Raw genomic sequence first — 57,671 nt, 5'->3', positions numbered from 1 at the left:
CTGGGCGGTGACCAAGGGGCCAAAAAGTTCCCGCGAATCTTTATAATTATAGACTTCCGCAAAATGACCTTCCGTCACGATCAGCTTGGAAACGTTTTTAAGTTCTTGCTGGATCAGCATGGAATTCTCCTCCAAGATGGTCTTTTTTTCACGGTCTTCGGTACACGATCTGTAGATCAAAACCGAAGCCAGGGCAATCACGGCGCCAATGAGTATTTTCTTCATTTATTCGAATTTCATGAAAGGATACCTTTCTTGAAGATACGTAATTTTTGCCCGGAGCGATGTCTTGAACTTCTGGTGTGCCTCGGAACCTGGATTAAAAGGCCGGTGCTGCAACCCTTTTCGAACGCCTTCCACTTCGTCCATAATGGGGTAAACTTCGGAAGAAATCCAGATTGTTTTGAATTTTTCCCAAATGTAATCCACGGCCAAGGCATTGGGATGCACCATATCCTCGGCATAAAAACGATAATCACGGAGTTCGTCCATCATGATCTCGTAAGCTGGAAAGTAGGACACCTGGTGTCCGTTTATTATATGATGTAGTGCCGTGATGAGATGCGACTTGCTCTGTTGGTTTTCCACAAAATCATCCTTCAGGTGCCGAACCGGGGAAATCGTAAATATGAGTTTTGCCTTGGGATTTGCGTTGCCAATCATATTTACAAGGCTCTCTAAACTGGATTGGATGGCATCCACCGAAAGCAATTTTTTAATGAATTCCCTTTGGGGCACCTTGTGACAATTGGCCACTATTTTTTGGGAAGCTATATGTTCGTACACCCAAGCCGTGCCCAAAGTTATGATGATGTGGGAGGCACTTTCCACCCATTGCCTTGTGAGTCGCAACCTTTGGTTGAGCAGTTCCACCAAGGTTTTTTGGTCATCGGAACGTACTTCGGAATGTGCATCAAAACAACGCCAAATACCCTCTTGGCAGAATACCTCATCTTGTTGGTAAAAAGAACTTTCCAGTGCGCGCTTGACCAAGTTTTCCAAAGCCAGGGGCTGAAACAACACCCCGAAAGGATTTTGGTATTGGGGAAATTGAAAATACTCCAGCTTGTCCCCCATATTTTCCACAAAACAAGAACCAAAAAGCAGCACTTTTCCCTGATAATCGATGGGATCATCAGCTGGCTGCAAGGGTACTTTGGTCTGTAGTTCCATGTTTTACAAATAGGTCAGTTCGAGCTAAGTCCAGAACCAAGAACTCAATTATTATCATAGCTCAAGAGATCCTTCGACTCCGCTCAGGATGACATCTTGATGTTAAATCACTAATTCGGAGCACCCATTATTTAAGGTAGTCCTTCACTTTATCCAAAGCTTCTGGAATACCGTCAGGGTTTTTACCTCCTGCCGTTGCAAAGAAAGGTTGACCGCCACCTCCACCTTGAATGTACTTGCCCAGTTCACGAACAATGGTACCAGCGTTCAGGTTCTTTGCAGCTACCAATTCCTTGGAAATATAACAACTCAACAAGGCCTTCCCTTCACTCTCGGAAGCAAGCAGAAGGAAGAGGTTGTCCACTTGTCCGCCAATTTCAAAAGCCAAATCCTTGATGCCCGCAGCATCCAGATCCACTTTTTTGGAGAGGAATTGGATTCCGTTGAGTTCCTTCAATTCGGCAATCAAATCATTTTTTAAACCTTTGGCCTTGTCCTTCAACAATTGCTCCACTTGCTTTTTAAGCGCGGTGTTCTCATCCTGCAAACTCGCCACGGCCTTTACGGGATCTTGGGCATTGTGCAAAAGATCTTTGATCTCGAACAACATGCGGTTGTTCGTAAAGTAAAATTCCTTGACAGCATCGGAAGTGATGGCCTCGATCCTTCGGATACCTGCTGCCACGGCACCTTCTGACACAATCTTGAAATGCCAGATATCACCCGTGTTCTTCACGTGGGTACCCCCACAAAGTTCAATGGATTGTCCAAAACGGATGGTACGCACGGTATCGCCATATTTTTCGCCAAAAAGGGCCATGGCCCCATCTTCCATCGCTTGCTTGATGGGTACATTTCGATGTTCCTCCAAAGCCAAATGTCCATCGATACGGGCATTGACGAAGTTTTCCACTTTTCGCAACTCTTCAACGGATAGTTTGGCAAAGTGTGAAAAGTCGAAACGCAGGTATTTGGAATGTACCGCAGAGCCTTTTTGTTCCACATGGGTTCCCAAAACTTCACGAAGTGCTTGGTGCAACAAATGCGTAGCGGTATGGTTGCAAGCTGTTCTCCATCGTTGCTTATGGTCCACTACCGCCTTGAAGGTTTCATTCACATTATCGGGCAACGATTCTGCAAAATGTACGATCTCGTTGTTTTCCCTTTTGGTATCCACAATATAGGTGACATCACCGTTCGGGGCCTCCAAATAACCTTTGTCGCCCACTTGACCGCCACCTTCCGCATAAAAAGGCGTTAGGTTGAACACCAATTGGTATTGGTCCCCCTCCTTTTTACTACTGATCTTTCGGTATTTCACCAACTTCACTTGGGCTTCCAAACTATCATAGCCGATGAATTCCTGCTCGGAATCCTGTTTCAGAACGGTCCAATCGCCTTTTGACACTTCAGATGCCGCCCTGGAACGGTCCTTTTGTTCCTGCAATGCCTTGTTGAAGCCTTCAACATCCAATTGATATCCTTTCTCCTCCAAAATCAAGGAGGTCAAATCGATTGGAAAACCAAAGGTATCATAAAGTTCAAAGGCTTTTTCGCCACTGATGGTCTTGCCCTTGGAAGACTTGATCACGGAGTCCAACAACACCAATCCCTGCTCCAAAGTGCTCAGGAACGAACTCTCTTCTTCCTTGATCACATTCTCGATCAACTGGTATTGCTCCTTCAGCTCGGGGAAGGCTTTGCCCATTTGCTCGGCCAATACTTTGACCAATCTATAAATGAACGGTTTGTTGGTATCCAAAAATGTAAACCCATATCGGATGGCGCGGCGCAAGATCCTTCGGATCACATAACCGGCGCCGGTGTTGCTCGGCAATTGCCCATCAGCAATGGAAAAGGCAACGGCCCTCACATGGTCCGCGATCACCCGAATGGCGATATCGGTCTTCTCGTCCTTTCCGTATTTCTTTCCTGTGATAACCTCTATCTCTCGGATAAGTGGGGTGAACACATCGGTATCGTAATTGGACTGAACGCCTTGGAGCACCATGCACAGGCGCTCAAAGCCCATTCCAGTATCTATATGTTTTGCGGGAAGGACCTCCAAGCTCCCATTTGCCTTTCTATTGAATTGCATAAAAACCAGGTTCCAAATCTCCACCACTTGCGGATGATCCTGGTTCACCAAGGAGGCACCCGGCACTTTCTTCTTCTCTTCTGCCGAACGGATGTCCACATGGATCTCGGAACAGGGGCCACAGGGTCCCTGATCGCCCATTTCCCAGAAATTGTCCTTCTTGTTGCCCATGATGATGCGCTCTTTGGGCACAATGGCCTTCCAAAGATCATAGGCCTCTTGGTCCATGGCCAATCCATCATCATCGCTGCCTTCAAAAACAGAGACATAAAGACTGCTCTTGTCAATTTTATAGACTTCGGTGAGCAATTCCCAGGCCCACTGTATAGCCTCTTTTTTGAAGTAATCCCCAAAACTCCAGTTGCCCAACATCTCGAACATGGTATGGTGATAGGTATCCTTCCCCACTTCCTCCAAATCGTTGTGCTTGCCGCTTACCCGTAAACATTTTTGGGTATCGGCCACCCTGGGGTGTTTGGGCTTGGAATTCCCCAAGAAAAACTCCTTGAACTGGTTCATGCCCGCATTGGTGAACATGAGGGTCGGGTCGTCCTTCATCACCATGGGGGCAGAGGGCACAATTTTGTGGCCCTTTTCTTTGAAAAAGTTTAAAAATTGGGTTCTAACTTCTTGGGATGTCATTGAATTCCTAGGGTTTTCTTAAATTTAACACTCTTAGCAAAACAATTTTTATATTTGCTTGTTTTGATAAAAAGAGTGAGCAAAAATAGGATAAAATCCATTCATGTCTAAAGTTAAGTACTATTACGACCCGGATACCCTTTCCTATCGAAAGATCGAGCCGAAAAAATCCAAGAAGTACAGAAACATCTTTCTGTTCGTCCTGGGTTCTGCGCTATTTGGTTTTTTGGGCCTCATTATCCTACTGAACACCAAATGGGTGAACACGCCCAAGGAACTTTCCCTGGAGCGGGAGGTCAGGAACTATGAGCTTCAATTTGAGATCCTGAACAAGAAGATGGAACAAATGGAGCAGGTGCTGGCCAACATCGAAGACCGCGACAACAACATTTACCGCCTATACTTTGAGGCAAATCCCATTCCCGAAGAGCAGCGAAAGGCTGGTTTTGGAGGTGTCAACAGATACAAATCCCTCGACGGTTTCAACAATTCCGATATCATCATCAATGCCACCAAGCGTTTGGACATCATCCAAAAACAGATGGTGATCCAATCCAAATCCCTCGATGAGATTGCCAAATTGGCCGAGGAAAAAGAGAAGCTTTTGGCCTCTATCCCTGCCATCCAACCTGTGAGCAATGAGGATTTGACGCGGATGGCCTCGGGCTACGGATGGCGTTCCGACCCGTTCACCAAGGCACGAAAGATGCATTGGGGGATGGACTTTACCGCACCACGTGGCTCTCCCATATACGCTACGGGCGACGGGAAAGTGACCCGTGCCGACAACCAATCCTCCGGATATGGAAAGCACATACGAATCGATCACGGATATGGTTACATCTCCTTATACGGGCACTTGAGCAAATACAACGTGACCGTGGGCCAAAAGGTGAGGCGGGGCGATCTTATCGGTTTTGTGGGGAATACGGGGCGTTCAGAAGCACCGCATTTGCACTACGAGGTCTTCAAGGACGGGGAACGCATCAACCCTATCAACTTCTACTACGGAAGTTTGACGGCAGAAGAGTTTGAAAACATGCTCAAATATGCCAATCAAGAGAACCAATCCTTGGATTAATGCACATAGACCTTCCTGAAAAACGATATTATGGCATTGGCGAAGTGGCCAAAGCCTTTGGGGTGAACACTTCCCTGATACGCTTTTGGGAAAAGGAGTTTGATGTGCTCCAACCCAAGAAAAATGCCAAGGGCAATCGAAAATTCACACCAGAAGACATCAAAAACCTACAACTGATCTATCACTTGGTAAAGGAACGGGGGTTTACCCTGGAAGGGGCAAAAACTCACCTGAACGAAGAAAAGGAAAAAACACTGTCCACCTTTGATGTCATACAAAAACTGCAAAAGGTAAAGGCAGAACTACTGAAAATCAAAGAACAACTATAAACACTAAAACCTAACGAAAATGAAAAAAGGCATTATAGCCATCATCGTACTGATCGTCCTTGCCGTGGTGCTGGTCGGGTGGTACGTGAACACGAACAATAAACTGGTGGACATGAAGGGACAGGCCACCAAGCAATGGGCCAATGTGGAAAGTTCCTATCAACGACGAAGCGACCTCATCGGCAACTTGGTGAAAACCGTCCAAGGTGCGGCCGATTTTGAGCGAGAGACCCTGTCTGATGTAATAGAGGCTAGGGCCAAGGCAACATCCACTACCATTGACGCCAACAACATCACGCCAGAACAACTTGCGGAATTCCAACAGGCCCAGACCGGTTTGTCATCTGCACTTTCTAGACTTTTGGTGACCGTGGAACGCTACCCTGACCTGAAGGCCAACCAAAACTTTTTGGAACTGCAGTCCCAATTGGAAGGTACCGAGAACAGGATCAATGTGGAACGGAACCGTTTCAACGAACTGGCCGGGGAATACAACATCAAGATCCAACAGATTCCCACGAACATCATTGCCAGCATCGCCAACTTTGACCCCATGGCACTCTTCAGCTCCAATCCCGGGTCTGAAAATGCGCCAGAGGTGAACTTTGAATTTGAGTGAGCATGTCGCACGTAGAGGAATTTTTGACTGCCGAGGAGGAACAGGAAATCATTGACGCCATTGTTGAGGCAGAAAAAAACACTTCCGGGGAAATCCGTGTCCATATTGAGGCTACGGCCAAAATGGACCATTTTAGCAGGGCGCAACAGGTATTCCATTTTCTGAAGATGGACAATACCAAGGAAGAGAACGGAGTACTGGTCTACGTTGCCGTGGATGACCATAAATTTGTCATCTATGGTGGTACTGGCATCGACCGGGCTGTGCCCAATGGGTTTTGGGACACCACCAAAGATGTCATCGCCTCGCACTTCAAGAAAGGAAACTTCAAACAGGGTATTATCGAGGGTATTTTGATGGCAGGCAAAGAACTGGAAGCCCATTTCCCATGGAACCATAACGACACCAATGAACTGAGCGATGCCATATCCAAAGGGTAACCTCTTACTGGCTTTTTTGTGCGTTTCCCTAGCATGGGGACAATTCACCATACCCAAAAAACCACAAGAGCAGACCAGTGTCTATGATTATGTGAATCTTCTATCCAATGCCCAGAACAGGGCCTTGGAACAAAAACTCATCCACTATTCCGATAGTACCTCTACCCAGATCGTTGTGGTCATCATTGCCACTACCGAGGGTGAGGACATCACTTACTTGGGTGCCCAATGGGGGCATCAATGGGGCATTGGCCAAGCGGACAAGGACAATGGCATACTCATCCTTTTGGCCCGTGACGACAGAAGGATCGCCATCAATACCGGATATGGCGTGGAAGGAGCACTCACCGATCTCATGTCCAAACGCATCATCGAGTCTGTCATTATCCCCGAGTTCAAAAAGGGGGATTATTACAGCGGTCTTGACAAGGGTTCCGATGCCATCTTCAAAGTGCTTACAGGCGAGTTTACCGAGGACAGGACCTTTGACAACAAACGTTTTCCCATCGAAGCCCTTTTTCCCTTTATCATTTTCATTGTGATCATGATCATTCTATGGAGCCGAAAGAACAAGGGTGGCGGTGGAAACGGCGGTCGTAGAAGTAGTGGACTCGATATCTGGGACATGATCATCCTAAGCAATATGGGCCGTAGCTCCGGTTCCTCGGGCGGATTTGGAAGTGGAGGCGGATTCAGCGGCGGTGGATTCGGTGGTGGCTTCGGAGGCGGTGGATTTGGCGGAGGCGGTGCCTCGGGTGGGTGGTAAACCCCCACTTACGCCAAAACCCCGCAAGCAACCTTTTTCTTTCATTCTATCCGTTAACATCAAAGCCTTATCATTCTAGGGCCGCTAGGTCTTTGGTTAGGTGCCCCACTGCCGCCAAAAGAATCAAACTTGATGGTGAGACTGCCCATGAAATAGCGTTTGAGCACCGTTCCCTGAAAATCTTGGACAAAATCCTGCCCCGTGGTCCGTCGGGTGTTGATGTTCTGGTTGAGCAAATCATAGGCCAACACTTTGAGCGTAGCCTTCTTTTTGAATAGTTGAAGCCCTAGGCTCATGTTCCAAAAAATGGCATCCTTGTCGAACCCCGCTCCCAAATTACCATTGTAGCTATAGGTGATGTCATTGCCCCAGACCAAGTTTTGGGGCCAATAGGTGGTCAATCTAAACGTCAGGTTGTGGGTGGTAAAGTCGATATCGTCCACATTGTCCAGATTGTACCTCGTGGAATTGATGCCATAGGTATATTCAGGTTCTATTTCAATCATTTCCCTATAGTTGAACATAAGGCCCACTCTTGGGTTAAGGCTCACGTTCATGGCTTCCAACCGGCTCCCATTGGTAAAACCTACCTGTCTGTTGATGTTCACATTGGGGCTTAGGGTAAACTTGAAAGTGTACAGACTGTCCTTTTTGATCTGTTTGGAATAACTGACCCCTGCCCACATACTGTAATTGCCCCCCACATTCTCATAGGTGGTCGTCCGGATAAAGTCCTCATCGGTCGTGGTTATGGAAACCACTTTGTCCTTCTCAAAATTCATCCCGGAATAGACGAACAGCCCTGTTCTGTCTTTCCAATTGTAGTCGTTGTAATTGAGGTAAAGGCTATGGGTGACCTCTGGGCCCAAGTTGGGGTTACCGACGATAATGTTCAAGGGGTTGCTTACATTGGGAACGGGCTGTAATTGGTTCACTGAAGGCACATTGAGCCTTGTGTTATAGTTGATGCTTGCCCTTTTGCTGGTCCCTATATTGTAATTGAAATAGGAACCGAACAATAAGTTGCTGTAGTTCTTGGAAAAGGATGTAATCTGTATAAAATCCTCATTATCAAGTGCTATCTGTTCCATTCTGGCCCTGACATTGAACCTGAATTTCTTCCCGTTGGATCCTATCCCTATCTCGGGCACATGCTTCTTCGCATTGAAATCAAAGTCTGAGCTGAGGGTCGAGTTGTAAACATACTCTCCCGTACCTTCATCAAAATCGGAAACGGAACGCTCGTTCTTCTGCTCATTGTTGTTGTAGCTGTAACGAAAATCCAGATAAAGGTCCTTGTTCAGGGGTTGACGGAAGGAGGCCCCAAGTTCGTAGGAATCGTTGGCATTGTCAATCGTGGTCCTTTGGTCCAAGATCTGCTGGCTGGGATCGTCCCCATAAATGTTCCGTTCCGAGTTCAAAAAAGACTCCGAATCGTTCACCCGGTTGTTGTTTTCAAAATATACACGCACGTATTTCCCCAAAGTATCCAGTTTCTTCATCACTTCCAGCCTATTGCTGAAATTGCGTTGGAACCCGTCCGAAGTCTGCAAGGACATATTATCGTTGATGACATTTCCTTCCTCATCCGTGGAAATGGTGTTTTCCGAGTTGGTCGAATTGGTGTTGTTCACACTGAAATTGGGCTGTATGCTCACCCTAGTGGTCTTGTCCACATCAAATTCCAGGTTGGCCGTTGCCTGATTGGAAATGGTGGTACCCACAAAATTGGACTCGGTATCGGTAAAATAACTCCCGTCGGGCAAAATGTTTTCTCGTGCCGTCTTTTCATCATTATAGGAATCACTGAAGGCGTAGAAATAATTGCCGTCCATGCGGTATTTGTCCTTCTTTTGGTCCGCATAGCTGGTGCCAACGGTGGACGAGGTAGTGATTCCCTCCCCAAATCCAAAGGACATGTTTCCTATGGAAAAACTTCCATTTCGATTAAACCCTACACCTCCGCCCCTGGCATTTCCGACCATCTCATAGATCTCATCAAAGGAAAAACCTGGGTTGTTGATGTTGTTGCTACTCCCCAAGACACTTATCCGCTGGGTGTCGTTGAAATAGTTGACCAGTCCATTGGCCTGATAGCGATCGTCCGTACCATATCCGCCGGAAAGGCGTCCCATATATCCTTTTTTCTTGTCTTCCTTGAGCAAGAGGTTGATGGTCTTGTTCTCCCCATCACCTTCTTCCCCAATGAATTCCTGCTCCTTGGTCTTGCTATTGGTGATCTGGATCTTGCTGATCACATCCTTGGTAAGACTCTTGGTGGCCACTTTGGGATCCGTACTGAAAAATACCTGTCCATTCACCAAAACCTTGTTCACTTCTTTTCCATTGACCGTAATGGTACCGTCACTGGCCACTTCGACTCCGGGAAGCTTTTTGAGCACATCCTCAACCGTGGCATCGGGCCGGGTCTTGAAAGAATCAGTATTGAACTCCAACGTATCCTTCCGTATGGTGATGGGCACACGTTCTCCAACAAGGTCCACCCCTTCCAGTTCTTGGGCCCGTTCTTCCAAGGCAATGTTCTGAAGATCTAAACTTGGTTTCAGGTCCACTTCCAATGATCGCGACTTATAGCCATTATAGGAAATGCCCAATCTGGCCTTCTTGTAGGATGTTCGCCCTTCCAGTGTGAAATTTCCATCCGAATTGGTGATGGTGTAGCTGATCAGGACACTGTCCTTGACAGTCTCCGCATAAATTGTTGCCGCTTCAAGGGGAGTTCCATTGGTGGCATCAACGATTTTTCCCTTGATCAAGAAGTCTTGACCATAAGTTGACGTAAAAGAAAAAAAGAGGGAAACAAAAGCGAGATAGGTATAAATTCTTCTCAATGGGCTGTTTGTTTTTTTGGTTCATCTTGGTTTGGACTCCAAAATATTGGTTTGGTAAATTAAGAGAAGTCGATTTAACTAAACTTTGAGAAAAATTTATGGATAACTGCTCAAAATGTTATTTTTTTTACAATAAATGCAAGTCCTTTGCCCCATATATCAATTCAAAACAACCATCCGTAAACTTACCGGATCATCTTGTCCAATTTTAGCTATCTTGGTTGGGCAAAATCATGTCTAACCAATTCCAAGTTTTAACATGTCCCATTTTTTTAGAATTTTCTCTGTTTTCTTGCTGATTTTGGCCGTCTCCTGTAAAAAAAAGGGAGATTCCAGTGAAACCGATAACCTCTTCAAATTCAAGGACTACATCAGTTACCACACCCAGGGCAACCAAAGTATTTCCTCTCCCATCCATATTGCCCTGGCGCAACAGTTGGAGCAGTTTGAACTGACCCAGGAACTTCCAAAGGAATATCTGAAGATCTCCCCTAGCGTGGAAGGCAAACTGGTCATCGAAAATGGCCGTGAAATCACATTCCAGCCATCCGAATACCTCAAACCCAATACCGAGTATGTGGTGACACTGGCCCTGAACCAACTTTTTGAGGACATTAAAAGTGAGTTCAAAAAATACACCTTTAGTTTCAAGACCATTGCCCCAAACTTCAAGATCAACTTGGGGAACCTGCAATCGTACAGCAAGGACTGGCAATATCTGACGGGGACTTTGGATGCATCCGACATTTTGGAAGGGTCCAAAATAGGCAGTATCCTTTCCGTGAAGCAGGGGGACAAAGCAGTTGCCGTAAAATGGGACAATGCCTCTGAAAATGCACAATATTTCAGTTTCAAGATTGACAGCATCTCCAGAAAAACGGAAGATAGTGAACTGACCATCAGTTGGACAGGAAAGGAATTGGGCATCGAAAATGAGGGCTCTGAAAACTATACCATCCCCGGCCTGAACAAATTTGTAGTGGTCGATGCCAAGACCTCATCATTACCCAATGCAGTGCTGACCCTGAATTTCTCCGAACCCCTCAAACAGAATCAAAACCTGAACGGTCTGGTGACCATTGAAAATGCCGAGAATCTTCGGTATGAGATCGATGGCAATGTGTTGCGGGTCTATCCTTCCAACCGGATTTTGGGCGAAGTGCGCGTGAATGCCTTCGAGGGCATCAAAAGCGAATATGGCTTTGCCCTCAAAAATACCTTTTCCGAGCTGGTCTCCTTTGAACAGTTGAAACCCGCTGTCCGTCTTATTTCCAAAGGGACCATTTTGCCCAACGCAGCGTCCACGCCCATCTATTTTGAGACCGTGAACCTATCTGCCGTTGAAGTCCGGGTCATCCAGGTCTTTGAAAACAACATGCTCCAATACCTCCAAAACTATGAGCTCACCCAGGACTATGACCCTGATTTTCGACCTGTGGGACGAAGAGTGGCCTACAAAGTGATTCCCTTGACCGAAAACGGCAAGGAGAATTCCAGCTATTGGAAGGCCCACGCCTTGGATCTATCCAATTTGGTCAAAGTCCACCCAGGGTCCCTGTACCGTGTCGAGTTCAGTTTCAAAAAGGAACATACCACCTATGCTTGTGATAGACCCGAAACCACTGAAGAAACCGACACCGATTATGCTTCCCAAGACATGGACGATGAGTCCTTGGAAGAGCGCTACTGGGACAATGAGGTCTATTATTGGAGAAACTACGATTACAATTGGGAGGAACGTGAAAATCCGTGCCACAGGGCCTATTACAATTATGAGCGGATTGCTTCCACCAATCTTTTGGGCAGTGACCTTGGTCTGATCGTAAAAAAAGGGAAGAACCAATCCTATCATTTTGCGGCCACCAACCTATTGACCACCAAACCGGAGGCCAATACCAAGATCAAGCTGTATAATTTCCAGCAGCAATTGTTGGGCGAGGTCACCACGGACGAATCTGGGCTCAGCATCTATGACGGGGAAAAGAACGTTTCCTTTGCCGTGGCCGAAAAGAACAATAATTTCGCCTATGCCAAACTGGCTGATGGAAATGCACTGTCTCTCAGCACTTTTGATGTTTCCGGGGAAGAATTGCAACGCGGCCTGCAAGGGTTCATCTATACCGAGAGAGGTGTCCACCGCCCAGGCGATATCATCCACCTCACCTTTGCATTGGATGACAAGGCCAATCCCCTGCCCAAAGGGCACCCGGTAACTTTAGAGGTAAGCGATGCCCGTGGCAAACTGGTCCAACGCAATGTATTGACCGATGGAACTATACCAGTTTCCGAAGGATTGTTCGCCAAAAAAGAGGAAAACTTCTACTACTTCCCCATCCCCACACAAGCCGATGCCCCAACGGGCAACTGGTTCGCAAAGATCATTGTTGGCGGTGCCCAGTTCAACAAGTCCCTCAAAGTGGCCACAGTAAAGCCCAATCGCCTGAAAGTGGATTTCTCTTTCGACAATGAGGTACTGAAAGCCAACACCAACAATAGTGGAAAGGCCATCGTACAATGGTTGCACGGGGCACCTGCCCGTAACCTGAAAATCGACATCAACGCCACCTTGAACCAAGCATACAACCCGTTTCCAAAATTCAAGGACTATGTGTTCCAAGACCCGGCACGTGATTTCAATGAAACGGAACTCCAATGGATCTCTTCCAAACTGGATGCGAACGGGGAATTGGCCATCAACGAAAAAATCAATGTGAACGGCAATGCGCCCGGTATGTTGCAGGCTACCTTTACGACCAAAGTGTTTGAAGGCGGAGGGGATTTTTCCATCGATGTCTTCAACAAAAATGTGGCTCCTTACTCGCATTTTGTGGGACTTCGCTCTCCAGAAGCCAAACAATACGGTTCTTTCCTGACCGATGAGAACAACACCTTTGGTGTGGTCTCCGTAGACGATCAAGGCAGGCCATCCGGCAATCGAAAGCTAAAGGTGCAAGTATTCAAAATAGAATGGCGTTGGTGGTGGAACCGGGGGTACGACAATCTTTCCCGATATGAGAATGCCACCGTACACAGTCCATTCAAGGAAATGACAGTGACCACCGGCTCGGATGGAAAGGGCAGCTTCAACCTGAATGTGCCCGATGATGATGGTGGACGCTTCCTTATTCGGGTGATCGATGATGCTGGACACGCCACAGGGCGCACGGCCTATTTCTATCGTAATTGGTGGAGAAGACCTTCTGGCGATTCCGAAAGCTCCAAGATCTTGGTGTTCTCTGCGGATAAAGAGAATTACAAGTTGGGTGAACAGGCTACAATCACCTTCCCTTCGGACAGGGGTGGAAGGGCCTTGATCAGTATCGAAAACGGCACCGAAGTATTGTCCCAGCAATGGGTGGAAACTTCGGCCAAGGAAACCAAAGCTACCATTCCCATCACTGCGGAAATGGCACCGAATGCCTACATCAACATCTCATTGTTGCAACCTCACGGACAAGTGGCGAACGATATGCCCATCCGTTTGTATGGTGTAGTACCCTTGTTGGTGGAGAATCCAGCCACCTTGTTGGAGCCACAAATCTCCATGCCCGAAGTGCTGGAACCCGAGTCATCGTACAAAGTGACCGTTTCGGAAGGCAACAAAAAGCCCATGACCTATACTTTGGCCGTAGTGGATGATGGTCTATTGGACTTGACCCGCTTTAAAACCCCCGACATCCATGCTTCCTTCTACGCCCGACAAGCCTTGGGTGTAAAGACCTTTGATATTTTTGATGATGTGATGGGTGCCTACTCCGTGAGTGTGGATAACATTTACGCCATCGGCGGTGGCGGTATTGGGGAAGGAGCGAAAAACCGTAAGGCACAACGCTTCAAACCCGTGGTCACTTATTTGGGGCCATTCACCCTGAAAGCTGGCGAAAAGGCATCGCATACCATCAACATGCCCAATTACGTAGGCTCGGTACGCACCATGATCGTAGCTGGAAATAAAAACAGTGCTTACGGAAATGCCGAAAAAACCACGCCTGTCCGTAAACCTTTGATGGTACTGACCTCCATCCCTAGGAAATTGTCCCCCGGAGAGACCGTGACCATTCCTGTTACCGTATTCGCCATGGAAGCCAAAGTGAAAAATGTAAAGGTTTCCATCGATGCGGGGAAAGCTTTGGAGCCTATTGGAGAAACAACGAAGAACATTACGTTCAATGCCATTGGGGAACAGATCGTGAACTTCGATTTCAAAGTAAAACCTGCTTCCGCGTTCCAGACCATTACCGTATCGGCAAGTGGTGCCGGGGAAAGTGCGAGCAGCAAAACGGAGATCGATGTGGAAAACCCCAATCCCATCACCACCAAAAGCGAACTCTACACCATCGATGCCAATGGCAGTATGGCGATTCCATTTGAACCCTTTGGTACTTCGGGCACCAATGAGGCCTTTATCGAATTCTCGACCTTGCCCCCAATGGATTTCAGCAAGCGGATGGATTACCTGTTGAGATATCCCCATGGTTGTGTGGAGCAGACCACTTCGGCAGCTTTCCCACAATTGTTCTTGGTGGATGTGCTCGACATCACTTTTGAACGAAAAAAGGACATCGAGAAAAATGTAAAGGCGGCCATCAAAAAATTGGGTGATTTCCAAACCCCTGAAGGTGGACTCAGTTATTGGCCCGGTTACGGCAATGCCGACGATTGGGGGACCTCGTATGCAGGACATTTTATGTTGGAAGCCAAACAACAGGGCTATCAGTTACCGCTGACCTTCTTGTCCAACTGGTTGAAATACCAAAAAATGGCTGCCCGTCAATGGAGCAACCAAAGTTCAGGATACAACGACGATGTTTCCCAGGCTTATCGCCTCTATACTTTGGCCTTGGCACAGCAGCCCGAATTGGCCGCCATGAACCGTCTTCGCGAAGCCAAGAATCTTAGCAATGAGGCGAAATGGCGTTTGGCAGCTGCTTACGCACTGGCCGGAAAGAAAGAAGTGGCCCAAGAGATTGCCCAAAAGGCAAACATCAACTTTACGCCCAACAATTATAACTATAGAACCTATGGTTCTGTTTTCCGAAACAGGGCCATGGCATTGGAAACCATGGTGATTTTAGGGGATTCCAAGCAACGAGATTTGTCCGTTTCCTTGGCCAAGGACCTATCTTCCCAAAGTTGGTACAGCACCCAAGAAACTGCATTTGCACTTCTTTCCCTTTCCAAGATGGTGATGAAAAATGGTGGCAAATCCATCGATATTGCCTACACCAATAACGGAAAGGAGATTTCTGTAAAAACAGACAGGGCCATTGCGCAACGGGGGCTTACCATCACCTCCTTCAAAAATGAAATACAGGTGACCAACAAACAGGGCAACACTGTTTATGCCACTTTGACCCAGACCGGGAAATTGCCCGTGGGAGAAGAGCTGGCCCAACAGCAGAACCTGAACCTCAATGTGGCTTACAAGGACGCCTTGGGCAATGCGTTGGATGTTTCCGAGCTGCGACAAGGAACCGAATTCCAAGCAGTCGTCACGGTCTTCAACAATTCCAACGACTATGTTGAGAATGTGGCATTGACCCATATTGTGCCCAGTGGATGGGAAATCGTGGACACTTCCTTCGCGGGTGGTGTCGATGCCAATGCTGCCAAAGCGGATTATGTGGATACACGCGATGACCGAACACACTTGTATTTTGATTTGGGGGCAAAAAAATCGACCACCTTTACCATCAAACTGAATGCTTCTTTCCTAGGTGAGTATTATTTGCCCGGAGCCCAAGTGGAGGCCATGTACGATAACAACCACCAGGCGAGGAACAAGGGCAATTGGATCAAAGTGGTACAGTGATGAGTTTTGCATGAACGATTTTTGGGAACGATCAAAAAAATTTGCATACCGACATAAAATCAAGTTGGCCATTTTCATGGCCTTCTTGGTTTTGTGGTTGTTCTGTCTGCCCAAAAATCTTTTTGAGGACCCTACCTCAACGGTGGTCAACAGTTCCGATGGGGCCTTGATCGGGGCACGGATTGCCACTGACGGTCAATGGCGGTTCCCAGAAATAGACTCGGTTCCCAAACGTTTTGAAGAATGTGTCCTGATGTTCGAGGATGAATATTTTTACAAACATCCAGGTTTCAATCCCGTCTCTATTGTAAAGGCCATTGGGCATAACCTCACCAAAAAATCCCGAAGGGGTGGTAGCACCATCACCCAGCAAGTCATTCGGTTAAGCCGAAAAAACAAGTCACGAACCTATGGCGAAAAAGTGGTGGAAATCTTTATGGCCTCCCGATTGGAATTGAGGTCCTCCAAAAAAGAGATTTTGCGATTGTATGCGTCCCACACTCCATATGGTGGGAACGTGGTAGGATTGGAAACTGCCGCTTGGCGGTATTTTGGTATTCCTGCACATGAGTTAAGTTGGGGTCAGGCTGCGGCCCTTGCCGTATTGCCCAATGCCCCGGCACTCATTTTCCCGGGAAGGAACGAGCAAATACTCCTGGAAAAACGAAATAATCTGTTGAAAAAATTGAAGGACAAAGGTTCCATAGACGCCACAACCTATGACCTGGCCATTGCAGAACCCCTGCCCCAAAAACCAGTCCCTTTGCCCGATGTGGCACCCCATCTTACGGAACGTATCCGCAACGAACATCCCGGGGAACGCATCACCACTTCCATTGACAGGTCCTTACAGCAACGATTGAATCTTTTGGCCGAAAGGCACTATCGCCAGTTGAAGAGCAACGAAATCCATAATCTGGCCATTTTGGTACTCAATGTGGAAACCCGCAACGTTTTGGGTTATGTGGGCAATTCCCCATCGGGAGAAGAGCATGCCAACTACGTGGACATCATCACCAAAAGCCGAAGCACCGGTAGCACCTTAAAACCTTTTTTGTTCGCAGCTCTGTTGGATGAAGGTCAGTTGTTGCCCCATAGCTTGGTGGAGGATGTCCCGACCGTCATCAACGGCTATCATCCCCAAAACTTTGACAAAACCTATATGGGAGCCGTACCTGCCAGCAGGGCCCTGTCCCGCTCTTTGAATGTGCCGGCAGTGCGCTTGTTGCGGGGATATGGACTTCAAAAATTTTACAACAAGCTCCACAAAATGAACATGAAATCGTTGAACAGGCCTTCTTCCCATTATGGCCTTTCTTTGATATTGGGTGGGGCCGAAAGCTCCCTTTGGGAAGTTACAGAATCCTATGCCTCACTGGCATCGGGCCTGAACCATTATGTGACCCATTCCAGTACCTATCGTACCAACGAGTTTGTGAAAGCCAGTTATTTGGTTGAAGAAGAAATCGATTTTGGAAAACAGCAGTTCGACCCTCCCATTTTTGGCGCAGGGGCCATTTATGCCACCTTTCAATCCATGTATGAGGTGAACCGCCCCGAAGGGGATGAAAACTGGCACTTTTTTGATTCGTCACAACCCATTGCTTGGAAAACAGGAACCAGTTTTGGCTTCAAGGATGCCTGGGCGGTTGGGGTGACGCCGAAATATGCCATTGGGGTATGGGCCGGCAATGCCGATGGTGAGGGAAGGCCTGGCCTGACCGGAATCACCGCAGCTGCCCCTTTGTTGTTCGATGTGCTGGACGCCCTCCCACAAGGTGGATGGTTCCAAGAACCTTTTGATGACCTTCTGGAAGTGGACATTTGTTCGCAAAGCGGCTTTAGGGCCTCCGTTTTTTGTGACGATGTCAAAAAAGAATATGTGCCCACCCATGGCACTCGAAGTGGGCCTTGCCCTTTCCACCAGCAATTGTTCTTGGACGCTTCGAAAACCTATCGGGTCAACTCGGAATGTTATCCTTTGGAAAATATGGTGGCTCGAAACTGGTTTGTACTTCCTCCTACCATTGAGTACTATTATGCACTTTCCAACCCCAATTACAAACAGTTGCCGCCTTATATGGACAATTGTTCCGAAATGAACAACCAATTGATGGAATTCATCTATCCGAAAGCGAATGAAGCTGTATTGTTACCAAAAGACCTAGGAATCAGATCCCAAGACATCGTTCTAAAGTTGGCACATCAACAGAACAATGCGATTGTCTATTGGTATCTGGATGACACTTACATTGGGAAAACGGAAAACTTCCATGAACTGCTCTTGGGCATACAGCCCGGGGAGTATGTCCTTACCGCGGTGGACAATTCGGGCAACCGTATCCAACAAGAGGTGCAAGTCCGAAGGGCTTCGGAAGATTAGCCAGATATGCTACTTCTTCCGCATAAAAATGGTTATCGGCACTCCGGTAAAATCAAAGTTTTCCCGCAACTTATTCTCCAAGAAACGCTTATAGGGGTCACGTACATACTGCGGTAAATTGCAGAAGAACGCAAACTGTGGATATGGCGTTGGCAGTTGGGTACAGAACTTGATCTTCACATATTTGCCCTTGTAGGCCGGTGGCGGGGTGTTCTCGATAATGGGCAGCATGATATCGTTCAATTTTCGGGTCACGATCTTTTTTGAACGGTTTTTATACACATCCACAGCGGTCTCAATGGCCTTGTAGATACGTTGTTTGGTCATCACCGATATGAAAAGGATGGGAACATCCTCAAATGGGGAGATGGCCTCTTTGATCTTGGCCGTGTATTCCTTTACGGAGTTGGTATCCTTCTCCACCAAATCCCATTTGTTCACCAGGATCACAATGCCCTTGTTGTTTCGTTGGGCCAACCAAAAGATATTCTCCACCTGACCGTCAAAACCCCTAGTGGCATCCAACATCAAGATACATACATCGCAATGTTCAATGGCACGAATGGAGCGCATTACAGAGTAAAATTCCAAATCTTCCTTTACCTTGGACTTTCTACGGATACCTGCAGTGTCCACCAAATTGAACTCAAAGCCGAACTGGTTGTACCGGGTGTCGATACTGTCCCTAGTGGTTCCGGCAATATCGGTAACGATGTAACGGTCCTCCCCGATCAACGCATTGATAAAGGATGATTTTCCCGCATTCGGACGACCCACCACTGCAAAACGGGGCAGTTCACTTTCTTCCTCCTTCACATCGGGGAGCACCTCCACCAATGCATCCAACAATTCCCCGGTCCCACTGCCATTGATGCTGGACAGGGTGTAGTATTCACCCAATCCTAGGGCATAAAATTCCACGGCATCGGCCATTCGTTGGGGATTGTCCACTTTGTTCACGGCCAAAAAGACAGGTTTGTTGACTTTGCGCAACAGCTTGGCCACATCTTCATCCATGCCCGTGACCCCAGATTCCACATCCACCATAAAAATGATGGCATCGGCTTCCCCGATGGCCAACTCCACTTGCTTGTCGATTTCTTTTTCAAAGACATCATCGCTGCCCAATACGTATCCTCCCGTATCGATCAACGAAAATTCCTTGCCGTTCCAGTCACTTTTTCCATAATGGCGATCGCGGGTAACACCGCTCACAGCATCCACTATGGCTTCTCGACGCTGTATGAGTCGATTGAAAAAAGTGGATTTCCCTACGTTGGGTCTCCCTACGATAGCTACGATAGCTCCCATCTGCATTAAATTTTGGCAAAAGTACCATTTATTATGAAGAAAAAATGATACCTTTTTTTATCATTTTCAAACTGTTATGAGCGACCTGGCCAATGAAATCGTTTTAAGGCCCCGATTCCATGTCACCTTAAGGACCGATATGGAAACCTTGAAGCACACCTACGACACCCACAAAAAAGATGGTTTTTTGGTCAGTAGACTTGATGAGCATGTCTTTATCAAGTTCCGGAAGGCGGATACCAACTTCTGGACTCCCCAATTGCACCTCGAACTTTCTTCCTACGAACAGGGCGTGAGCAACATCCGAGGGGTATTTGGTCCCAACCCGACACTTTGGACGTTTTTCATGTTTCTCCATTTTGGGGTGGGCACCTTGTTCACGATCCTGGGTATCTTTGCCTACTCCAACCATTCCTTGGGGAAGGATATTACCTTTTTGATGGTGGGCATGTTCTTTTTGGTCGTGATCTGGTTTGCCCTTTATGGTTTTGGTCGGTTGGGAAAATCAAAGGGGGAAGGGCAAATGGAACAGTTGAAATCCATGTTCAGGGAAACCATAGCTGGTTTTCAAAAAGTCTGAAGCAATCTATCATCCGTTATATCCGAACCTTTTGAGCTGTTGGGCATTGCTGCGCCAATTTTTATTGACCTTTACATAGAGTTCGATGTGCACCTGCTTGTCAAAGAATTTTTCGAGATCCTTGCGGGACTCTACACCCACTCTTTTTAAGGCACTTCCCTTATGGCCGATAATGATTCCTTTTTGGGTGTCGCGCTCCACCATGATCACGGAGCGTATCCGGATAATGTCCTCATCTTCCAGAAATTCCTCGGTTTCCACTTCCACGGAATAGGGGATTTCCTTCTTATAGTGTAGCAAGATCTTTTCGCGGATGGTCTCGTTCACAAAAAATCGTTCGGGCTTGTCCGTCAATTGGTCCTTCGGGTAATAGGGAGGGGCCTCGGGCAAGAGTTCCAAAATACGTTCGAACACTTCCTTGACATTAAAGTTTTCCAGAGCGGATATGGGATGGATCTCGGCATTGGGCAGAAGGTCTTTCCAGTATTGTACCTGCTCTTCCAACACTTGCTGGTCCGAGGTGTCAATTTTATTGAGCAGCAACAATACCGGAATTTGACTGTGCTGTATCCTTTTGAAAAAGTTTTCGTCCTTGAGGGCCTTTTCACCAATTTCGACCATATAGAGAAGCACATCGGCATCCTCAAAAGCAGATTTCACAAAATCCATCATGGAAGTCTGGAGTTCGTAGGCCGGCTTTATGATGCCCGGGGTATCGGAAAGAATCACCTGAAAGTCGTCCCCATTGACAATGCCCAGGATCCTGTGCCGTGTTGTCTGTGCCTTGGAAGTGATAATGGACAGTTTTTCGCCCACAAAAGCGTTCATCAACGTGGATTTCCCCACATTGGGGTTGCCTATAATATTTACAAAACCTGCCTTATGTGCCACTTTCCTTCTTTTTTATAAAATACTGCTTGGATGCCGCATTCACTTTGGGTGCAAGGTACAACACTGCGATCATATTGGGTATCACCATGAGCGCATAAGATAGATCGATAAGATTTTTTACCAAATCCAAAGAGGCCACCGTGGCAAAAATGACCATCACCACAAAGAATACGTTGTACCACTTTCCAATTTTTGGGGTGGTGAGAAACGAAAGACACTTAACTCCATAATAGGAATAGGTGAACAAGGTGGAAAGTGCAAATGCCGTGACAATGACCATCAAAAGGATGTCCCCAAACCCATAGAGGGTCTTTTCAAAAGCGGACATGGTCATGGTGATGCCACTGCCATCCTCCAGATAGGCCCCACTCAAAATGATGACCACCGCGGTGAACGTACAGACCATGATGGTATCGATGAAAGGGCCCAACATGGCCACCAACCCTTCCTTTGTGGGCTCATCGTTTCGGGACTGCCCGTGGTACATGGGTGCACTTCCCAGACCTGCCTCATTGGAGAACATGGCGCGGCGCACACCGACAATCACAAGGCCCCAAAAGCCCCCAGTGACTATGGTATCGAAATTCCAGGCTTCCACAAAGATCATTTTGAGGGCAGGAAGCACTTGCCCTGCATTGTTTGCCATGACAAAAATCACAGCTATGAGATATACGCCTACCATGAAAGGAACAATGGCCGATGCCACCTTCGCGATTTTTGAAAGTCCCCCAAAAATGACAATGGAGGTAACAATTGCCAAAAGAAAACCAATTCCCAGTTTCCAGTTGAACTCACTGGCCACAAAAAGGGTTTCCTGCGGTTTCACCACTCCCATGAAGGCTTCCGTGAACTGATTGGCGGTAAAGACCCCCAAAAACCCGAAGAGTCCACAGATACTGAAAAAAACGGCCATGGGCCGAGCCCATTTCCCCATTCCCTTGGTAATATAAAACATGGGGCCGCCCTGTAATTTTCCATCGCTGTCGGTATCCCGGAACATGATGGCCAGGCTACCGGAATAAAATTTGATCCCCATGCCCAAAAGAGCGGTCATCCAGATCCAAAAAACAACCCCTGGTCCGCCATCATGGATGGCAATGGCCACACCCGATATGTTCCCCAGACCCACCGTGGCCGCCACAGCTGCCGACAATGCCTGGAACGAGCTTACATCGCCTTTGGCGTTTTTGTCATCGTACTTGCCAGAGACCACGGCTATGGCATGGCCAAAATAGCGGTAGGGCACAAACTTGGAATAAAAAACCAAGAAGAGTCCCCCACCAATGAGCAGGATGAACATGGGCCATTCTGTGTAGGGCAAAACCCAGGACAGAAAATCGTTGATTGTTTTCATAAAGTCAAAAGTCCGAATTTATGGATTTTAGACTGGAAAGACCCTAATGAAGAAGGAATATTGACTTTCATTTGGAAATGATGTAAAAAGGGTTGTATATTTGCCGTCCATATCGCGGGATAGAGCAGTAGGTAGCTCGTCGGGCTCATAACCCGAAGGTCACTGGTTCGAGTCCAGTTCCCGCTACTAAAAGAAAAGCCATTCAAATTGAATGGCTTTTCTATTTTCAATACCCTGTTTATAAACTATTTGATGACCAGAACCGCGTAGTAGATAGCCATCATCAAAAAAAGGAGCAGGCTTATGGCCAAAAACCGCAACGACCTGTTCACATACCTGAATTTTTGGTCGGCAATTTTTGAAATTATAAAGATCTGCTGCCCCAATTGATCGAACAGTTCCTCTTCTTTCAGACTCAAGCGATAGAAACTTTTTGAAAAATCGTTGATTGTCCCAAACTTTGAAATCACATCGCCAAAAAAGAACATGTTCTTCTCATACTTTCCTTCAATGCGCGGCATAAAACAGCGAATACTGAAGTAAATGGACACGACTGTGGCCAAAAACCAAAATGCCATAAAAACATATAACACTATTTGATGTGCACCTTGGGAAAACAGTAGATCTATCTTTTGAAAGATAAAATTGAGCAGGATCCCATAAAAGGAAAGCAACAGGCCCGCTTTTATTTCCGATGCCCTGATCAACCCCAGAACATAGTTGATGCTGCCCCAATAATGGTCCACCAGCTCCTCCGCATGCCCCCTCGACTCCATTTGTTTCAGGAATTCACGTTGAAATATTGGCATTTGCTCATTTTGTTCCTTGTCCATATCCAGCTTTGGCTTTCCGTTTGAAATAATCCATTGTCCACAGGTCATACCGAACCATCCATTTACTTCTGGGGCTGTATGTTCTGATTGACCCTAAAGAAGTTGTTGGGATCATATTTCCCTTTGATCTGGGTAAGGCGATCATAGTTTACCTTATAACTGGCCTTTATGCGCTCCTGTCCTTCGTCCATGATAAAATTGAGATAAGCACCCCCCATGGAATATGGATGCAGGGCCTCCCAATACTGCTTGCACCAATCGGTTATTTTTTGGGCATTGGCCGGATCTGGATCCACACCTACAATGACACCTGCATATTTGGCATCCCTATTGGCCCATGGCGTATCCTGCTTCCCTACCCTGCTGGCCGCTCCACTGATCGGGTACAGGTGCATTTGGGAAAGTGGTGTCGGAATTTTGGACCCAAATTCCAAATGCTTCGCCCGTACTTCGGGGCCCAGTTCGTCAAAATAATCGGCCCTCCAATACCATTGAAGACCATGGGGGAGCATTCCATCGAACAAGGTCTGAAGGGAGGGATAGGGCATTTCACCAATGTGTTGGAATATGGGCCCCATGTCCATCACTGGTCTGAACACTTCTTCCTGCTTTTTGGGGTCTCCCAAATAGGACCAGACAATACCACAGAACATTTTGTTGTGCAATGCTTCTGGGAACGGTGGACCGGGAATCACCATGGTCGCAATAAATCCATTGAGTTCATCTGGAGCTTCATTGATAAACGAGTGGTACCATTCCATCACCTCATCAATCTTTTCGATGGGCCATAGCGTGGGACCTCCAATGACATTCTTTACCGGATGGGCTTGAAACTTGAAGGACGTAACGATTCCAAAGTTGCCCCCACCTCCTCGAATGGCCCAAAAGAGATCGGTATGTTGTTTAGCATTGACGGTCACGAAGGAACCATCGGCCAAAACCATGTCCGCCTCCAATAAATTATCGATGGTAAGTCCATACTTTCGGGAGAGATAGCCGACCCCTCCGCCAAGGGTAAGACCACCCACCCCTGTGGTGGAGATGATACCTGCCGGAACCGCCAAACCGAACGGATGTGTGGCATGATCCACTTCGCCCCACAAATTTCCGCCACCGACCCTTACGGTACTGTGCTCCACATCCACATGGACAAACTTTATACCGGAAAGGTCGATCACCATCCCGTCATTGCAAAGTCCGAGACCGCCACCATTGTGTCCGCCTCCCCTAACAGCGACCAAAAGATTGTGTTCCCGGCCAAAATTCACGGCATAGATCACATCCGCTACATCCACACACATGACAAACAGGCCCGGACGCTTATCTATCATGGCATTATAGATCTTTCGGGTCTCGTTGTACTTTTCATCGTTCGGGAAGATCAATTCTCCCCTGATCTGGCTTGCAAACGCATCCAATACACTGGAATCCAATTCATTGATTTTTGTTGACATGGTTATTTATTTAAGTGATTATTAGTTGATATCTGTATCCGGTTTCTAAACTGTTTTGATATGGGTTCTTGCGCTGGACTTCATGGTATCGATCACAAAATCCAGGGCCGTGTTCCATGCTTCCAAGGTTCGGGATGTTTTATTCTGTCCCAAAACCTCATCTATGGTCTCTATCATGGATTGCTTCACTACGGGATAATATTCTTCCTTGACACCATAGTGCACATGGCTTTGACCCAGCTTTTCCAATCCTCTTTTTAAATGCTCCGGCCTTGAAAGGGAATACACAATGCCCCCTAACATATGGGTCAGCAACCTTCCCTGATCGGTCATGTTGTTTCGGAACAAGGCTCTCACGAAAGGGGCCAATGCAAAAACTTTATCGTAGAAGATTTTGGCAAATCGTTCCTCATCGGCCAACATAAGGTTCATGGAAGATTGCAGCTCCAGTTGAAGGTCCGTTGCTTTGAACCCAATAAGTTCATAAAGGTTCAAAGGGTTGTCCTTTCCCGCCAACTTGTTCAGGAAGTTTTGTCCGACCACTACGGAGTCCTTATCCACATTCTCATAAACGGTATCGGATATGAGTATGTTCGTGTTGGTAGCCTTGGTCTCATTTTGAATTCTACTGGCCACGTTCACTGGGTCCCCGATCACGGAGAACTGTTTATGGGTAGGATGGCCGAGATGACCGATAAAGGCATTGCCAAAATTGATGCCGATACCCGACTTTAGTTTTATCTCGATGTCCTTCAGATCGGATCGGTTCAATGCATCCAGGGCATATTGCATCCCCAAGGCCGCCCGAATGGCATCTTCACAATTTTTCTTTGCCGTACCTCCAGTGGTACCGAACACACCCACTATTTCATCGCCCACATATTGATAGATCACCCCATTGTTCATCAATATAGGCTCTCCCAAAGCCGTATAGAACTTGTTCAACATATAGGCGATGTCAAAATTGAGGTTGTGGGAGGATAGGTTGGTGAAATTTCTAATGTCGCAAAAAAGGATGGCTATCGGCCTTTCCTCTGCCCGGCCGGTCGGCACCAGCTCCTTTTGGAGGTTATTGACCTCCCCGCTCGACCAGATCAATCGCTGGACGGTAACATCACCCGTGGGTCTGGCCTGACACGCCAAACGAATCGACGGGTCCCATTTTCGTGCATGGCAGCTACTTTTTTCAAACTCCGTCTTTGGGCTCAAATTCTGTACCCCATCCAAAATCCTTACCCTGCAGGTGGTACAAAAACCATTGCCCCCACATTCATGCAAGTGCGGAATTTTGTTCTTAATCGAAATATCCAACAGGGTATCGGTAAGGGAAGTCGATTCCACTTGTCTGTTGATGGCTGCATAGGTGATCGTATGGGTCATTGTGTCAGAATTAAAGGTTGATACTTGGCATGGATTCGATAGCACCAAAATTAGATTTACACCTTCTCCTTTTTTACACCCTATTCTGTGATTTTTAAAAATCCTCCTTTTGTCAGAGCTGGCATCACACAATTGTGTGATATTGATAATCATGGTTTTATGTGTTGTCCAAGCTTTAGAATTCGATAACTTTAACCTTGTTGAAACCTTACATCAATACACCTTAAAAAATATGTTGGCAAAACGGCTGTTCCTCTTATTCATACTCTTCGGGTTCCATTATGCCATGGGCCAGTCAAAGGAATTGGACAGTTTGCGCATGGCCGTCAAGAGCATGCCGGAAGATTCCCTAAAGTGTGAAGCCTATTTGAGGATTGCATATTTGTTATACGATGGCGAAGAGTCCATACAAAACGCATCGCTAGGGTTGGCCTTGGCCAAAAAATTGGGAAGTCCCAGACTCACTGGAAAGTCTTTTCACCGATTGGGTTGGTGCCTCGATTATGATCAGATGGATAAAAAAACTGCCTATCTGGACAGTGCTACGGTCTATTTTTCCCGAATAAATGACCTCTACGGATTGGGCAATGTTTATGATACCCGAGGGGCGATCCTCCTAAACTATGGCTCTTTGGCTGAGTCGCAGAGAGCCTTTCAACAAGCATACGATCTTTTCTCCAAAATACCCAACGAGGAACGAAAGGCAGGTATCTTGAACAATTGGGCTATTGCCGAATATACTGGGGGAAATTCCGCAGAGGCATTAAAAAAATTTCAAAAAGCATTGGAGTATAGGTTGACGGAAAATCCCATTTCCCATATCGACATTGCCAGACTCTATCAAGGGATGGGGGAATGCCACAGAATGCACGGAGATTACGATTCGGCGGTATCGGAGTACCTCAAAGGTTATGGGCACAGGAAAGAAGCCTCCGACGTCGGCGTAGTTGAATCCATGATGAGCATAGCCTCAACCATCTATGAGGCAGCTGAAAAGCAACGGGACACTATTGCATTGATCAATTTGATAAAGGCGCATGGTTTTGTCAGTTCCATGGACCTCATCAATAAGGCCGAGCAAACTCCAGGTCTTTTTGATAGGGTCGGCCTGCAGAATTACATCATCGACATTAGGCGACAATACCTTCTCTTGAACAACAACTATAAGGCTGCCTATGAAATGCTCCTTAAGCAAAAGGAAATGGAGGAGGAATACAAACTGAGTGAAAGTAGCCTTGAAGCCTTGGCGAACATGAAAATCAAATTTGAAAAGGACCAATTGAAAATACAGTTATTGGAGGAAGAGGTGTTGAACCAAAAAAAACAAGATCACGTGAACATGTTGTTATACTCATTGGGAGGACTGCTTTTAGTATCCCTAATCGGTTTTTTATATTATAAAAACAGGATGAAGACCGCCCAGTTGGAACTCCATGAATCCCAAAGGGAACAACAGATCATCTCCATGCGGTCCATGCTGGAAGGACAGGAAAAGGAGCGTTCCAGGATTGCCCGTGACCTTCATGATGGATTGGGGAATTTGTTGTCCAGTCTAAAAGTGAACATCGGTAGCCTGCAGATCAATTTTGATGATACCAATTCGAAGAAAATATACGGTTCAGCCAGTCAGATGATCGATGAAGCCTGTACCGAGGTGCGCAAAATTGCCCACGAAATGATGCCCCAATCCTTGAAAAAATTGGGATTGAGAAAAGCGATAGAGGACCTGGTCTCAAAAATGGATGCCATTCATGGTTTCCATGCCGAGTTCCACGTCCATGGAAAAGAAAAGATCTTTGATGACAATACCAACATCATGCTGTTTCGAATCGTACAGGAAGCCCTCAACAATATCGTAAAGTATGCCGAAGCAAAAGAAGTTTCGGTGCAGATCACTTATAGCGATCGTTGGTTTGACCTTACCATTGAGGACGATGGAATTGGGTTCGATCCCAAAGCCCTAAAGGACGATAAGGGAATGGGGCTGAAAAGCATCGCTTTCAGGGCCGAGTTCATCGGAGGTGCGTTTGACATCAATAGCCGACCGGGCATGGGAACCTTGGTGACCATTAACATCCCCTTGGGCAAAATGAATCATGTTTAGATAAAAAAAACAACCCTATGGAAAAAATCAAGGTACTGTTAGCGGACGACCACCAAATCATGTTGGATGGCCTAAAGGCCATTTTGACCAAGGATAGGTCATTGAGCGTAGTTGGCACCGCCTGCAATGGTCTTGAAGTGTTGGAATTCCTCAAAAAGGAACCTGTGGACGTACTGTTATTGGACCTTCAAATGCCGGCCATGGATGGACTGGAAACCACCATGCATGTAAAAAAATCGTTTCCGGAGGTAAAGGTCATCATGCTCACCACCAATGATGAGGGCAGTATCATCACCTCTTTGTTCAAGGTGGGCGCCAATGGATATCTGCTCAAGAACGCCTCCAAGGAATACCTCATCCAAGGGATAAAGGATGCCCATGATGGGAAGAAGGTCCTGAGTTCCCATCTGACGGAAAAAATGATAGAAAGCCTGACCGAGGAGCCCAAAAAAATGGATGGGGACATCCCCATGATCACCAAGCGCGAAATCGAGGTGATCAAATTGATCGCCCAAGAGCATACCACCCAAGAAATCGCGGACCTCTTGTTCGTAAGCGCCAATACCGTGGCCACCCACAAACGGAACCTTTTTGTGAAAATGGATGTGAAGAACTCCGTTGGCATGATCAAAAAAGCAGTGGATTGGGGACTTATTTAGTACTATTGATCACCATGGCAACAGATGGGATTAGCTGCATATAAAATCCTTAAAGTTGATTTTCCTTAAAAAAAGTACGGGGCCAACGCCCCGTACCAAATCAAATCCATTTTGAGCCAAGTAACACCTGCTCCTTGAATAGGGTTTATATGTTCTTGCTCCTCAGCAAAGCGGTTTTCACGGCCTGCCCACAATCCAATATTCCTCCAGTCCCGGAGAGCATGTTCAAGGGTACTTTTTGGTTTCCACCCGGTTGGTACACTTCATGCTCCACAGTTCTTACACTTTCCAATATGATGTCCTTGAGTTCCTGTGACGAAAAATGTGGAAAATGGGACTTTAACAGGGCAGCAAGACCCGTGACCATGGGAGCGGCCATGCTGGTCCCGCTGAAATATGCATAAGAATCATTAGGGGTTGTCGAATAAATCTGTGCCCCGGGTGCCACCAAATCCACTTGCTCCTTTCCATAGTTTGAAAAATTGGCGACAAAGCCTTCGTCAAAATGATGGGTAGTAGCCCCGACCTCAATCCAATTTTTTGCTTCTTTGGGCCCAAAAAGAGTTCCCCTTTCAAAATACTTGTTGGGAAAATTATTGTTTCCATTGAGCTTCCTAGCCGAATTTCCAGCTGCATGGATTATCAGGACATCTTTTCTGTGCGCATACCTCACCGCTTCATCCACCCATTCCTTTTTCCAGCTATAATCCTTTCCAAAGCTTAGATTGATGATATCGGCCCCATTGTTCACCGCATATCTAATGGCATTGTCAATATCCTTGTCCCTTTCATCCCCATCGGGAACCGCCCTAATGATCATCAGTTCCACATTCTCGGCAATCCCGTCCATGCCCAGACCATTGCCCCTGATCGCTCCGATGATGCCCGCGACGTGTGTACCATGGGATGGGTCCGGTCCTTTTACGTCATTGTTCCCATAGGACCTTTGCTCTTTATTGGTGATGTTGTCCCCAACAATATGCCGGGAATCATAATACGGGTTGTAGTAATAATCCAAAGACTTGGAATAAAACGCATACGCTTCCCTGACCTGGGATTCAACAAAATCAACATCTTTTCCCTCTTTTTTGGCATTCAGCAGCAGTTTTCCCACACTGGACAAACTTCCCATTTGTCCAATGACCTGCTCCAAACTCTGCGTTGAAGCATCTACTTTGGATTTGATGGTCTCAATATCTGACAGGTATTTTCCATAAAGATCTTTTTTCTCCTCAGCTTCCTTTTTATGGATATGGTACGCCCTTTTTGCGTCTTCGTACATCTCCCTGCTTCCTGGATAGTTTTTTCCGGCGCTGGCAATCCTGGTCTCGATCAAGGTTTCATTTTCAACATTGTCCCCATTTGGGAACCCAATGAAGTTCCAGCCATGGATGTCGTCCACATATCCATTTTTATCATCATCGATCAGATTGCCTGGGATCTCATCCGTATTTACCCAGATTTTCGTGCGCAGATCCTCATGCAAATAATCAACACCGCTGTCTATAATGGCAACAACCACCTTTTCCGATTTTCTGTTCTGCAACAGTTCGTAGGCCTGTTCCAAATGTATTCCCGTGTCACCGTCCAATTGATGCCAATCCTTTTTGGGCATTGTGTCTTGGCCAAAAGCAAATTGGCCCACTAGAAGTCCAAGGACCGGAATCAGTCCGCAACAATTTTGAATCGTTTTTTTAATCATGCTTTTCATGTCTTTTGATTTTTGATTAATACTAGAGTTATGGGAGAGGTTCCTTTTGGTTGTTTTAAGATTATTTTAAGAATTAAGAAAATGAAAAAAGGCGTCCTACCGGACGCCTTTTGACAAACCACCAATCAAACCCTAAATCAATTGATATGTGGTGCATCATCTTCCAAAAAACCGGTTCTTCTATGACCACCAAATCTGTAGATCGTTCCAGGATCCCAATCAAACTCGGCCTCAAAATAGATACTGTCCACAACGGTTTCTGTCCCAAAAGATCTGCCACCATCGGTGATGATCTTTCCATTGCTCACGGTCACCGTACCTTCTGTGTAGAGTTCCTCGGAATTTGCCTCCCCTGAAAAGGTCAGCGCATCAAAATTGGCTTGGACCTTTGTCTTGATCTCAAAGAAAGCCCCATGGTCATCTATCCAGAAATTTTCATCGTTTGAAGCTGTATTATAGGTGGAGTACAACACATAATCCCCGCCATAGGCAATACTTCCATCTTCAAAATACCCCACGATGAACCAGTCCCCTGCAAAATCGACAGTCGTGGTGAATCCTGGATCGGGATCGCCGCCCTCATCACAAGATGTTAGGGACATGACAACCACAAGTGCCAAAAAGAATTTCAGTTTATATATATTCTTCATGTTTTTGATGTTTTAATTTTGATATTCAAATGTGTACCCAAAACCTTGTGGGTGTATCAGTGTTGTGAACTCCCGTGTCACAGGATCATAGGTGAGGTCAACGTTGGAAACGTCAAACGCATAGGTTTGCGGGATTTCCGAAATGACATCCCCATCCATCTGAAAGTACACGGGAAATGCCCCGGCAAACCCAAAATCAGTCGCATAAAAAATACTGGTGGTCCCTTCGACCAGACTGATGACCCCGGTTCTGGAATTGTTCCCTTTGTCCCAGATATTTCCAGAAACATCGGTTCCTATTATACTCGGATCATGGACCACCACGGTTTGGAACACACTGGCCTCAAAACCATCAGAGTTGATGGCCGAATACGTAACGCCATAAATTCCCACCGTGTTGGTATCCACATTGCTGGAAGTCTCAATTGCAATGCTCTGCCCATTCTCCGTTGCATTGGCATTCGGGGTATAGTCATCGCCCACCTCTACCACAACCAAGGCCTCATATTCAAAGACGGCATAGTTTGTGACCAAGGAAAGTCCTTCCGTAGTCTCTTTATGACAGGAGACCGTTGCAACAAATGCCATAAGGGCAAGTATGTATATCGATATTTTTCTCATCATCTTAGTATTAAATTAGTTATCCCACCAAACGGGCACCGTTACCTTCACAGGGGCATCGGGTGCATTGGCATTTCTTGAAAGCTCATCACTTGGCCATTCCAACCTTTTGGGGAAGGCCCCTCCTGTGGAACCGTTTACCGAATAGGCAAATTGGCCCGGGACATACCCCTCGCTCGTCTGCGGAACGGCCGATACGGCTGGAATTTCGGTTCTGTTCTGTTCAAAGAAGGATTCAAAACCATTTCCAGGGAAACTCGATATCCATTTTTGGGTGATTATCGCGGTCAATTTTTCATCAAAAGTTCCTGAGGAAGGGTATTCATATGCCCCCCCTACAGCGATGAAAGGGGTAGCGTCCAATCCCCATTTCGCAAATGATGTAGTTACCGCTTGATCGTACAAAGCCTTGGCCCCTGCTCCTCCTGAAAATCTTTCCCTTGCCTCTGCCTGCATGAACAGACTTTGTTCCGCCGAAATAAAGTATACCGGCGTGGTCGCAGACAGGTTTACCACTGAAACGGAATTGGGTGCGGCCAAACTTTGGTAATCGCCTTGGTTCAATGGATTCCCGGGGCCATAGTAAAGATCCAACCTTGGGTCGTTGTTGGCCGACAAATAAGAGTACATGGTCGTGCTTGCCCTCAAGTTTGTGGCAACGTTCAACTGCCTCCTATCACTTTCGTAGAGAGGGTTGCTCCTGTTGGCCTCGTTGATGAACTGGGTCATTGCGGCATCCTCGGTCAGGAAATTGTTCCCCAATGCACCGATGCCGCTTTGCGCGACACTTGGCCTGGCATCCGCTTGTCTTAAGAAGATTTTCAGTTTCATGGTGTTGGCAAATTGTACCCACTTCGCCATATCACCTCCAAAAATGAAATCATCGTTCAATGGAATGTTCCCTTTTGAAGCTCCAAGGTTCTTGGAAAGGGCATCATTGAGGTCAGCGATCATCAGATCATATACTTCTTCACCTGTATTGAAATTAGGCTCAAAATTGGCCATGTCATTGGCCTCTGCATATGGGATTTGATCGTACCAGTCCGCCAATATCTGCGACGCATAGGTTTCCAATACCGTGGCGATCAAATAATAGTTCCAGTTTTCAGATGCCAAGGCGTTCCTTTTGATGTTTCTCACATCCCCCAAAGCATCGTAAAGGTTGTTCCAACCCCCTTGATAGTTCGAAGAAGTAATGGAGTAAGCATCTATGGTCCTATATTGGTTTGCAGAATTGCTCTGGGTCCAAAACTGAGACCACATCCCGCCTATAATGGCCAGTTCTGCCCCTTGCCCCCCTGCTATGCCTGCAATGGCTATCGGCAGCTGTGTGGCCGGTTCAACACCTTCTGCTGGCAAACTGTCAGGATCTCTGTTGATGTCCATCTGATCTTCACATGAAGTCAATACCAAGGTCAGACAAACTATACTCAATATTAGTTTTTTCATTTTTTCTTTTTTTTGATTTTAGAATGAAAACTTCAATGCCGCCCCATAGGTCCTTTGTGCTGGGTTGGCAGCAAATTCCCCAAACTCACTGGCGAGGTCGTTGCCAAAAGTGGAGACCTCGGGATCCATGTAAGGGTTTGCGTCCGGTGTCCATAAGGCCAAATTTTTGCCGTAGAAGGTTATGGATGCGGCCGAAAGTCCCATGGTCTTGGCAAAATCGCTTGAAACACTATAGGTAAATGACAAATCCCTGAGGCGAACGAACGTTTTGTCGATCACATGGGTATACTCAATGGCGGGGTTACTTGCAGTCCCCCAAAAATTGGTCACGTCTTCAAAACTGATCGGTGTGGTGTTTTCCGAAAAGGTCCCATCACTGTTCTCCACCACAGAATTGGGAATGATGAAGGGTTTACGTTCATTATAGGTCGTGGCAATGGAGTTCCCGGTAAAGCCGAGAAGTCTATTGGTGTAGGAATACATCTTGCCCCCTTCTTTCCAGTCCATGCTGAACGACAGCCTAAAGTTCTTGTACCTGAACGAGTTCTTAAGTCCCATGATGAAATCCCTTTGGGATGTGCCCAAGTACTGCTCTTCGGAATCTTGGGTATAGAAGCCCGTATTGCCATCAACTATATATTGCCCTTGATCGTTCACTGCTGGGCCACGAAACCTAAAAACACCCAAAGGTTGTCCTTCTTCCGCATAGAAGTAGGTAGCATAGGAGCTGTTGATCTCAAACCTTTCCAAGCCTTGTAGATCGGTCACCTCGTTCTCATTTTTTGTAAAGGTGTAATTAATGTCCCAAGTAAAATTATTGGACCTGAACGGAGTGAGTCCCAAAACAAGCTCTATTCCCTTGTTGGTCACACTCGCATAATTTCCAGTGATGTTAAGGTATCCCGTAGATCTTGGCAATAAACGATCCAACAATAGATCTTTGGTGTCCTTTTTATAAAAAGCGGCGTCCAACGTGATCCTTCTATTAAAAAAGGAGGCCTCGGTACCGATTTCGTATTCGTTCGTGATTTCCGGTTTCAATAAACTGTTTCCCAATTGGGAGCTCAATTCAAATGAATTTACACCTCCCAAAGGCATATTGATCTGACCGAAATAGGCCCCGGCCAAACCTTGGACCAATGCAGATTCCGTATTGTACGGAGTGGTATCGTTACCTACTTGGGACACTCCTCCCCTAAGCTTCAAAAAAGTAGCATTATTATCCAACAAGATGATACTTGCCGTTGCCGAAGGATAGAAATAGGAGTTCTGCCCTATGGGCAGAGTGGATGACCAGTCGTTCCTTGCCGTCAAGGTCAGGAAATAACGATTGGCATAACCCAAGGTGCTGGTCGCAAACAATCCTATGGTCCGTCTCAACGTATTCGATTGGCCGGTACTCGGTGTGGAAGCACTATTGCTTATTTCGTAGTAGTTTGGGATATCCAAGTCTGTCACCGAAACTTGAAGTGCATCCGTAGATCTTTGGTTGAAAGCTACCCCTGCAGAAGTTGTTAGGTTCAAGTCTTCCGTGATGTCGTACTCGTGGTTGAGGGTAAAATACGTGTCGTATTGTTTGCGTTCCAACCGATATTCGGTCACACCTCCCACAATGGGGAGAGCCGCCAATAAATCTTGTGGAGATCCAGGCAGGTAATCGACAATCGCACCATAACTCTTACGATTTACATTTTCGATATCGGCCCCGATTTGCCAAGAAGCACTTAGCGTAGGGCTAAAATTGTACGTCAGGTTAATGTTCCCAAAAACACGGTTGCTGTTGATCTTGGTCGCATTTTCGTTCAGCACCCAATACGGATTGGAAGCAAAAGGGGTGTAGAAATTACTGTTGTTGTTGAATGGATTGTTTTGATAATCCTTCAGATCCACCAAACTGATGTCCCTGGGTATCTGGATGATTTCCTGGGAAAAGGTGTTTCCTTCACCTGCCTGATCACCTTGGCCCGTATTTACTACGTTCTGGTCCCTTTTTGCATAATTTAAGCTCGCCCTGACGCTAAACTTTTCATTGTTCACCCCGGCATTTAGATTGAACACTTTTCTATCGTATGCATCTGCTTCGGTAGGAATGACCCCATCACTGTCGGTATTGGTGAACCCAAGGGAAAAATCAGAGTTTGTGCCACCACCGCCTATTCTCACGGAATTGGTATAGACCTGGCCCACATCATAAAAATCCTTGATATTGTCCGGCAATGCCACATAGGGCTTTATTTGCTGGGAATTGTCGATGATCTGTCCCCATGGTCTTACCTGCCCATTGAAGGCCGGTCCCCACGATCCATTTTCGTTGCTGGCCCCCAAACCACCCATCGGTAAGGAAGAATAGCTCAACCCGTTCCATCCCTGCCCAAATTGGTTTTGCAGATGTGGCACCCTTGAGACTTCCAAAAAGTCAATGGAAGTGGTAAAATCCACACTTATCCTTGACTCTTTTCTTCCTTTTTTGGTGGTGATCAAAATGGCCCCATTGGCTCCCCTTGATCCATATACGGCCGTGGCCGCCGCTCCTTTCAGTACGGTCATGGATTCTATGCTATTGGGGTCGAGGTCGTTTATGCCCGACCCTCCATCAAATGAGCGGTTAAATGCAGATTCCAATGAACCATTCGAGCTACTGTTAATCGGGGTGCCATCCACCACATAGAGTGGTGAGTTTGAACCTGTGATGGACGAGAATCCCCTTACGATTACCTTGGAAGAGGCTCCCGGCTGTGCGGGAGTGGTAATGTCCACACCGGCCACCTTGCCCGATAGTGACTCGAACGGGTTGGTATTGGTCACGTCCGTCAGATCGGCATTGCTCAGGTTGGTGGATGCAAAACCTTGAGCCCTTGGCTGGGATTTTGTTCCCAGAACACCTGTCACTACAACTTCTTCCAGGGCCTGGGCATCTTCCAGCATGGTAACATCCACACTTGAAGCGTTCCCTATCACCACCTCTTGGGTTTGCAGGCCCAAATAGCTGAACACCAAGGTCTCGCCTCTACTGGCCCCGATTGAATAATTGCCGTCAAAATCAGTTTGGGTCCCTCTTGTGGTCCCTTTGACAATGACATTCACCCCGGGCAAGGATATACGCTCATCATCCCTGACCGTCCCGGTAATTGTTCTTTCTTGGGCAGTTCCCAACCAAGCAAGGAGAAGGAACTGAAGCAAGAAAATAAATTTCAATTTAGTCATCATATTGAATACATATTATAGTTAGTTGTGCATAAACATATAGAGCTAATCTGCTTGGCCATGAATGAATGAAGTGAACACCTTGATTTTGGGAACGAACAACCCGTTAATTGATCTGGACTTTATCCAATCTCCCACGATTTCCCTGTATCGCAGGGCCAATTATGATTTAACTGACCGTTAAAATGAATTGGGTGGGTTGGATATTGGTACGACATACCCTGTTTTTGCATTTTCAATGCCTGTTTTGGGACCGTACTGTTCAGGATTATTCTTAAATTCTCGTGATTTTATTTGATATCAAGACCACATGAAATACAAAACGATAGTCATTGATGATGAGCTATTGGCCAGACAAAGGGTCCTGGATTTGTTGAAGGAATACCCTGAGTTCGAAATTGTCGGGAAGTGCAGGAATGGGGAAGAGTCCATAGCGGCCATAGACAGGCAGGGACCCGATGTGGTTTTCTTGGATATCCAGTTAAAGGACATGGATGGGTTTGACATCCTCAAATCCATCAACCCTAAAAAATTTCCTTTAGTGGTCTTCATCACTGCTTATGACCATTATGCCATTGAGGCCTTCAATGCCTTTGCCATCGACTTCTTATTGAAACCTTTTCGAAACGACAGATTTGCTGAAAGCATCAGAAAGCTAAAGTTCAATCTGGAAGCCAATGATTATGAGGAAAAGTTCAAGAAACTCCTTTCCCAATTCCATAACATGGTCGAGGTGCAGCATACCACTTCCAGGCTTTTTGTCCGGCAAGGGAACAAAACCATTATGGTTGAAATGGACAATATCAAATACATCATTGCTTCAGGATATTATTGTGAGATCTATGTGGAAGACAAAAAATATGTGCTGAGGGAGTCCCTGAAGAGCATGTTGGAAAAGCTCAATGATCCAAAATTTATCCGAATCCACAGGTCCACGATAATCAATACTGATTTCATTTTGGAATTGGTGCATTCAGAATTCAATGAAATCGATGTGAGGATGAAGAACCAAAAACTTTTCAGGGTAAGCAAATCCTATAGAAAGGACTTTCTGGACAATCTGGGAGTAAAATGAAGGCCATGAGCAGAAAACATATGGAATGGAGGCTGTTATGGATGCTGGGGGCATTCTACTTTATTGTGGCCTGTATGGAGGTCTTCAGGGTCAGTTATCTCAGCCAAAAAGGGAGCCTGCTATATTCCTATACCAAATCGGAGCTGTTGTTGATCTATTCCTTGGATTGGATACTGGTGGTTTTTTTCATGGGCATCATGGTCTTGTTGACCAAATGGCTATTGAGCAAACGGTTCAGATGGATCTTCATTGTTCACATCCATATGCTGTTTGCCATCACCCTATCGTTTTTGACAGGCTTTATAACGCCATTGGTCAAATCCAACCAAATGTACTTTCAATTCCAGAATGTCATCACTGCCTTTCTCTCCAGCATCACTACAAACTTTCTTATTTACTCCTCGATGATATTGATCATCTATGCCTACTTCTACCTGAAGGAGATAAAGGAGGAACGGAGCAGGGTGGAGTACCTGGAAAGTTCATTGCTGAAGTTGAAGATCAAGGTGCTCGAGTCCCAGTTGCATCCGCATTTTCTTTTCAACACGCTGAACGGTATCAGCAGTTTGATCCCAAAAGATAGTGTGGCCGCCCAAAACATGGTGGCCGACCTAAGTGAATTCCTGAGAAAGGTATTGGAAATCAACAGCTATGACCTCATCACAGTGGATAAAGAACTGAACATCCTGGGTTATTACAGCAACCTGCTGAAAGAACGGTTTCAGGAGGACCTGTCCATAGAACATGACATCTCGCCTCATTGCTCCCATTGCTTACTGCCCGGGCTCTTGTTGCAGCCGTTGGTGGAAAACGCAGTGAAACACGGGTACTCCATGAACAATAAGACACTTGAGGTCAGGCTACGCATGTATAATGCAGATGGGAAACTACATATAGAGGTGGAGAACAACGGCAAACCGGTTCCCAAGGAAATCGAAAAAGAAAATTATGGGGTAGGGCTGCAAAATGTCGAGGATCGATTGAAGGCCTACTATAAAAACAATTATGTCTTAACTGTACGGAACACTGACTATGGGGTCTTGACCTATATACAAATACCGTGTTGAATTTATTGAATTCCCCATAACACCACTTCACTTCACTTTCAAGGCCAGTCACTTCTTTTTAGGGGTCACGGTACAGGCATTGTCCTAATTTCGGCATAGGGACTAAAAAATATTAGTTCTCATTTGTAAGATTATTTTTGAATTAGCTAAAAAAGGGGGAGCAATGAGCTTCCCCTTTTTGATTGTCAAATCATTGAAAATTAATTCTTTGACGCTATTCCATCAGATGTGGTCCAAGCATCGACCTGAATGATCGATCAGTATTACCACTTCATTTTCGTTATGGTAAAAGACCAACCTTATGATGATTTTATTTCAAATAGACGAAGACCTGTCCAAAGGACGGCATATCCAATGAATCAATCAGCCCTTTATGTGATGCGAACGACTTTTATCTGGATGCCAGTACCGATATATTGATTTATACCAGGTATAATTGGCAACAAATTCTGGTTCTTAATCATTAATTTCACCTGATAAGCATAAATGATGGCCCACAAAACAATAATTATAGATGATGAGTTGTTGGCACGAAAACGCATCATGGAACTCTTAGCGGACAGAAACGAGTTTGATGTGATTGCCGAATGTGCCAATGGGGAGGATGCTATAAGCAAGATCACTGAATTGTCTCCCGACATTATTTTTCTGGACATTGAGCTCAAGGGAATGACCGGTTTTGATGTCCTAAGAAATATCCATCCCCAGAAAATGCCCATTGTGGTCTTTGCCACTGCATATGATCACTATGCGGTGGACGCCTTCAACAATTATGCATTGGATTTTCTCCTCAAACCCTTTAAAAACAAACGGTTCCATGAAACCTTGGAGCGAATTTTGGAAAGAATGAAGTACCTCGATTATGAGGAGCGAATGAAAGGGTTCCTGAACAGTCTGGAGGGAAACCTAAAAAAGGAATATGGTTCCAAAACAAGGAAATTACCCATAAAACAGGACAACAAGACCATTTTGCTAAATACCGATCAAATCAAATATGTCTGTGCCTCCAGCTATTATGCTGAAATATATATCGGTGAGAAAAAATATGTTGTACGGGACTCCTTAAAAAATCTGCTGCACCAACTTAGTGACCATCAATTTCTAAGGATCCATAGATCCACCATCATAAATATTGATCATATTCTGGAACTGGTGCATTCGGATTATAATGAAATTGATATTCGAATGAATGACCTAAAGCTTTTTAGGATAAGTAAATCCTACCGGAAAGACACATTGACCAAATTGGGCATACTGTAATGGTTACATTTTTTAAAAAATATGCGGAACCTTCTTTACTGAAATACTTGGTGTTGTTTTACACCTTTATTGCGGGCATCGATTTTTGCAGAAGTTTTTACTTTCTCTACCAAGGTCCGGGAAAAGTAGTGGACAATCTGAACGGATTAATGGTCGTCAGTGTCATTGATTGGGCACTGGTCCTTTTGTTCATGGGGCTAGTGGCCACTTTGACCAAATTTCTATTGATCAAGAAAATAGCTTGGCGCGCCATCATATCCCTACATGTTGTCCTGTCCATCATACAAAGCTATTTAACGGGATTTATTTCCCCCTTGATCTTGGATTACGACCTGATCAACCGTAATTACAATTTTTTCGAAAAGGTCACCCACACCTTCTTTTTTAATGTGACCACCAATATTTTGCTGTATTGTTCCATGTTGTTGATTGTTTACAGCTATTTCTACCTCCGTCAGATCAGAAGCCAGGAAACGGAGAAGAAAGTATTGGAAAACAACCTGATCAAGTTAAAATTGAAGACTTTGGAAAATCAATTGAACCCCCATTTTTTGTTCAATACGCTCAATAGCATTTCCAGTTTGGTCAAAAGAGAACCTGATACGGCACAGGATATGATTGCCGATGTGAGTTACCTGCTCAGAAAATTTTTGGAAATAGATAATGAAAACTTGATATCCATTCAAGAAGAGTTGGAGATTCTCGAACATTATGTGAATATCCTTAAACAACGCTTTCAAGAAGATTTTAAGATCGTACAAAATGTAAAAGAATCAACCCATCACATCAAAATCCCGAGGTTATTGATCCAATCCATCATTGAAAACTCCATTAAGCATGGGTTCTCGCAAAAAAACAGAAAACTTCTGATCGATCTCACCATAAAGAAAAAAGGGGACCAACTCATCATCAGTGTTGAAAACAATGGCAAAAAATTGCCCGAACACCCTGTTTATTCCAATAGCGGTATAGGCATCATCAACATGAAAGAGCGGTTACAGGCACTTTATCAGGATAGGTACAAATTTGACATTACCAACTCGTCACTTGGCGTAAAGACGGAGGTTTACATTCAACTTCCTCCAAGCTCTTTGTGACCGCCAAGATGTGGTCTGACAATCTTTAAATTGAACATGATGGGGCAAACCTTGACTTTTACGATTCAATAGTCCAGTATAATATCCCTGGTTTCCTCTCCCCTGGCTATTTTCAATTGAAGATGGTGGACATCAGGATTGTACTCGTCCCCCAAGGCATCTTCCAGTCCCTGATAAAAAGGTTTTTTTTTGATCTCCCTTCCATTGACCGATAAGATCAGGTCCTCTGGCAAGAGACCAGCCCTTTCCCCTTTTGAGCCCTTGATGATGTTCGTAACCTTGAAGGCCCGCTCACCCTCATATCCCCTGGATAACATTTCCAGCTTCGTTGCGGGTCCACCAGCGACACCGGTCACCCCCGAAAGGTCGTCAGTGAACACAAAGTCACTTGATTCACTGTTGACGATGCCCAATACATAACTTAGGATATATTGGGCTCTTTTTTCCAGAAGACCATAATCTATTCTATCTGAATGGTCCAGCGAGGTGTGGATATTTATCTGGCTTCCGGTACCTATGGTTATCGATGGAATTTTATTCAAGACAAATGGATAATGATCGGTATTCGCCACAATATCGATTTCGAAAGGAGCCAATTTCACTGCTCCCAGACTATCGGTCCTCTTTCTGATTTTTTCAAATAAAGGCGTCGGTTCCCCATATGCGGCATATAAAAAAGTGGCTTCGGGGTCCCCAACAATTTTCTCCAAATTTATCATTGCCTTTATCTGCTTCAAGGGCACTGGAGGATTGTTCACAAAATATACCGAACCGTCCAAGGCATTTTCTTCCGCACCAAAACCGACAAATACTATGGAGCGTTTTAGCTTAACCTTATTCTGTTGAATCACCCTTGCAATTTCCATGATCGTGGCCAGGCTAACGGCATTGTCTACCGCACTGTTCCAAATGGTGTCCCTTTTTGCCGCTATGGTATCTGTCACAACTCCTTCGGGAATACTTTTCCCAAAATCGGCCTGGTGTGGCAGCCCTTGTCCATCATGGTGGCCCCCCACAACGATATACTCATTGGGAAAATCCGAACCTTTCAAAATTCCCAGCACATTTTGGGAGTTCGCTTTGCTCCATGGATCGTGGTCCTCCAATGTGTAGAACCCAAAAGGCTGAAGGTAACCCCCAAGGTCCTTTGCTTGTCCATGTATTGGATGAAGCCCCATCTCCCTAAACCGTTGTGCTATGTAGGCAACAGCCTTGGCCTCTCCCATGGAGCCTGCACCACGGCCTCCCAAGCTGTCGTGGGCCAATACGGCCACATGATGGTCCAAACGGCTTTCTTCAATGGCCATGGGAGCAGGGTTTTTGGTTGTACCTGTGCATGAACATAAGATCGACAGGATCAACACACTCAATAATGCCTCAAGATTTTTCATTTTCAGTTTTTTGATTCGATAGTTTTTTGTGAAAATAAAGGTCGATGGAGCAAGCGCCACCGCCCTTGATCAGCAATGCCGCTACAATGGCAATGGTAAGAACATGGTATTCAAACCCTTCCCCTCTGCTTGGATCCATATACCAATTCATGTAGAAACCCCATTTCAAATGCACCAAGTGAACGGCCACCATCATGATGATGCCTATCAAAAAAGCCCATACCCGCGTCAACAAACCCAACATCAATAAAAGTGCACCTAAGGATTCGATAAAAATGACCGAATACGTTAGAACACTGGGTATGTTCCACCATTGTTTCCATGCACCGACGGTCCATGCCATTCCATGGCCTCCCCAGATACCAAAAAGCTTTTGTGCCCCATGGGCAAATATCACCCCGCCCAAAACCAGCCGTAAGATCAATATGGTATAATCATTACAGGTGGCCATCAGTTTTATTGCACATGATTTCATGGTGTCGTTCATTTGATTTTTTAGGAAGGAAATGTAGGGACCAGGCCGCTTCAATAATTGTATTTATTAGACGCTTTTGCGGTCTACTCTTTTTCAGCATGCGTTTCTCATGTTTTGGCATTTGGAAATGCACCCTTGCTTATGTGTAAAGAACCTCCTCATGCATTTTTCCGAGTAAAGCCTCACTTATGTTTAAATTGAAATATAAATTGGAAAGTGACTCTTAGGATAATCTAGTTGGAGCTTAAATTGACGTTTGTATCATAGCTGACTGTCAATTCATCATCATTGTAAAAGAATGGGGACCAGTTAAAAACTTCCTGCTACCGATCCAATGTTCCCTTATGGGCGTTCTGGATGTTTTTCTTGATTTTTTCAATCCCTGTGGCATCTATCAAAACCCCATCGTACACCACGGCATCTATTGCCCGGATATTCTGGATATTGCCCAGCGGGTCATTGTCCAACAACACCAAATTGGCAATTTTCCCGACCTCCACAGTACCGTGATCTGCTTTGATGCCAAAGAACAGCGCAGGATTGATGGTAGCTGTCCTCAATGCCTCTGCAGGGCTCAGTCCTGCTTGGACAAAATCTTCCAGTTCGTTGTGCACGCCCACTCCTGGAAAACATAAAGGATTGGCCCCCATATCGGTACCCGCCAACAGCATGACCCCTTTTTCATGCATTCGTTTTACCATTTGTGGGTAAAGGGAATACAATTTTTTCTTGGTCTCGATGAATTCTTCATTGTCTCGATGGGTCAAATGGTCATTGACCTCGGGTGTCCAATATGCTTGCAGGTATTGGGGCAGGAATGCAAGCAGTGCTTTATCCTTGGAAAGCTCTTCTTCATACCAGGCATTTTTTCTCCACATGCTGAGTGTTGGGCAGTGCCAGATTTTCTCCTGTACGAACAGACTATATAAAGAATCTGCCCTCACTTCATCAAAAGTGGAAAGTCTATGCGCATTCATGGCGTTGGATCGGTCAATACCATTCTTCATTTTTCTGATTCCTTCCATGAATTCCCCAGAAGGCCTGTCCGAACATTCCTTAAGGATTTCCAATAAGTGTTCCTGGCTTTTCATGCCGGTCATTGCTGCTTCCGATGGAGATACGGTAAATGGGACATGACCAACGAACGGAAAACCTATTTCATTGGCATACTGGCTCAGTTGGAAATAAATGTCGCGGGGCAGTAAGGAATATACTTTCAAAAAATCCACACCTTCAACAATAAGGGAATCCACCACATGCTTGACTTGTTCCGGGGAGTCTATGCCCACAGAACCGTCCCACATGGGGTCGGGTCCGTCCAACAAAGGACCTCCTGCATAGATTTTTGGGACCAATAGTTCCCTGGACCTGTATTTTTCCCGCCATGTTTTGACCACATCCAAAGATCCGGCCATGTCCCTTATGCCCATTACCCCATTCACCACAAAAAGGGGAAGCAAGAGGTCACGCTTTTCCGGTTGGGGATCCATACGCCATACTTCGGGATCATCGGGATGGGCATGCATGTCCCACAATCCGGGCATGATGTATTTTCCCGAAGCCTCAAAGGTCTGGGCCACTTCATAATCGATTGCTGACCCTATGCTATCGATGCGGACAATCCGCTGTCCTGTCACCACTATGTTCTTCCTGGGTAAAATCTTGCCGCTTTCCACATCCACAATTTGGACATCCTTTATGAGCAAGTCGCCCTTTACCTGTTCCCTTCTTTGGCAGGAAAAAATAGTCAGGGCACAAACGGCCCAACAAGTCACTTGTTTTCTCATCCAAATCTTTGTTTTTAGCTGGAATGGTCCGTGACCAAATGCCACTGTCCCTTATCCTTTTTCATGGTGGCCGAAAACCAGCCCCTGACCAATTCTTCCTTTCATTCAATTTAAAATCGTTCAGGACGAAGGTTAAAGATAATAAGGCTTCTAAATCATGGATTGTACAAATTAGACAGAAAAAAATTACCTATAAATGGCAGAAGGGCTCAATCCCATGACCATCCATCACCACTGATTGGAGATGAGTTTAAGGCACGTCTCTTCCGAATTTGAAAATTTTTTGGAGAGAAACTCACTTGGGCTCAAAGAGGTAAATGTCCTGAACTCCCGAATGAAATGGGATTGATCGAAAAAACCGAGACGGTATCCCAATTCTGTCAAGTTGTTGTTATGTTTGGAGAAATAATGGATCGCGGCATTGAACCTGACGATCCTCATATAGATTTTGGGGGTAACTCCCAGAAATCTATGGAACAAGCGTTCTATTTTCTTGTAATTGACATTAAAATGGTTGGCGAGAAAATCAAATCGTATCTCGCCTTTATGCTCCTTTATAAAGCTGACGATGTTCACAAACAGGATATAGTCCGGGTTGTATCTTAATATTTTCAAGCGTTCTGCCACAAAGCCCTCGACGATCCTTATCTTTTCCTCAATCCCATTGGCGGCCAACACCCTATCCTCGATCTCGGTCAATTTTCCATTTCCCAGCAAGTCTATTTCCACAAAGAGATTCTTGAACTCCTTCAAGCTCTGGTCCAAAAACAGGGCCAATCCTGCAGGATTTATCTTGACGCCAAAGTAATGGGCATTCCCTTTTGTGAAATAATAATTTACGGGCTTGGTCTTCTGTCCAAACACTGAAGTCCTCTTTAGCGTAATGGGAGGGGTGTCTATGGCCATATTTCGCTTGATGGTCTTCTGGGAATCCACAAACAAGAGCCCAAAAGTTCCATCGGGGACCACCAAATCGGTAATGTCTTCATAGATATTGGCCGTATCCACCATGAAATAGCTGTCTATGTACTTAGACAAGCAGGGGGATGGATGATATTCTTTGAAGTACATATAAGTTGGCCTATCTCATCAATAAAGTGTCCAAAAACTACAATTTGTTACATCATCGCTTTCCTATTTTTGAAAAGTTTAACATTAAAACAAGGCCATGAAACCTATACTCGAAAAAGCCATATTGATTGTTACGGCTACTGTCTCAATCCTCACTTTCACTCCGTTTGACAAAGACCTTTCCATTGATTCAACAGCGAGCCTGATTACCCATATAAAGACTGAAAATGAGGAAAATCATCTCAGGGCATTCACTTTTGTACAGGAAACCATCCATTTTAATGACCAGGGTAAACCTAAGGATACTACAACTTGGTATGAAGCCATACGTTACCCAAAAGACTTCAGGATAGATTTTGGCGACCCTGAAAAAGGCAATGCCAATATCAATCGCAATGACAGCATTTATGTGTTCAGGGGAAACAAGCTAGTGCACAAGGGGCCGGAGATGCAAGAATTCCTGATTCTGGAGGGGGGCCTTCACTACTATTCGGTAGAGGAAACCATCAACAGGCTCCAAAAACTCGGGATAGACACCGACACCTTTACCAAGTCCACTTACCAAGACAGGCCCATCTTCATCATCGGGGCCAAAGAGGGCGAGCATTCCAAGCCTCAAATTTGGTTGGATGCAAAGGAACTACATGCGGTCCGGAGATTTAGCAAGGGAAAGAAAGGTGAACTATATGAAGTACGGTACGATGGTTATAAGGACTTTGGTGGTCATCGAATAGAAACTTGGATTGAGTTTTGGTTGGATGGAAAGCTCATCCAGACCGAGAGGTACAACCAAGTCGATACCACTCCAGATCTTTCCGATGAAGACTTTGATCCCTCCAAGTTTGGAAGCATCTATTGGTTCAAAAAATGATTTATGACTATGTCAATTGGCAGTCATTGAATATCCACATCAATATAAAAGCCCTTTATCCATATGGATAAAGGGCTTTGTTTATGATCTTCCAATTGATCGGTGCTAGGCATTAATTCTGATCTCCAGGCCCTAGATTTGGATTGGCATCGATCTCTTTTTGTGGGATCTTAAAGATCCAATCATCATTGACCGAAGGCCTATCCTGTTGGAAACCGTTTTGGTAGAGCACCGCTGACGCTCCAGAACCTCCATTGGCAGCATGGTCTATTCCTTCGTCCCAACGGATCTTGTCCGTATATAGGAAACCTTCTCCATACAACTCTACCCCTCTCTGGAACTTGATGTGTTCCATCAAAGATTCTTGGGTATTGTAGATGGAAACGTCATAGTTGCTGTCCCTTGCAGTTCCCAAAGGCTCCAGAGCTGCTTGGGCCCCAGGTATGTCGTTCATCATGGCCATTGCCTCCGCCTCGATCAGGTACATTTCGGCAGAGCGCATGTAGATGATGTCATCAGGATCGGTAGTCCCTGGGTTTTTTTGCAAAAACTTCACCTGCATATAGGGATGTTCGTTGTGTGCACTGGTCCAACCATACAAATCTTCATATTCCTGTCTTTTGGCATCGAATTCGGCCTCGTTATCATAGTTGGGATCGTTGCCAAAGCCTCCTTGCCCGTTGGATGCTGAACTATTGGTATTGGGTGCATCGGCCAAGAACACATCTTTCCTATAATCTGTGTCGGGAATTTGGTCGTACAATCTCCTGTCCACAATTTTTGGATTGTTCCTATTCTGGCTTCCGTTGAAGGTGTTACAGATCAAATAGAAATAGGAACGGAAAAAGGTGGTCTCCGTGGTGATCACATTGCTCCCCCAAATAACTTCTGGCAACAAGGTAGTATTGAATCCAGATTTCCAATCGGCCTCGTCCATCAATGGATAATTCTGTCGTGCCATGACGGCAGCATCGGCAGCGGTTTGCCAATCTCCTTTCGATAGGGCGATCCTTGCTTTAAGGCCGTAGGCCACATCTATGTTCAATTGGGATTTTCCATCCGCTGTACCGGTCGATCTGGCCGTTGCATTCTCAAAATAGCCTATGGCTTCATCAATGTCCAATTCCATTTGATCGTAAATTTCCTGTACGGTTGATCTTGGGGCACTGGTGAAAGGCGCTTCTGAAGCAAACAATAGTGGCACACCTGGGTCTGAAGCGGGGTTTCCTATCAAATAACCTTTCGCATAGTGCTGGATCAATGAAAGGTATGCGTAGGCCCTATAGGTGTAGGCCTGTCCCAAAATCTCCCTTAACCTATCATCTTCCACCAAGCTCCCATCGGTGGCCTTGTTGATGATGGCATTGGCACTAGCGATGATATTGTATCGATGGTACCACAGAAGTTCTGCGGTCAATGATGTTTCTTGCGTGTGGGAAGTCCATCTCGTCTCATCCTGCCATCCCAAATTGTTGGCGCTGGCCGTGTGGATCACACCTCCTGCCAAGTTATCGTCCAGAGGTATCCAATAATGGTTCCCCGCCCTTTGTGAATCACCACCGGGGAGTATGGTCTGGGATTGGGCGTAAAGTCCACGGTGCAATCCGTTCAAAATGAGCGCCATATTCTCTGCAGTGGCAAGTGCATCATTGGCAGAAATCGCATCTGTCGGCTTTGTCTCCAGAAAATCTTCGTCACAAGAAGTTATTGTAACAGCCAGTATTACGAATAACATGAATTTTATTTTGCTTAACATAACTATTATGTTTTATTGTTTTATTTAAAATGCTACGTTCAATCCTACAGAAATGATTCGTGCTGGATTGTAAGAGTTACCTTCAGGTGTCCCTGCTAAATTGAACTGAGGATTCAACCCATCCCTTTTGCTCTTTAGGAACAAATTTTCACCTGATATGGAAAGCCTCAAATTGTCCACACCGAGCTGCTCCACAATATTATCACCGAAGCTATATCCAAGGTTGACATTTTTCAACGCCCAGAAAGAGGCATCGGTCAAGAACCTATCGGATTGCGTGCGGACCAAATCTGGGTTTCCACTTTCCAATCTGGGCACATCCGTTATATCTCCTGGTTGTCTCCAAGCCCTTAGGATATCCGGATGGTATGAATCTCCGAAATCCCCACTATGCATCATGGCAGAATAACCGTTGTCCAGAATCTTGCCGCCAATACCATAGGTAATTAGGAAGTCGAGCGAAAATCCTTTATAGCTCAAACTGTTCGCGACAGATCCCAAAAGATCGGGAATGGAGCTGTCACCTGTATAGGCCCTTTCAGTCTCCTCCCAGTCATTGGTGGTTTCTTGGACACCGTTCCCATCCAATACGGGAACACTGTTTCCATCATCATCCAACTCATACATCAGGAACAGCTGATCCCCGGTTTCGGGATCTACACCTGCGGTTCTCAATAGATAGAAATCAAATCGTGAACGTCCTTCTGCCCACCGTTTTGACCCATTGATGAAGGGATCGGGCAGACTGGTGATCTCGTTTTTAAACGTTGATGCCTGTAAGGTAACATCCCACCTAAAGTCATTCTGATTGACCAAATGTGTGGTAAGACCGATCTCAATACCTGAATTGTACATGTCCCCGATATTCGTTGGGACCGTATTCAAACCATTACTCAATGCGATGGGCAGGTCATAGAGCAGATCTGAGGAATTTCTCTTGTAGTATTCGACCGATCCATCCAAGAAATTATTGAACAATGTAAATTCCAATGCCACATCGAAACTCTCTATAGTCTCCCATTGCAGTGCAGAGTTGCCTATATCTGAATAGATGATTGCAGGGTTACCTGCATTGGAGGTCAAGGAATATCTGGGCTGGGATATGAAATAATCCACTGGGTCGCCCAGGGCATCGTTCCCCACTTCACCATAGGAGCCCCTAATCTTCAACTGGTCTATGAAGGATACATTGTCCATGAAGCTCTCCTGATCTATTCGCCAAGAGGCACCAACGGAATAAAAAGTACCCCATCTGGATTCCTTGCTGAACACGGACGAACCATCTCTTCTGGCAGAACCGCTTATATAGTATTTGTTATCAAAATTATAGTTGGCCCGCATAAAGTAGCCTTCCAAGGTCTTGTTCGTAGTGGAACCTCCCAAGCTTACAGGCGTGGCAAAGTTGTCAAACTCATAAATTCCTTCGGCAGTCTGGCTAATGGCCAACGAGTTGCTTCCAGAAAAAGTCCTTTCAAAGCTTTCATGTCCTGCCGTAATCTCCACATTGTGGATATCATTGAAACTCTTGGTATAGGTCAAGATCTGGTTGAAGTTTTCCACTTGTCTTCTAGATCTCCTTTCACTGTATCTTCCTGTGGGCTGGGCATCTCCAATAATGTTGTTCTCATACTCCTTTTCCAAGCCTTCATTGATATCTCGTCCGTAATTGATCCTGGCCCTAAGTCCATCAAAAATCTCAACCTCGGTAAAGAACCTGAAACCATAGGTATTGTCCCTGTCCCGTTCATCGTTCAACAAAAGTTCTTGCAACGCATGGCGACCCTGGCTATAGGGTCTTGAACCAATATTATATTCAGAGTAGCCTTCGCCATTATCAAACACCGGATTTCCTCCGGCATCAAGTACAAGGTTTCCCTGTAGGTCATTGACATAGACTGGATAAATGGAACCTATGTTCTTTGCAAAACCAAAGGGATTCACGATACTTCCCGTTCCAGCAGAACTTGGACCCACAGCTTCGGTAATGGTGACATTGGCGCTACCACCAATCTTGACACGGTCACTTACATCAAATTCCGCATTGAGACGGGTTGTCAAACGGTCAAATCCTGAGGTGACCACAAATCCCTCCTCATCCAAATAGGACGCTGAAAAGAAAACCGTATGGTCTTCACCCCCACCAGAAACATTCACATTATAGTTCTGCCTAACACCGGTCCGGTCCATGACATCGTACCAATCCAGACTCTGATAAATCACATTTGCATTGGGATTCAGTCGACCATCTGTACCTACAATTTGGTCGTTGGGCACATTAAATGGATTGTAGCCTAAACTATTGTAGATGTTTGCAGAAGCATAGGCAGCATCACCTCCGCCTGCACTGGAATTCTTCAAGGCTTCCCACATGGTTTCGTAATATTGACCGGGAGTAACCTCAGCATAGGCTGGAATACCTCTGGAAACCAGACCGTACTGCATGGAAGCATTTACTTTTATCCCTCCTTTTTTACCGCTCTTCGTCGTTATCATGACCACCCCGTTGGCAGCCCTTGAACCATAGAGCGATGTTGAGGCGGCATCCTTGAGAATGGTAAATGATTGGATATCCTCTTGGTTAATGGTGTTCAAATCTCCTTCATATTGGACACCATCCACTATAAACAGTGGATCCGATGAGCTATTTAATGTTCCCACACCTCGAATCACGATGCCCGGTGATGATCCTGGTTGGCCCGAAGCGGATGTGAACTGGACACCCGTAGCCCTACCTTCGATGGCGGCAATTGGTGACGTCACATTCCTTACTTCCAAGTCTGCGGCGCCTATCACACTTGCAGAACCTGTGAAAGCTTCTTTGGTACTGGTACCATACGCAGTCACGATTACTTCCTCCAAGGCTTGGGCATCCTCCTCAAGACTTACATTAATGACGGAGCGGTTTCCAACAGCCTGCTCAAAGGATCTATACCCCAAATACGAAAAGACCAACGTTTGTCCCGCAGTCGCAGATATGGAATAATTTCCATCAAAATCTGTCTGGACACCCGTTGTGGTGCCCTTTACGATAACATTTGCCCCTGGGAGGGGCATACCATCGGGAGCAGTGGTCACCGTTCCCGTAATTGTCTTGTTTTGTGCAAACGAGAATTGCACAAGTAACATAAATAGCAGTACTGGGACTGCATTCAGCCTTGTCTTCATTTGTTTGTTTTTGAATTAGTCAATTACGAAGTTGGCCTTTTCCATGGTATTCTCCAATAAAAAATGTTGGCAAAATTTTAACAATGAGTCAGTCAAAGGTTAAATACCATTTATAACATTGAAAATCAATTGGTTATTTTGTAATTTTAAAAGGTAAACTATTATCGGGGCTTACTTTACCCCATTGTCCACAACATTTTGAACCTCTTATTTCCTTAAATTGTTGACCATTCTAATTCATCATCAATCAAAAATGAGGCAAGTCTCCAGGCTTATTGTCCTGATTACCCTGCTATTGCATATAGGCAGCTTATGGGGAAAGACTCCTGAAGGTGTCAATTCAGCAGATATCCCGATCAGTTTTCAGGATTCATTGGATTGGGCGGATTATTATTTTAACATACATCGATACAAGAAAGCCATTCCCATCTACGAGAAAAATCTGGGGACAACGGATAAGGACCAACAGATCCATATTTTCAAAAAGCTGGCCTTGAGCGAAGCAGCAGAAGAAAACCCCGACAAGGCGGTATCCTATATTTATGATTATTTCAAGATCAATTTTCAACCAAACTTTCTAATGCATGAGGGTTTTGATGATATCAGGACCACGGAAAATTTCAAGAAAATATCCGGCACGGTACTGCCCAGGATCAACACTTGGTCCATTATCTATTTTTTTGTGGGCATCATAGGCTTCTATGTAATGTTCGTACTGTTAATCAACAAGAAAATAGATAAACAAGCCAGGAACCTTATAGCTTTTTTTGTTTTCATCCATTCCCTTTTCATTCTGAATATCTGCATAAACAACACCAATTATGTCTTTCAATTTCCACATACCTATTTGGTCTCCGCATGGTCAGCATTTCTGTATGGCCCTTTATTATACCTTTATTTTAGAAGGGTTTCCCGATCCAAGGATTTTTCCTTGAAGGACCTTTGGCATTTTTTGCCCACTCTTATTTTGGTCATATACCTGTTGATAGAGGTGTATTCCCTTTCCGGCACACAAAAAGTGAGCCTTATGCTAGAAAGGCTCCAGGGAGGTCTAAATCCTGGGGATTCAGCAAAACTTTTACCATTGGTCACCTTAAAAGCCATTTCATTGGCCGTTTACGCCTATTTTGTACATCTCACCATTTCCAAAAGCAATGGCGAGTTGACCAAAAGAACACGGATTTGGCAAAGAAACATTTATAGGATCCATGTCGGTTACGTGGTTGCCTATATCCTTTTTGGGATTTTGATCATCATGGGGAAGAACAGTGGTTTTTTCTACCATGCCCCCATAGTCATGATGAGCTTGATGGTACTCTATGTAGGGTATGCCGCCAATGTACAACCTGATGTTTTCAGCGGCCTTTACGCATACACCAACCAATTGTTCCCAAAGTATGTGAAATCTGGCCTGACCGACAGCCTTTCAATGGAACTCAAGGAGGTCCTCCACGACCTATTCCACAACCAAAAGCTGTATCTGAGGAATGACATTAGCCTTGACATGGTGGCCGAAAAGTTGGATACCACCCGCCATAATGCCTCGCAGTTGATCAACGAGCATTTTGAAATGAACTTTCACGAATTCGTGAACACCTTTAGGATAAAGGAGGCCAAGAAACTTCTTGAAGAACAAAATGAACTCAACATCATCGACATTGCCTATGAAGTGGGCTTCAACAACAAAGTATCTTTTAACAAAGCCTTCAAAAAAGACACTGACCTTACGCCCAGCCAATACCTGAACAACATCCGTAAACAGTAAATTCTTATCGGGAACACCTCACAATATCACTTTTGAAAGTAACTAGTAATCATCAATCAAAAATTCATCAATCAAATGAAAAGGCTACTCCATCAAATCAAAATGAAGTATCTGGGCGAACAGGACAACAATATAATCGCGCTGGATGGACAACGGAAATATGAAAAGTCCGGACTCACAAGGGAACAGGCCCTCAAAATCAGGGTCATGATCACCAAGGCCTTTGATGAGGATAAAATCTATCGGAACAATGATATGGGGCTCGATGACCTTGCTGAGCACATCAAGCATAATAGGTATAAAGTATCACAGGTAATCAACACCTATTTCTCCAAAAACTTTTATTCTTTTTTGAGTGAGTATAGGATCAAGGAGGCGAAACGTTTATTGGCGTCCAATCCAAATCTAAGTGTAAAAGCCATCATGTATGAAGTAGGCTTCAACAGCAAAAACAGCTTTTATACCGCTTTCAAAAAAAGTACGGGAATCAGTCCAAACGGTTACCGGAATGCCTCCTTCAAGCATGAGGTGTATATGGCCTGAACGCCCAAAATTTGTGTTAAAACTAGTACTTGCCGTTTTAAAAGTACTCCTACGACAATAGTATTGGGTTGCTTTGTAGTAGACAAAAAACCAAGGCTGGGCGGCAAGTAGGACTTACTTCTAAAAAAACAAAATCCATTAAGTTTTGTTCAAATCTCAGGAGTCTGTTTGAATTAGCTATCATATTCCTTCCCCGCCCGCCTTTTTCTTAGATATCAATGCACGGAATGCCCGCTCCAAGGAGTGGGCATTCTTGTTTATAAAATGGTCCTCTTCTATCGGCAAGGGTAATCATGGATAAGGGTTACCTCAGAATTGTGTACAGCGGTCTATTTTAGATCCATGAAACAGCCCTGCTCATCTATTTCTTCAGAAACTTTAGCTCATTTTTTGAATTTTATTGAATTGTCACCTTTGTCCAGGGCTGTTCCAACCAAAGCAGATAAATACAATTTCTAATCCCATTAGCTTGAATCTCCACAAAGGGTAATTTCAAACAGGTTTTGGAAAAAATCATTGCAGACCTTTTCCTGAATCATCCGTACTTTTGTTGCTTGCTTTACTTCAAAACAACTTTGAGCTTGAACAACAATCTGGGACATACAAACAAAAAAGCCTTACTATCCCTCGCCATAGGCGGGTTTGGCATTGGACTTACGGAGTTTGTGATCATGGGCATTCTTCCGAACATTGCGGATTCCATGGACATTTCCATCTCCACATCGGGCCACTTCATTGCCATCTACGCACTGGGCGTTGTGATAGGAGCTCCCTTCATGGCGCGGTTGACCAATACCCTTACCCCAAAGAAATCACTCTTGTTCCTGATGCTCTGGTTTACGGTCTTCAATACCTTGTCCGCATTCTCGGGCAACTACTGGGTCATGCTCTTGTTCCGATTCTTGTCAGGTATGCCCCACGGCGCCTTCTTTGGTATCGGCGCAGTGGTGTCGGGCTACTTGGCCAAACCCGGAAAAGCAGCACAGGCCATGGCGATCATGTTCTCGGGGCTCACCATTGCCAATGTGATAGGGGTTCCACTTGGCACCTACATCGGTCAAGAGTGGCACTGGAGTTTCTCTTTTCTGTTGGTTGGAATATCCGGACTGGCCACATTGGCAAGTCTCTTCTTTTGGATGCCCAAGGATTCGTTTGACGAACTGGGAAGCCAAGAGGGCCAAACTGCCACACAAGGAATCAAGAACAAAAAATTATGGGCCCTGATAGCCTTGACCACTGTGGGCACAGGTGGCTTCTTCGCTTGGTACAGCTATATCGCCCCACTGGTCATTTCGGTCACAGGACTCCCTGAAACCAGTGTGAGCTATGTAATGATCGTGGCCGGATTGGGGATGTTCATCGGTAACTTTTTGGGGGCCAAAATGGTGGAGTTCTTCAGTCCCGTTAAATCCGTGGTCATCAGTTTGCTCAGCATGACCGCCGTTCTCGTCACCAATGCTATAATGGCAGAAAATGTCTATGCGATGTTCATTATCAGTTTTATGGTGGGGGTAATTACCTTCTCGGTCACTGCACCCATACAAACGGCTATCATCAAAGCCGCTAAAGGAGCGGAAAAACTGGGGTCTTCCATGAACCAAAGTGCCTTTAATATGGGCAACGCCTCAGGCGCCTATCTTGGTGGACTCCCCATGGTCTTTGGTCTCGGGGTGCCTTATTCCAGTATTGTAGGCGCCCTACTTGCATTGATGGGTGCTGGCATTGGAGCGGCCATCCTTTATTTCCAGAGATCCACCTCAAGACGGAAAAAGGAGAAGGCATTCTGCCCATAATACTTCCAATCCCTTTTATTCTTTCCTATTGACCTCATCGCCAAAAAAGTTGGGAACTCAAGTGTTGTGCTATTTTTTTATCTTCACAATCCATCAACTGACAACAAAAACTGACTGGATTGAGATCCCTTTTTACGTATTTTTTGGTATCCATTTGTTGGGGATTGCTCTCCCAGGAGCTCCCCCCCATCCAAAACTATACCCCAAAAGAGTACAACGGGGAGTACCAAAACTGGGGCATCTCCCAATCGCCCACAAGGAACATCTACATTGCCAACCATTCCAGCCTATTGGAGTTTGATGGGAACACCTGGTACAAATACAAATTACCATCCCCTGCCATTATTAGGTCAGTGAAGGCCATTGGCGACAAAATCTATACGGGTTCTTACCGGGAATTTGGCTTCTGGACCAAAGAAGAGACAGGGCAACTTTCATACACTTCGCTATCGGACAGATTGGATTCCCCTCTGTCGGAAGATGAGGAATTTTGGGACATCTTGGCTCTGGACCATTGGGTGCTGTTCCAATCCTTGGACAGGATCTACATCTATGATCTTATGGAGGATAGCTTCAAGATACTGGAGGCCAACTCGGCCAAGGCAAAATTACATTTGATCAAGGACAAGGTCTATTTTCAAAGGGCCAAACAAGGATTGTTCACCATTGCCAACGGTGAAGCCGTCTTGGTTGACAACGATCCGGTACTTGCCAACGTTGCCATTATCGGTCTTTATGAACGGAACGGCGACCTTCTGATCCTAACGGAGGATGCCAAGTTTTACGAATACGATTTTGAAACACTCACACCTTGGCAGACGGATATGGACGGCATGGCCGTAAAACTGTACAGCAGCATCAAACTGGACGACGGTACTTTTGTGCTCGGCAGCATTTCGAATGGCTTTTATCACTTATCCAAAGAAGGAAAACAGATACGGAACATTAATCAGGCCAAGGGGCTCAACAACAACACCGTACTTTCCCTTTTTGAGGACATGGACCATAATCTATGGCTTGGCCTGGACAATGGTGCCAGCGTCATCAATCTATATTCCCCTTTCAACGAATATGTGGACAAATTGGGCAAGATCGGGTTGGTCTATGCCGCCATGCGCCACAACAACCGGATGTACTTGGGCACCAATCAAGGGCTTTTTTCAAGAAGGACCGATATCTCCGATGAATTCAAACTGGTAACCGGCACGGAAGGTCAGGTCTGGAGCCTCCAATTGGTGGACTCCACCATTTTCTGCGGACACAACAGCGGTACTTTTGTGGTGGAAGAAGGTCGAGCGGAACTCGTATCCGATTTTAGGGGTACTTGGGCCGTAAAACCCCTGAAACATGACCAAAACTTTATTCTACAGGGAAACTACAATGGACTCAGTGTTCTGGAAAAGAAAATGGGAACTTGGTCATTGCGCAATGTCGTGGAGGGGTTTACCATTTCCAGTCGCTTTTTTGAAATAGATTCCCTCACAGTCATGGTCAACCATGAACAAAAAGGGCTATATCAAATTAAACTGGACCCCGACCTCCAACGTGTAACAAACATGACGAACGTGGAACCCATTGGGCACAGTTCCAACATATTTAGGTTCAAGGACCGATTATACCACAAAACCAATACAGGCATCTATTTGCTAGAGGACCATCTGAAGGACATTTCCATGGACAGCTCCATGACACAGATGGTATTCAAGGAAAATGAAAGTCCCATCAGCATCATTATTCCCGATATTTCAGGACAAAAACTATGGTTCTTTACCGATAATGGGATAAAATACATCACCCATAACACTCTCAGCGGAAAACTAAGCGACACCAACATTCCCATGCCCAGCACACTGAGAAGCAATTTGGGTGTATCGGGTTTTGAGAACATTTCCATGATTGCCGAGAACGAGTACCTCATCGGAAGCTCGAACGGCTACGTGTCGCTCAATCTGGATAAGGTGACATCGATTACGAACAGTATCAAGATCAACACGGTTTACTATGGCGATTACCGAGATGCATCCACCAAAGCACCTCTCCAACTGACCGGGGAATTCAAATATTCCGACAACAACCTCATTTTCGAGTACAGCGTCCCTGAGTTTGACAAATATACCGAAGTAAGGTACCAACATAGACTGGAAGGTCTTTACAATGAT

40 protein-coding genes and 1 tRNA gene (2 of these 41 running past the window's edge) are annotated in these 57,671 nt (G+C 45.5%); 20 read left to right on the top strand and 21 right to left on the bottom strand.

Annotated features, from left to right (window positions below; all coding sequences use genetic code 11):
* The 3 genes from D2V93_RS14935 to alaS all read right to left on the bottom strand — a co-directional run.
* Positions 1-225, bottom strand: partial view of a DUF4230 domain-containing protein gene (locus D2V93_RS14935; RefSeq protein WP_119619956.1) — the 5' portion only. 390 nt of this gene lie to the left of the window's left edge; only the first 225 of its 615 coding nucleotides appear in the window; the start codon lies at positions 223-225; the stop codon falls past the left edge of the window.
* On the bottom strand, positions 226-1,173 hold the full coding sequence (locus D2V93_RS14930; protein WP_119619955.1) for a GSCFA domain-containing protein: 948 nt from the start codon (positions 1,171-1,173) through the stop codon (positions 226-228).
* Positions 1,174-1,300: 127 nt separating this feature from the next.
* Positions 1,301-3,913: an alanine--tRNA ligase gene (gene alaS / locus D2V93_RS14925; protein WP_119619954.1), complete on the bottom strand. Its 2,613-nt coding sequence runs from the start codon at positions 3,911-3,913 to the stop codon at positions 1,301-1,303.
* Between the two features lie 103 nt (positions 3,914-4,016).
* Between alaS and D2V93_RS14920 the strand changes: the two genes are divergently transcribed.
* The 5 genes from D2V93_RS14920 to D2V93_RS14900 are packed head-to-tail and all read left to right on the top strand — an operon-like array spanning position 4,017 to position 7,148.
* Positions 4,017-4,994, top strand: coding sequence for a M23 family metallopeptidase (locus D2V93_RS14920; protein WP_119619953.1), 978 nt, complete (start codon positions 4,017-4,019; stop codon positions 4,992-4,994).
* A complete protein-coding gene (locus tag D2V93_RS14915) occupies positions 4,994-5,323 on the top strand; it encodes a MerR family transcriptional regulator (RefSeq protein WP_072875586.1) in 330 nt (109 codons plus the stop codon). The genes D2V93_RS14920 and D2V93_RS14915 overlap by 1 nt, the downstream gene beginning before the upstream one ends.
* A 19-nt stretch (positions 5,324-5,342) precedes the next feature.
* Positions 5,343-5,942, top strand: a complete 600-nt coding sequence (locus D2V93_RS14910) for a LemA family protein (protein WP_072875588.1) — start codon at positions 5,343-5,345, stop codon at positions 5,940-5,942.
* Positions 5,943-5,944: 2 nt separating this feature from the next.
* Complete coding sequence (locus D2V93_RS14905; RefSeq protein WP_119619952.1) at positions 5,945-6,382, top strand: TPM domain-containing protein; 438 nt, start codon at positions 5,945-5,947, stop codon at positions 6,380-6,382.
* Positions 6,363-7,148, top strand: a complete 786-nt coding sequence (locus D2V93_RS14900; RefSeq protein WP_119619951.1) for a TPM domain-containing protein — start codon at positions 6,363-6,365, stop codon at positions 7,146-7,148. The genes D2V93_RS14905 and D2V93_RS14900 overlap by 20 nt, the downstream gene beginning before the upstream one ends.
* 59 nt (positions 7,149-7,207) lie before the next feature.
* On the opposite strand, the gene D2V93_RS14895 is transcribed toward D2V93_RS14900, so the two are convergent.
* Positions 7,208-10,000 carry an outer membrane beta-barrel protein gene (locus D2V93_RS14895; protein WP_245978250.1) on the bottom strand — a complete coding sequence of 931 codons (2,793 nt, stop codon included), beginning with the start codon at positions 9,998-10,000 and terminating at the stop codon, positions 7,208-7,210.
* A gap of 259 nt (positions 10,001-10,259) precedes the next feature.
* Between D2V93_RS14895 and D2V93_RS14890 the strand changes: the two genes are divergently transcribed.
* Complete coding sequence (locus tag D2V93_RS14890; protein WP_119619950.1) at positions 10,260-15,812, top strand: alpha-2-macroglobulin family protein; 5,553 nt, start codon at positions 10,260-10,262, stop codon at positions 15,810-15,812.
* Between the two features lie 76 nt (positions 15,813-15,888).
* Positions 15,889-18,195: a penicillin-binding protein 1C gene (gene pbpC / locus D2V93_RS14885; protein ID WP_245978249.1), complete on the top strand. Its 2,307-nt coding sequence runs from the start codon at positions 15,889-15,891 to the stop codon at positions 18,193-18,195.
* A gap of 9 nt (positions 18,196-18,204) precedes the next feature.
* Here pbpC and der read toward each other — a convergent pair whose 3' ends face one another.
* On the bottom strand, positions 18,205-19,506 hold the full coding sequence (gene der, locus D2V93_RS14880; RefSeq protein ID WP_072875600.1) for a ribosome biogenesis GTPase Der: 1,302 nt from the start codon (positions 19,504-19,506) through the stop codon (positions 18,205-18,207).
* A 76-nt stretch (positions 19,507-19,582) separates the two neighbouring features.
* Between der and D2V93_RS14875 the strand changes: the two genes are divergently transcribed.
* On the top strand, positions 19,583-20,086 hold the full coding sequence (locus D2V93_RS14875; protein ID WP_119619948.1) for a GTP-binding protein: 504 nt from the start codon (positions 19,583-19,585) through the stop codon (positions 20,084-20,086).
* 9 nt (positions 20,087-20,095) lie between these two features.
* On the opposite strand, the gene era is transcribed toward D2V93_RS14875, so the two are convergent.
* Together era and D2V93_RS14865 are read right to left on the bottom strand one after the other, a co-directional pair.
* Positions 20,096-20,977, bottom strand: a complete 882-nt coding sequence (era, locus tag D2V93_RS14870; RefSeq protein ID WP_072875603.1) for a GTPase Era — start codon at positions 20,975-20,977, stop codon at positions 20,096-20,098.
* Positions 20,967-22,331: an alanine/glycine:cation symporter family protein gene (locus D2V93_RS14865; RefSeq protein ID WP_119619947.1), complete on the bottom strand. Its 1,365-nt coding sequence runs from the start codon at positions 22,329-22,331 to the stop codon at positions 20,967-20,969. Before D2V93_RS14865 ends, era begins: the two co-directional genes overlap by 11 nt.
* Positions 22,332-22,444: 113 nt before the next feature.
* Between D2V93_RS14865 and D2V93_RS14860 the strand changes: the two genes are divergently transcribed.
* Positions 22,445-22,517 (top strand) — tRNA-Met (locus tag D2V93_RS14860).
* A gap of 59 nt (positions 22,518-22,576) precedes the next feature.
* Here D2V93_RS14860 and D2V93_RS14855 read toward each other — a convergent pair.
* The 3 genes from D2V93_RS14855 to D2V93_RS14845 form a co-directional block, all read right to left on the bottom strand.
* Positions 22,577-23,140: a Pycsar system effector family protein gene (locus D2V93_RS14855; RefSeq protein WP_119620002.1), complete on the bottom strand. Its 564-nt coding sequence runs from the start codon at positions 23,138-23,140 to the stop codon at positions 22,577-22,579.
* Between the two features lie 86 nt (positions 23,141-23,226).
* Positions 23,227-24,618 carry an FAD-binding oxidoreductase gene (locus D2V93_RS14850; RefSeq protein WP_119619946.1) on the bottom strand — a complete coding sequence of 464 codons (1,392 nt, stop codon included), beginning with the start codon at positions 24,616-24,618 and terminating at the stop codon, positions 23,227-23,229.
* Between the two features lie 45 nt (positions 24,619-24,663).
* Complete coding sequence (locus D2V93_RS14845) at positions 24,664-25,998, bottom strand: adenylate/guanylate cyclase domain-containing protein (RefSeq protein ID WP_182850002.1); 1,335 nt, start codon at positions 25,996-25,998, stop codon at positions 24,664-24,666.
* A gap of 232 nt (positions 25,999-26,230) precedes the next feature.
* Here D2V93_RS14845 and D2V93_RS14840 point away from each other — a divergent pair, with 232 nt between their 5' ends.
* Both D2V93_RS14840 and D2V93_RS14835 read left to right on the top strand, forming a co-directional pair.
* Positions 26,231-28,102 (top strand): ATP-binding protein, encoded by a 1,872-nt coding sequence (locus tag D2V93_RS14840; protein ID WP_182850001.1) that lies wholly within the window; start codon positions 26,231-26,233, stop codon positions 28,100-28,102.
* A 17-nt stretch (positions 28,103-28,119) separates the two neighbouring features.
* Positions 28,120-28,761: a response regulator gene (locus D2V93_RS14835; protein ID WP_119619943.1), complete on the top strand. Its 642-nt coding sequence runs from the start codon at positions 28,120-28,122 to the stop codon at positions 28,759-28,761.
* Between the two features lie 145 nt (positions 28,762-28,906).
* Here D2V93_RS14835 and D2V93_RS14830 read toward each other — a convergent pair whose 3' ends face one another.
* The 5 genes from D2V93_RS14830 to D2V93_RS14810 form a co-directional block, all read right to left on the bottom strand.
* On the bottom strand, positions 28,907-30,472 hold the full coding sequence (locus D2V93_RS14830; RefSeq protein ID WP_119619942.1) for a S8 family peptidase: 1,566 nt from the start codon (positions 30,470-30,472) through the stop codon (positions 28,907-28,909).
* Between the two features lie 137 nt (positions 30,473-30,609).
* Entirely contained in the window at positions 30,610-31,122 is a 513-nt protein-coding gene (locus D2V93_RS14825; protein ID WP_119619941.1) for a lipid-binding protein, read from the bottom strand.
* Positions 31,123-31,134: 12 nt separating this feature from the next.
* The gene (locus D2V93_RS14820; protein WP_182850000.1) at positions 31,135-31,710 is read right to left on the bottom strand and encodes an immunoglobulin-like domain-containing protein; all 576 of its coding nucleotides are present in this window, start codon (positions 31,708-31,710) and stop codon (positions 31,135-31,137) included.
* A 48-nt stretch (positions 31,711-31,758) separates the two neighbouring features.
* Positions 31,759-33,192, bottom strand: a complete 1,434-nt coding sequence (locus D2V93_RS14815; protein ID WP_119619939.1) for a SusD/RagB family nutrient-binding outer membrane lipoprotein — start codon at positions 33,190-33,192, stop codon at positions 31,759-31,761.
* A gap of 18 nt (positions 33,193-33,210) precedes the next feature.
* Entirely contained in the window at positions 33,211-36,399 is a 3,189-nt protein-coding gene (locus tag D2V93_RS14810; RefSeq protein ID WP_119619938.1) for a SusC/RagA family TonB-linked outer membrane protein, read from the bottom strand.
* A gap of 307 nt (positions 36,400-36,706) precedes the next feature.
* On the opposite strand from D2V93_RS14810, the gene D2V93_RS14805 reads away from it, so the two are divergent.
* The 4 genes from D2V93_RS14805 (at position 36,707) to D2V93_RS14790 (ending at position 40,895) form a co-directional block, all read left to right on the top strand.
* Positions 36,707-37,471 (top strand): LytR/AlgR family response regulator transcription factor, encoded by a 765-nt coding sequence (locus tag D2V93_RS14805; RefSeq protein ID WP_072875615.1) that lies wholly within the window; start codon positions 36,707-36,709, stop codon positions 37,469-37,471.
* A 5-nt stretch (positions 37,472-37,476) separates the two neighbouring features.
* A complete protein-coding gene (locus D2V93_RS14800; RefSeq protein ID WP_182849999.1) occupies positions 37,477-38,538 on the top strand; it encodes a sensor histidine kinase in 1,062 nt (353 codons plus the stop codon).
* A 486-nt stretch (positions 38,539-39,024) separates the two neighbouring features.
* Complete coding sequence (locus tag D2V93_RS14795) at positions 39,025-39,798, top strand: LytR/AlgR family response regulator transcription factor (RefSeq protein WP_313795051.1); 774 nt, start codon at positions 39,025-39,027, stop codon at positions 39,796-39,798.
* Positions 39,798-40,895: a sensor histidine kinase gene (locus tag D2V93_RS14790; protein ID WP_119619936.1), complete on the top strand. Its 1,098-nt coding sequence runs from the start codon at positions 39,798-39,800 to the stop codon at positions 40,893-40,895. The genes D2V93_RS14795 and D2V93_RS14790 overlap by 1 nt, the downstream gene beginning before the upstream one ends.
* Positions 40,896-40,960: 65 nt before the next feature.
* Here the strand turns inward: D2V93_RS14790 and D2V93_RS14785 are convergent, their stop codons facing one another.
* From D2V93_RS14785 to D2V93_RS14765, 4 genes are all read right to left on the bottom strand, one after another.
* On the bottom strand, positions 40,961-42,202 hold the full coding sequence (locus tag D2V93_RS14785) for a M28 family peptidase (RefSeq protein ID WP_182849998.1): 1,242 nt from the start codon (positions 42,200-42,202) through the stop codon (positions 40,961-40,963).
* 70 nt (positions 42,203-42,272) lie between these two features.
* Positions 42,273-42,761, bottom strand: a complete 489-nt coding sequence (locus D2V93_RS14780) for a DoxX family protein (protein WP_220473643.1) — start codon at positions 42,759-42,761, stop codon at positions 42,273-42,275.
* A gap of 323 nt (positions 42,762-43,084) precedes the next feature.
* Positions 43,085-44,548, bottom strand: a complete 1,464-nt coding sequence (locus D2V93_RS14775) for an amidohydrolase family protein (RefSeq protein ID WP_119619934.1) — start codon at positions 44,546-44,548, stop codon at positions 43,085-43,087.
* Positions 44,549-44,776: 228 nt separating this feature from the next.
* Positions 44,777-45,619 (bottom strand): helix-turn-helix domain-containing protein, encoded by an 843-nt coding sequence (locus tag D2V93_RS14765; RefSeq protein WP_119619932.1) that lies wholly within the window; start codon positions 45,617-45,619, stop codon positions 44,777-44,779.
* Positions 45,620-45,716: 97 nt separating this feature from the next.
* On the opposite strand from D2V93_RS14765, the gene D2V93_RS14760 reads away from it, so the two are divergent.
* Positions 45,717-46,490, top strand: coding sequence for a hypothetical protein (locus D2V93_RS14760; protein WP_119619931.1), 774 nt, complete (start codon positions 45,717-45,719; stop codon positions 46,488-46,490).
* Between the two features lie 112 nt (positions 46,491-46,602).
* On the opposite strand, the gene D2V93_RS14755 is transcribed toward D2V93_RS14760, so the two are convergent.
* Both D2V93_RS14755 and D2V93_RS14750 read right to left on the bottom strand, forming a co-directional pair.
* Positions 46,603-48,246, bottom strand: a complete 1,644-nt coding sequence (locus D2V93_RS14755; RefSeq protein WP_119619930.1) for a RagB/SusD family nutrient uptake outer membrane protein — start codon at positions 48,244-48,246, stop codon at positions 46,603-46,605.
* A 24-nt stretch (positions 48,247-48,270) separates the two neighbouring features.
* Positions 48,271-51,411 carry a SusC/RagA family TonB-linked outer membrane protein gene (locus tag D2V93_RS14750; protein ID WP_119619929.1) on the bottom strand — a complete coding sequence of 1,047 codons (3,141 nt, stop codon included), beginning with the start codon at positions 51,409-51,411 and terminating at the stop codon, positions 48,271-48,273.
* Between the two features lie 253 nt (positions 51,412-51,664).
* Between D2V93_RS14750 and D2V93_RS14745 the strand changes: the two genes are divergently transcribed.
* The 4 genes from D2V93_RS14745 to D2V93_RS14730 all read left to right on the top strand — a co-directional run.
* Positions 51,665-53,176: a helix-turn-helix domain-containing protein gene (locus D2V93_RS14745; protein ID WP_119619928.1), complete on the top strand. Its 1,512-nt coding sequence runs from the start codon at positions 51,665-51,667 to the stop codon at positions 53,174-53,176.
* 75 nt (positions 53,177-53,251) lie between these two features.
* Positions 53,252-53,719, top strand: coding sequence for a helix-turn-helix domain-containing protein (locus D2V93_RS14740; protein WP_119619927.1), 468 nt, complete (start codon positions 53,252-53,254; stop codon positions 53,717-53,719).
* Between the two features lie 581 nt (positions 53,720-54,300).
* Entirely contained in the window at positions 54,301-55,512 is a 1,212-nt protein-coding gene (locus tag D2V93_RS14735; RefSeq protein ID WP_072876795.1) for an MFS transporter, read from the top strand.
* A 119-nt stretch (positions 55,513-55,631) separates the two neighbouring features.
* On the top strand, positions 55,632-57,671 hold the 5' portion of the coding sequence (locus D2V93_RS14730; protein WP_245978247.1) for a helix-turn-helix and ligand-binding sensor domain-containing protein. The gene runs 756 nt beyond the window's last position; 2,040 of the gene's 2,796 nt are visible here — the first part of the coding sequence; its start codon is at positions 55,632-55,634; its stop codon lies beyond the right edge, outside the window.

It is taken from the genome of Flagellimonas taeanensis (assembly GCF_003584105.1).
In the GTDB taxonomy this organism is placed as follows: Bacteria; Bacteroidota; Bacteroidia; order Flavobacteriales; family Flavobacteriaceae; genus Flagellimonas; species Flagellimonas taeanensis.
Note: the sequence above shows the minus strand (reverse complement) of the source record. Positions and strands in the feature narration are given on the sequence as shown.

Excerpts from the sequence above, each read along its gene's own strand:
- D2V93_RS14875 (WP_119619948.1), top strand. The coding sequence starts at position 19,583 with ATGAGCGACCTGGCCAATGAAATCGTTTTAAGGCCCCGATTCCATGTC.
- D2V93_RS14840 (WP_182850001.1), top strand. The coding sequence starts at position 26,231 with ATGTTGGCAAAACGGCTGTTCCTCTTATTCATACTCTTCGGGTTCCAT.
- D2V93_RS14930 (WP_119619955.1), bottom strand. The coding sequence starts at position 1,173 with ATGGAACTACAGACCAAAGTACCCTTGCAGCCAGCTGATGATCCCATC.
- D2V93_RS14900 (WP_119619951.1), top strand. The coding sequence starts at position 6,363 with ATGCCATATCCAAAGGGTAACCTCTTACTGGCTTTTTTGTGCGTTTCC.
- D2V93_RS14795 (WP_313795051.1), top strand. The coding sequence starts at position 39,025 with ATGATGGCCCACAAAACAATAATTATAGATGATGAGTTGTTGGCACGA.
- D2V93_RS14775 (WP_119619934.1), bottom strand. The coding sequence starts at position 44,548 with ATGAGAAAACAAGTGACTTGTTGGGCCGTTTGTGCCCTGACTATTTTT.
- D2V93_RS14790 (WP_119619936.1), top strand. The coding sequence starts at position 39,798 with ATGGTTACATTTTTTAAAAAATATGCGGAACCTTCTTTACTGAAATAC.
- D2V93_RS14745 (WP_119619928.1), top strand. The coding sequence starts at position 51,665 with ATGAGGCAAGTCTCCAGGCTTATTGTCCTGATTACCCTGCTATTGCAT.
- D2V93_RS14820 (WP_182850000.1), bottom strand. The coding sequence starts at position 31,710 with ATGGCATTTGTTGCAACGGTCTCCTGTCATAAAGAGACTACGGAAGGA.
- D2V93_RS14785 (WP_182849998.1), bottom strand. The coding sequence starts at position 42,202 with ATGGCCATTGAAGAAAGCCGTTTGGACCATCATGTGGCCGTATTGGCC.
- D2V93_RS14800 (WP_182849999.1), top strand. The coding sequence starts at position 37,477 with ATGAGCAGAAAACATATGGAATGGAGGCTGTTATGGATGCTGGGGGCA.
- D2V93_RS14765 (WP_119619932.1), bottom strand. The coding sequence starts at position 45,619 with ATGTACTTCAAAGAATATCATCCATCCCCCTGCTTGTCTAAGTACATA.
- D2V93_RS14850 (WP_119619946.1), bottom strand. The coding sequence starts at position 24,618 with ATGTCAACAAAAATCAATGAATTGGATTCCAGTGTATTGGATGCGTTT.
- D2V93_RS14865 (WP_119619947.1), bottom strand. The coding sequence starts at position 22,331 with ATGAAAACAATCAACGATTTTCTGTCCTGGGTTTTGCCCTACACAGAA.
- D2V93_RS14890 (WP_119619950.1), top strand. The coding sequence starts at position 10,260 with ATGTCCCATTTTTTTAGAATTTTCTCTGTTTTCTTGCTGATTTTGGCC.
- D2V93_RS14815 (WP_119619939.1), bottom strand. The coding sequence starts at position 33,192 with ATGAAAAAACTAATATTGAGTATAGTTTGTCTGACCTTGGTATTGACT.
- D2V93_RS14910 (WP_072875588.1), top strand. The coding sequence starts at position 5,343 with ATGAAAAAAGGCATTATAGCCATCATCGTACTGATCGTCCTTGCCGTG.
- D2V93_RS14905 (WP_119619952.1), top strand. The coding sequence starts at position 5,945 with ATGTCGCACGTAGAGGAATTTTTGACTGCCGAGGAGGAACAGGAAATC.
- D2V93_RS14760 (WP_119619931.1), top strand. The coding sequence starts at position 45,717 with ATGAAACCTATACTCGAAAAAGCCATATTGATTGTTACGGCTACTGTC.
- D2V93_RS14810 (WP_119619938.1), bottom strand. The coding sequence starts at position 36,399 with ATGATGACTAAATTGAAATTTATTTTCTTGCTTCAGTTCCTTCTCCTT.
- D2V93_RS14920 (WP_119619953.1), top strand. The coding sequence starts at position 4,017 with ATGTCTAAAGTTAAGTACTATTACGACCCGGATACCCTTTCCTATCGA.
- D2V93_RS14740 (WP_119619927.1), top strand. The coding sequence starts at position 53,252 with ATGAAAAGGCTACTCCATCAAATCAAAATGAAGTATCTGGGCGAACAG.
- D2V93_RS14780 (WP_220473643.1), bottom strand. The coding sequence starts at position 42,761 with ATGAAATCATGTGCAATAAAACTGATGGCCACCTGTAATGATTATACC.
- D2V93_RS14835 (WP_119619943.1), top strand. The coding sequence starts at position 28,120 with ATGGAAAAAATCAAGGTACTGTTAGCGGACGACCACCAAATCATGTTG.
- D2V93_RS14855 (WP_119620002.1), bottom strand. The coding sequence starts at position 23,140 with ATGCCAATATTTCAACGTGAATTCCTGAAACAAATGGAGTCGAGGGGG.
- D2V93_RS14750 (WP_119619929.1), bottom strand. The coding sequence starts at position 51,411 with ATGAAGACAAGGCTGAATGCAGTCCCAGTACTGCTATTTATGTTACTT.
- D2V93_RS14845 (WP_182850002.1), bottom strand. The coding sequence starts at position 25,998 with ATGACCCATACGATCACCTATGCAGCCATCAACAGACAAGTGGAATCG.
- D2V93_RS14755 (WP_119619930.1), bottom strand. The coding sequence starts at position 48,246 with ATGTTAAGCAAAATAAAATTCATGTTATTCGTAATACTGGCTGTTACA.
- D2V93_RS14915 (WP_072875586.1), top strand. The coding sequence starts at position 4,994 with ATGCACATAGACCTTCCTGAAAAACGATATTATGGCATTGGCGAAGTG.
- D2V93_RS14805 (WP_072875615.1), top strand. The coding sequence starts at position 36,707 with ATGAAATACAAAACGATAGTCATTGATGATGAGCTATTGGCCAGACAA.
- D2V93_RS14825 (WP_119619941.1), bottom strand. The coding sequence starts at position 31,122 with ATGAAGAATATATATAAACTGAAATTCTTTTTGGCACTTGTGGTTGTC.
- pbpC (WP_245978249.1), top strand. The coding sequence starts at position 15,889 with ATGGCCTTCTTGGTTTTGTGGTTGTTCTGTCTGCCCAAAAATCTTTTT.
- der (WP_072875600.1), bottom strand. The coding sequence starts at position 19,506 with ATGGGAGCTATCGTAGCTATCGTAGGGAGACCCAACGTAGGGAAATCC.
- D2V93_RS14830 (WP_119619942.1), bottom strand. The coding sequence starts at position 30,472 with ATGAAAAGCATGATTAAAAAAACGATTCAAAATTGTTGCGGACTGATT.
- alaS (WP_119619954.1), bottom strand. The coding sequence starts at position 3,913 with ATGACATCCCAAGAAGTTAGAACCCAATTTTTAAACTTTTTCAAAGAA.